Source organism: Parabacteroides sp. PH5-46, assembly GCF_029892785.1.
Lineage (GTDB): Bacteria > Bacteroidota > Bacteroidia > Bacteroidales > Tannerellaceae > DFXE01.
On the sequence record NZ_JARXXA010000006.1, the window covers coordinates 173,015 to 230,685 of the forward strand.

Consider the following 57,671-nt stretch of genomic DNA (forward strand, 5'->3'; position numbering starts at 1 on the left):
CCGTTTATTCCCATCAAGGGATGTACGATGGAGGAAGCTATCAACCTGTCTAAAGAAGTAGCTGCCGAAGCAGCGAAACGCTATCAGCTTCCGGTATTTTTGTATGAAAAGTCAGCTTCTTCTCCTCAACGAGAGAACCTGGCGAATGTCCGGAAAGGTGAATTTGAAGGTATGGCAGAGAAGATCAAATTGCCGGAATGGGCTCCGGACTTTGGACCTGCGGAACGTCATCCTACAGCCGGAACAGTGGCTATCGGAGCCCGTATGCCGTTGGTTGCTTATAATGTAAATCTGGGAACTGCTGATTTGGCGATAGCCGACAGTATAGCCAAGAAAATACGCTTCCTGGGCGGCGGATTGCGCTTCTGCAAAGCTATGGGAGTAGAACTGAAAGAGCGGGGCATCGTACAGGTGTCCATCAATATGACGGATTATACCCGTACCGCCTTGTACAGAGCCTTTGAACTTGTACGGATTGAAGCTCGCAGATATGGTGTTCCGGTGGTAGGCAGTGAGATTATCGGACTGGTACCGATGGAAGCATTGATAGATACCGCTTCATACTACCTGGGATTAGAGGATTTCTCTATGGATCAGGTATTGGAAGCAAGAATCATGGAATAAGCATGAAAACAGGGAAACTACTGATAAAAAATACTTCCCAACTTGTCACCTGTTCCGGTTTTGCCGCGAAAAAGGGAAAAGCTATGTCCGACCTGGGAGTCATTGAGAATGGAGCAGTTGCCATTTCCAATGGCATCATTACCCATGTGGGGACTACGGAAGAGGTTCTTTCTCAGTTAAATGAGGATGACTATTCTGTCATTGACGCATCAGGAAAGGCTTTGTTGCCCGGCTTTGTGGATAGTCATACTCACTTCGTCTTTGGCGGCTATCGGGAAGAAGAATTCTCCTGGCGCCTGAGAGGTGATAGCTATATGTCTATTATGGAGCGGGGAGGAGGCATTGTAAATACCATGCAGGCTACCCGTAACAGTACGTATGACGACCTGTGGGAAAGCGCTTATGCCCGTCTAGACGATATGCTGGATATGGGTGTAACAACCGTAGAAGGAAAGAGCGGCTACGGATTGGATCTGGAAACGGAACTCAAACAGTTACGTGTCATGGAGGAGCTGAACGAGGAGCATCCGGTAGATATTGTCAGTACGTTTCTGGGTGCACATGCTGTTCCCCCCGAATATAAAGGCAAAGCAGACGAATATATAGACTATATCATTCAGACAATATTGCCTGCTGTACAAGAGGAAGACCTTGCGGAGTTCTGTGATGTATTCTGCGAAAAAGGCGTTTTCTCAATAGAGCAGAGCGAACGTTTGCTGAAGGCTGCCGAAGCGCATGGTATGAAGCCGAAACTACATGCCGATGAGATTGTAGATATAGGAGGTGCAGAGCTAGCTGTCAGGCTGAAAGCGACAAGTGCCGATCATCTGCTGCAGGCTTCGGATGAAAACATTCGCTTACTTGCCAAGAGTGATACAATTGCAACCCTCTTGCCTCTGACAGCCTTTTCATTGAAGGAGTCATACGCTCGCGGACGGGAAATGATCGATGCAGGATGTGCAGTTGCTTTGGCTTCCGACCTGAATCCGGGTAGTTGCTTCTCTGGCTCTATACCTTTGCTTATAGCTTTGGCCTGTATTTATATGAAACTGACTCCGGAAGAAGTTGTAACAGCTTTGACCATCAACGGGGCAGCAGCCCTCGGACGTGCCGAATCCATTGGTAGTATTGATGTAGGAAAGAAAGCCGATATGATTATCCTTCGGTATCCTTCGTACAAGTTCCTATCCTATCATATTGGTATAAATATTGTCACTATGACTATAAAAGACGGGAAAATAACAATTAATGACTAATTAAAAACAAATAAAAAATATGTTAGCAGATTTAACCATAAAAGAGTTTCTCGCTAAAACAGCCGGCAGTGATCCGGTTCCGGGCGGAGGAAGTATTTCGGCTCTGAACGGAGCAATCGCTTTGGCATTGGCTGAAATGGTGGCCAATCTTACAGTCGGTAAAAAGAAATATGCCGAAGTAGAGAATGATATGTTGGCTATTACGGCTAAAACAGCCCCTCTGCGTCAGCGTTTGATAGAGTATATCGACAAAGATAGTGAGGCGTACGACCGGGTATTTGCGGCTTTCAAGCTACCTAAAGAAACCGATGAACAAATGGCTGTCCGCTCGCAGACCATCCAGGAGGCCACGAAAGATGCAGCTCGTATCCCTATGATGGTGGCAGAAGAAGTATTTGGCGTAATGGACACTATTGCCTATGTGGCAGAAAAGGGAAATCAAAATGCCGTTACTGACGCCTGCGTTGCCATGATGGCTGCCCGTACAGCCGTATTGGGCGCTTTATTAAACGTCCGGATCAACCTTTCTTCCATCAAGGATGAAATATTTGTCAGGGAAATGACAGAAAGAGCAGATACATTAGAAAAACAATCGATTGAGAAAGAACAACTGCTTTTAAACAAAGTAAAGGAAATCTTATGAGTAATAACGTATATCATGTAGGTGCGCAGCCTCTTACATTTGAAAGTATTGAAAAGATCCTGACGGAGAACATGCGTCTGGAGTTGACTCCCGACGTAATCAAGCGGATCCAACACTGCCGCGACTACCTGGACAAGAAGATCGAACAACAGGAAGGCCCCTTATACGGCATCACTACAGGCTTTGGCTCGTTGTGTAATAAGACGATTTCTCCCGATGAACTCAACACCTTGCAGGAAAACCTGGTGAAAAGTCATGCCTGTAGTGTAGGTGAAGAGGTAAGTCCGGTAATCGTGCGTCTGATGATGCTTCTGAAAGCACATGCCCTTTCTTTGGGGCATAGTGGCGTACAGGTGATTACGGTACAACGTATCCTAGATTTCTTTAACAATGATATATTGCCAATCGTTTACGACCGAGGCTCATTAGGCGCTTCCGGTGACCTGGCTCCTTTGGCCAACCTCTTTCTGCCACTCATTGGGGTAGGGGATGTATATTACAAAGGGAAGAAGCGAGATGCCATGGGAGTACTTGACGAGTATGCCTGGAGACCTGTCAAGCTAAAAAGTAAAGAAGGTCTGGCTTTATTGAACGGAACGCAGTTCATGAGTTCGAATGGGGTATCGGCCTTACTTCGTGCGTTTAAAATATCTAAAAGGGCAGACCTGGTGGCTGCTATCTCCCTTGAAGCATTCGATGGTCTGATTGATCCGTTCATGGATTGCATCCAGCAGATGCGTCCTCATAAAGGACAGATAGAAACCGGTGAAGCTTTCCGTACCTTGCTGGAAGGAAGCGAGTTGATTGCACGAAAGAAACCGCATATTCAGGATCCTTATTCTTTCCGTTGTATTCCTCAGGTACATGGAGCAACAAAGGATGCGATCCGCTATGTGACAGATGTGTTGCTGACAGAGATTAATTCGGTAACGGATAACCCTACGATCTTCCCTGACGAAGACCGTATCATCTCGGGAGGTAATTTCCACGGACAGCCCTTGGCTATTGCTTTCGACTACCTGGGGATTGCATTGGCCGAATTAGGAAATATCTCCGAACGCAGGGTGGCACAACTGATCATGGGATTACGCGGACTACCTGAGTTCTTGGTAGCCAATCCGGGCTTGAATTCCGGCTTTATGATCCCTCAGTATGCTGCTGCCAGCATGGTTAGCCAGAACAAGATGTATGCCTATCCTGCCAGCAGCGACTCGATTGTGTCGAGCAACGGACAGGAAGACCATGTAAGTATGGGTGCCAATGCCGCCACCAAGCTATTCAAGATCATGGATAATTTGGATCATATCTTGGCTATTGAGTTAATGAACGGAGCACAAGGTATTGAATTCCGCCGCCCGGCCAAAACCTCTCCTTTGCTGGAGAAATTTCTGAAAGACTATAGGAAAGAAGTCCCTTTCATAAAAGATGATATTGTGATGTATCCTGAGATACACCGTACCGTAGCCTTCTTGAGAAGGTATCCGGTATAGTAATGTCTGAGGCATTAATAAATTGTAGTAGAAGGCTGTCTTAGTGAATATAAGGCAGCCTTCTGTATGTTTAGTCGGAGCATCGGACATTTTGATGAATATTTTTGGAAAGAAATTTTGGATATTAAGAAATAAACATTACTTTTGCAACGCTTTTGAGAGATTATCATAAGCAAAAGCAAATTCTTCCTTAGCTCAGTTGGTTAGAGCATCTGACTGTTAATCAGAGGGTCCTTGGTTCAAGTCCAAGAGGAAGAGCAAAAAAGAGAATTACTGTTTAGTAGTTCTCTTTTTTGTTTTAGATAAAACACATATCTTTTACTCGTTTTTTACAACTTCACCAGGATTCCGGTCAGCAGCTTTTAAAACCAAATTTAGCACTGTTAGCAAAACTAATATAGTGACTCCAACCAGTACACTTGCCAATAGCCACCATGAGATGTGAATACGATAGGCATATCCTTCTAACCAATGATTCATAGCCAGATATGCGAATGGCAATGCTATGGCCGCTGCAATAACCACCAATAAAGTGTATTCTTTCAAAAAGAGTTGCACAATTACTCCAGCTTTTGCTCCAAGCACTTTGCGAATGGCTATTTCTTTGCGACGGCGCTGAGTGGCTGCGGCAGCTACAGCATAAACACCAAACAGCGAAATCAACAAGCAAACCGTTGCGAGTACAGAAAATAATTGCATGCCAACCTCTTCAGAATTATTTAATTGGTTATATATTTGCTGAATAGGAGTAAATTTCACATCACCTTCTCCGGCAATAAGCGTATTTATTTGTTGTATCACATCTTGTTCTTTTTTGTCAATTGCACGGATATACAAAATATCTACCAGACCTTTTGAAGGAAGAAAGATCGTTGGGAGGATACGATTACGCAGTGATGATGTGTGAAAATCTTTTACTACACCTACTACTGTATATTCTTGCATATCAACACGAACAACACTACCTATAGGTTCTTTAAGCCCCATCACTTGAACAGCTTCCTCATTGAGAACGATATTATTTCTTCCAAGTTCATCCAACCATTTCCCAATAACCATATTTAACCTGAATGTGGAGGCAAATCGGCTGTCAGTCGGGATTCGTTGGAATATATAGTTCTCTGATGACTGTTTTCCTGCCCATTCTACTTTATCCGTCAAGCTAGAAGAGTTAACATTTTGTTGAGGTTCAAAGTAGGTGAAAGAATAATTCTCGATTTGCGGGATAGCTACCATTCCATACATTATGGAAGCCGCTTTATCCATTGGAATCGTAGTTATGCCTGATACGTGTATGATTCCAGCACTATTGAATCCTAAATCTTTATGGTTAATAAAATTCATTTGAATTGCAACTACTAATGCTGCTACAATAAATGACACACTTACCGCGAGTTGTGAAATAACTGCCGTACGACGTAAAGTCGTCTTGTTATTTGTCTTTCTTTTCGACTGATAGCGAATAGCCAATTGGCTCAATCGCCCGAAAATAATAAAGCTGATAAACAGCATCAACCCCATCACTGCTATTGCACAAATCACAAAATATAGCATTAGTTGCAATATGTCAATATTAATTTTGAACATTCCAGAAAACGCAGGACGAGTTATAACAATAAAGAAACCAGCCAGTAATAATGCTATAAAAATGGCACAAGCCAGTTCAGTCATCATTTGCTGAACGAGTTGGAAATGTGAGGCTCCATGCACTGTACGTAAGGATAACTCACGGTTTCGTTGGTGGAAAATGTCAAGATATAAATTTAGGAAATTGTAAAGAGCGCTAAATAGCAACAATAATCCGCATGCAAAGAGTATATGTATAAAGTTCAATGTGAATGGTACATCTGCATTTAGTTGATGGCGTATATTGCTTATACGCATCATCTGTAACTCCATATGGGCTTTTGAGTCTAACGTTGATGCAAAATTATTGAGTTCTTTTACTAATTCATTAGCTTTTATGCCAGAAGGTAGCTTTACGTACATTGACAAGTTCGCTAATGCCCATATTTGTTCGACAGATCTTTCTACAAAAGATTTTTGCAGTGTTAACTGTTCATGACAAAGGATAGCATTGAACGATATATTTGTATTAGGGGGAGGGTCTTTCATGACTGCAGTAACTATGTACGGCAAAAATCTTGTGTATAACGTACTTTTTATTGTCTGTCCGATAGCTTTTTCAATATCTCCAAACAAACCAATTGCTGCAGATTCTGTAAGAATAATGTTGTTTAAAGCCTGTAATGGGTTTTGTGCATCACCGCTAATAATTGTTTGAGGGAAAACATCCAAAAAAGTACTATCTGTAAAAACAGTCTGTAATTGCAAATTAGATGTTTCGTTAGATTTGCAACGATCTTGTTCTATAAAAAAGACCGTAGAAGATTGCAAGCTTGGGAACTGTTCACGTAATTTCCTTTCTAAAATACCTGAAACCAGTTCGTTTACTTTCCCGGATTGCTTGTCTACAGAATAAACACGGTAAATCTTGTCTGCATCGGGATAAAAATAATCATCTGATTTTTCACGAAAACTATCTTGTGATAATTCATAAAAATTATCATATGATGTTTCATATCGAAACCAGTAAAGCGCTGGGACAAAACAGGCAAGTCCGAATGCCAGTCCGAAGATACCAGTGAGCGACTGCGTTTTGTGTTTGCGCATATTGCGCAAGGCCATTTTTAAATAATGTGTAAACATATTCTTAATTATTTATTGTTGTTTTATCTTGTTTATCCAGACACCACGCCAAAGTAGGTATAATATTAGTTTGAAACGTAATAACCAAAGGCTATCATCTCCACCTGTCTAAAAATTAGACAATGCTGTATGATTATATTGGATATTTGCAACCTATTCCGCTTTGATGCTATTCGCCGGGTTTTCATTGTCAATATTAGCTATGAACAAGGTGTTACCGATATAGCCAAGACTGACAGTTATAAATACAGAAATTACAGTTTGGCTTTTCTATTTCTTTTTGCTTGCATCCAAAAAAAGAGAACTACAAACAAATGTAATTCTCTTTTCTATCTACCGATTTTAATAGGTTACATCCTATTAATCAAGGTGTGTTCTGTTGCATTCTACTTCCACTACCTGAGGGGTGTCCTTTTCGTAGCTGGTTTGTGAACGGGCAACTCTCAGGCGTTTACCGGGAGTGAAAGAAATACGGTTTTTCTTGATCTGTGATACTGAAAAATTCTCTTCTGTTGTAGCTCCTGAAGAACCGACAACCATCCGGAAATTTCCCAACTCACCGAATTGCACGATACGTCCGGCACGAAGGTTTTTATCCAACTGATAGTTCATACGGTCGAGTACAGCTTTCACATCTGCCGAAGTAAGAGTACAATTCTCAGCAATATCATTACATAACTCTTCAAACGTTACATAACCATTATTCACTGCCTGAGCATAATATTTACGTGGAGTTGCAGCCGCGTCTTTTCCTAAGTTTTTGCGTTCAATTAATCTAAATTTTACTGACATAATTTTTACTTTTTAAATTGTTAATACAGTTTTGTTTTGTGATCACGGTGCAAAGGTATGGTAGGCACAAATGTTAAAACTGCCGTAATACGTCCCCTTTTTAGCACTAAAAACACGGGGGAAGATTGGATTATTGCTGATAATCAGCAATGTATGTAAAAATAAACATCTTAGAACGGACATAAAACGTGACGTATTGCAGCAGTGTACAGCAGTATTGCAAAAATAGAATTAAGACAGTAATAGCTAATGTGTTGTGCGAATTTTTAAATTGATATATTTAATATTAATCAATAATCTAACCTTAATGCTTAACACTTGTTGGATTTTGAATATAGATATGAGTCTTTTTCCTTTCTTTTAGAATCGTTTTTGGGGTTCTCAAAAATGATTGATATATAGCGCTTTATAGTATGTTAAAAATCGCACGTATGCGTTTTCGAAAACGCATGCATACTTTTCTCAAAACGCATGTATGCGATTTTTCGATTGCATAGGAGCGTTTAATATTTAATTCCAGCCGATTACGGCAAGTTAACCTAACAAAAAAAGAGAACTACCTCTCGGTAATTCTCTTTTTTGCTCTTCCTCTTGGACTTGAACCAAGGACCCTCTGATTAACAGTCAGATGCTCTAACCAACTGAGCTAAGGAAGAATCTTTTGTTTTGCAGTGCAAAAGTACGGGATGTTTTCCAAATATGCAATATATTTGCAGAAAAAATATTAGTAGATGAGTACACTTGGTTTAGGAAATGCATTGGTAGATGTATTATTACAACTAGAGGATGATCGTCCTCTGGCAGATATTGGAATCGTAAAAGGAGCCATGGATATGATTGATGAGAATCAGATGATAATTATTCAGAAAACGCAGCAACACTTGGAACGGACACAGGTTCCAGGTGGTTCGGTATGTAATACGATGCGAGCTATGGCTAATCTGGGAGCTACTACTGGATATCTGGGAAAAGTGGGAACCGACGCGCTTGGATCCTATTATGAAAATGCGATCCGCGAGGCTGGCGTAACGCCTTATCTGGCAAAGGCGGATGGAATTTCCGGCTGTTGTACGGTGTTGGTGTCTCCAGATGGAGAGCGTACGATGAGTACTTTTCTAGGTCTGGCTTCTACGCTTACCCCCGATGATGTTAAAGAAGAAATTGTAGGCAGCTATAAATGTGTATATATCGAAGGTTATTTGTTGGTCAATGAGCCATTGGTTCGCTCTACGATGGAGAAGGCTAAGAGACAGGGAGTGAAAGTTGCTCTGGATTTGTCTAACTTTAATATCGTAAATGCTTTCAGAGGTTTCCTGGAAGATATTATCCCTAAATACGTAAATATCCTCTTTTCAAACGAGAGCGAGGCCAAAGCCTTCACGGGGCTTGAACCGGAAGAAGCGATAAAGAAAATAGCTACACAGGTGGATATCTCTCTCGTTACGCTGGGTAAAAGGGGATCGATGATAGCAGGAAATGGCGAAATCATACATGTGGCGGCCGAAGGAGGAAAGCCCCTTGATACAACAGGTGCCGGCGATCACTTTGCCGCAGGCTTCCTGTATGGACAATCGGTGGGGGCTACTTTTGAGCAGTCTGCCCGCATTGGGTCTATGCTAGCCGGGTATGTTATTGATGTGCTCGGAGCACAAATTCCTTCGCATCAATGGGAACAAATAAAGTTAAAAGTAAGAGATATCTTATCATAAACGATAGATTATTATATACATTTACAGGATAAATAAACAGATTTTTGATTATGTGTAAAACGATCCGCGTCCGTATAGTGAGCTTTCTGATGTTGTTATTTCTTTTAGGAACAGCTTTACCTATACAAGCTCAAAAGGATAATCGCTTTGAAGTGAGCAAGCAATTGGATATATTCAATGCCTTAGTGAAAGAAATGGAAATGTTCTATGTTGATACGATTGATGTAGACAAGACTGTTCGCAGAGGGGTTGATGCCATGCTGGGCGGACTTGACCCTTATACCGAATATATTCCGGAACAGGATATGGGGGATTTAAAGCTGATTACTACCGGAGAGTACGGAGGAGTGGGTGCTTATATCCGTCAGCGAGATGAGGGGGTGATCATTGCAGAACCTTTCGAGGGGATGCCTGCGGCATTAGCCGGTTTAAGAGCCGGAGACCGTATTCTGGCAATAGATACGGCTGATGTGGAGAAAGCAACAAGTGATGAGGTGAGTAACTTGCTGAAAGGAGTTCCCAACACCAAAATGAAGCTAAAAATACAGCGTCCCGGCGAGAAGAAAGCCCGCACAGTAGATGTAACCCGTAAACAGATATTGGTGAATCAGGTAACTTATTATGGCGTGCGTAATAACGATGTAGGCTATATTTATCTGTCAGGATTTACCGACAAAAGTGCCCAGGAAGTGAAGGCGGCCTTTGAAGATTTGCGGACAAACCATCAAATCAAATCGCTTGTCCTGGATTTGCGTAATAATGGAGGTGGGCTATTGGAAAGCGCTGTACAGATTGTAAATATGTTTGTTCCTAAAGGCTTGGAGGTAGTATCTACTAAAGGTAAAATAAGCCAGTGGGACCGGACGTATCGCACATCCAACGAACCGCTTGATACAGTAATGCCTATCGCAGTCCTGATTAATGGAGGTTCTGCCTCTGCTGCTGAAATTGTTTCCGGCGCTTTGCAGGATTTAGACCGTGCTGTGCTGGTAGGCCAACGTTCTTTTGGGAAAGGATTGGTACAAAGTACACGCGATCTTCCTTATAACGGAAACCTGAAGATAACAATGGGAAAATACTATATTCCGAGTGGGCGCTGCATACAGCAATTAGATTATTCGCACCGAAACCCGGATGGAAGCGTAGGCAATATACCTGACAGCCTGACAAGCGTATTCTATACTTCCAAAGGCCGTCCGGTTCGGGACGGTGGAGGCGTTCGCCCGGAGTTTGAAGTGGAGGAACCTAAAACACCAACGATGATGTTCTATTTGGTGAACGACTATGTATTGTTTGATTTTGTTACAGACTATGTACAGAAGCACAAGACAATTCCTCCTGTTGATGAATTTAAAGTAACGGACGACGATTTTGAAGCATTTAAGGCCTATGCTAAAGAAAAGAACTTCAGCTATGATCGTCAGAGTGAAAAGATACTGAAGAACCTGAAAGATGTTGCGGAGTTTGAAGGCTATATGGATAGTGATTCAACGATGTTTAAAGAACTTGAATCTAAACTGACTCCTGATATTGAACGAGACTTTGACCGTTTTAAAGACCAGGTTAAAAAGATAATGGCTTCTGAGATCGTAAAACGATATTACTATCAGAAAGGAGCCTTGATAGAGTCATTGAAAGATGATGCTGTGTTAGACAAGGCACTGGAAGTATTAAGTAATCCTGTTTTAATGGAAGAAACCTTGAGTTCTCCCAAAGAATCAGAGTCGGAAGCTGTAAAAGGAACAACAAAACCAGGGAATAGGAAAGGGGGCTTAGCCTTCCTTTCCTTACCAATATAATATGATGCCGGCAATACCGGCAAGGAAAATCATAAGGATGGGGTGTATCTTTAGCTTCCAGGTAAGTAGAAAGGCGGCACCAAAGATAAGAAAGCTTTTATAATCGATAAAATTCTCCTGATTCATTAACAGCAAAGCTGCTGCAGCGATAAGTCCTACCGTTGCAGGGCGTAGTCCGATAAAAGCAGCTTCTACGTATTTGTTTCTCTTGAAACGATTAAAATAGTAGGAGATAAGTAAAACCAGTATAAAAGAAGGCAAGCAGACGGCAAAAGTAGCAATGCATGAGCCCAGGATGGAGATGCCGGCCGAATAACCTGCATTATGTACAGCCGTATATCCAATGTATGTAGCACTGTTGATGCCAATCGGGCCGGGAGTCATCTGCGAAATAGCAACTACATCTGTAAATTCCTGCAAACTGATCCACTTGTATTTGTTGACAACTTCGTCTTGAATAAGAGAAAGCATGGCGTAACCTCCGCCGAAGCCGAAAAGCCCAATCTTAATGTATACCCAAAACAGTTGAAGAAATAACATATCAATCCTTCTTTTTATTCAATCCGTAAACCAAACCGCCTGCGGCAGCTATGATGATAATATAAACAGGAGATACTCCTACCAGCCAGATTAATAGAGCGGAAGCTATTGCTATAAGAGCTGTTTTCCATGTTAGGCCAATCGTTATGGCGGCATTAAGACAAGGTACGGCAATTAATGCTACTACTGCCGGTCGTAAGCCTTTGAATATCTTTTCTACCCATACGTTATCCTGTATATGCGAAAAGAAAAGTGCAATAGCAAGGATGATTACAAAAGAGGGGAGGATAGTACCTAATGCACAGACAATGCTACCGGGAATACCCTTAAGCTTATATCCCAAAAAGATGGAGATATTAACAGCAAAGATACCGGGCAAGGATTGTGCCACAGCAAACAAGTCTATAAATTCTTCTTTCGATATCCACCCACGATTAACGACCTCCCGTTCAATGAGCGGGAGCATCGCATAGCCTCCTCCTATAGTAAAGGCGCCAATACGTGTAAATACGAAAAACAACGTCCGATACATTATCGTCTTTTGCGGACACTACGCACGGGTGCGGAATTTTCCGCCTTCGGAGTTGATACTTTTGGTTGTTTTGTAGCTTTCGTTGTTTTGGTGGAAGCTGTTTTTGTTACACGGGAAGATTTAGCCGCTTTCTTGCTTTCTTTAGTGTTAGCTACTTGTGTAGTATCTGGTTGCCAGTAAAGAGACTGCTGGAAGGTTTCCAGTTGTTTTTCTATTTCTTTCTGAGCCAACATCAAAGAATCCGGTTCCGGATACATTTGCCTCAATGTCCGGTTCATCAGGTTCTCAGTTTTGATGATTTCTCCCTCAAACATTCTTCGGCGGAAGTAATCATCGATTGTAAATGTCTTCGCATTATTGATATTGGAAGTCATTATACGTGAGTTCGTGATGTAGGGGCGGATATTTTCATAAGGAATCCAGAATAGAGGAGTAGTCTGCTCTCCCAAATCACCCGAAACCGTCAGAATAGGACAGATAGCCAAAGTCTTTACATCAAAGACTGAGTTATTCTGGTCAAAATACCAAGCCTCTTTCACGTAATACGCCATCACATCGCCGGAAGGTATATCACTCTCATTGATGATATAAGAAGGAGCGCCACCTGCCTGGCCGGGGATTTCTTCATAATATATATAAGCGCGGTCTAGCACATCTTCTTTGAAGTTGATGAGGTGTTCTTCATCAAAGGCTTCAAAACCGTCTTCGTAGCGGTAGGCCTCCAGCTTATTTTCACTCATTAGCTGAAAGATGGTAGAGAAGAGATTCATGCTTCCGTTCAAAGGTCTTACTGGATAGTATAAAGGTGCGTTTTGTTCTTTGTTCAAATCTACCTGACGATAGATAACACGCATCCAACGGGCATTCCCAATCTCTTGTGTCATGCGTTCGTTCATATCCTGCGCACGTATGGTTAGTTCAGGCAGTCCTGATTCTTTTTTATCAGACTCCCTGCCACCAGTGCGGGCCCGAGGCGATCTCCGTTCCTGATTATCATTCCCTTCTTCTTGTGCATATAAAGAAAGAGGGGCTATCAGTATGCTTGTCAAAGCTAGTATATAATACAAGCGTTTCATATTATAATCTTGTTATCTTTTAATTTACAACTACTTCTATAGGAGGTATCGTTCGTTCGATACCATCAGGCCCACGGGCAACTACTCGATTGATCCAGAACTGTTTTCCGCGTGCCAGTCCACTGATATAATTCCGCTGGCGATCCGAGAAATTAGCTCCGCTGGTGGGTTCGTTTATCATGTTACCGAACGCATCGGCATAGGTAATTTCAAAGCGAAGAACGGTAAACTTGATATCCAGGATACCATCGTTGATTGCTGCCATAATACCCGGTGCTTCCATCAGGCTACGTTTGGCAATACGTCCTCCTCTGAATTCACGTACAGCTTCATTCTGGTCTTTGTATTCCAGATAGGGTAACGGATCAGGTAATGCGCGTACGCGGAACGGGGTGTTCGCCATTTGTACCATACGGCCGTCTGCCATCCGTGCATTTACGGAGACAATCGCTTCCGTACCTACTGTACTAGGTTTAGCATCCCATACATCTCCATTGCGAGTTAATGTACCGTTTGTCATGGTTGCAGATATATTTCCGCTGGGTATACCTGGTACGGCAATACGTATTGGATTGACGATACCAGCATACAATACATTCATCATTGTAGGTGCTACTGTAGCATTCGGCTCCGTCACGAAATATTCGCTTTCAAAGTCACGTCGCAAAATACTTCCGTCGCTGTTCGGCATCTCTATATATCCTTTGATAGGGAAGGTGCCTGTCGCTCCTGTATTAACACTAAACAAACCATTGCTTTCTTCCGGTAGTTTCTGTCCGTTTACATACACTGCCGGACGTTTGGTAGAGTCGATAGCTGATAATACAATATTTGCTCTATACTGGCTTCCGCGCATGACAATCTGGCTTTCCGGTATTACCTGCGCTTCGATGATATTTACGCGATAGTCTCCAACGTCGATACTGCTCAGCAGGTTGTTCAGTACTTCTCCCTGTGCGTAACGAATATCACTTTGCAATTTGGTAAGTAGCGTGATAGCAGCGGCTACCGGCATATTCTCAAAATGATATTCTTCCCAGTTGCGTTGGCTAATACCCGCTTGCTTGGGCACTTCGGTATCAAGTACGGCTTCAATAACAGCTGTTTTATTCGGATCGTCTACCATGTTAGCCATTGCTTTCCGGTATGAATCAATCGCTTCCCGTAGTTTCTTTCCTTCTCCGTTAATGGGCGCCAGCATAATGCGTGATGCCGCTTCCAGATCGTCTTTATTCTGTATGTCCTTTAAATCACCGTCTTTTCCGTCAGCTACCTTTACGATCCGATCCTTCAGTTCTTCTACATAATTATAGATGTCGTCTGATGATTTTTTTACTTGTATACTTCTGTTGTACCATTCTTCGGCTTTTGTCGGATTCGCTTGATAATATGTTTCTAGTTCGTTACTGATGATTTCGTTGCGATTTGAAGTATTCTTTATAGACGTTTGCAGGCTGTTGTCTACCAGTCCGAATCCATCTAACACTTCCGATGACACATTCAGAGCCATCATCGCAATGAACACCAGGTACATCAGATTGATCATCTTCTGACGTGGTGAATTAGGATTATTTCCTATTCCTGCCATCTTCTTTACTTAGTATAAGGTGATTGATACGGATTACCTTGCTGCGGCTGTTGCTGATACGGATTCTGCTGCTGTGGCTGCTGGTACAGGTTTGGCTGAGGTATAGGCCCCATATTAACAGTCATAGCACTTAGCAGACGGCTGTACACCTGGTTCAACTGAGTCAGCTGTTGTGCCATCCGTTCGGTTTCTGTCCGGAATACGGAACTATCGGTCAGCGAGCCGTCATATAAATCCTTGATGCGGTTCAAACCGGCATTGATATGTTCAATCGAATTGATTTGCGAACTGATACTCTTCAGTTGCATTTCATAAATGGTATTCAATCCGGTCAGGTTACGATTCAGCAATTCCATCTGTTGTACATAACCTTGTGAATTGCGGGTAATACCATCCGAATTGTCTGTAATGTTTTTATAGGAATGTAATAAGGTATCAGATACATCGGTTAGCGAATTCGTTACCCGGCTGAACTTATCCATGTTCTCAGACATACCGGACAGCTGATCGAGGTATTTTTGTGTAGCATCCGTCAGTTCAGCCATTTTGGATATTTGCTCAGCTGCAGCACTTAGCTTCTTTATGCTGGATGATAAGTTCTTGGTATCTTCTTCTGATACGTCGATAGGTGAAATCCCCATGCTACCCAGGTTGACACGTTGTGCTCCTCCACCTCCGTTGCCTCCTGTCATATTTATATTTGCTCCCGACAGGTTAGGGGTAGCAGATGTGTCATCATCCTCCATGTTTGCATTGGAATGCATAATGCTGGTGATGGATGATCCGGAGAAATCCGGCCGATCCAGCGGGTTCTTGGATTTCAATACAGGAAACACGTCTTCCCAATGATAATCCGAGCCTGGTTTTTCAAATCCGAAGATGAAAAATACGAAAAACTCGGTAATCATCCCGACAGCCAACATGGTATTACCATACGGCAAATGCAGGATCTTGAACATGGCTCCCAGGATTACGATGGAGGCTCCCCAGCTGTAGCAGAAGTTCAACAAGCGTTTCCCTTTATCACTGGAAAGATACATCTCCACTCTGTTTTTATATCTTCTATACTTTCCCATTGTTTTTGAAGTATTATATCTTGCTTTTTATTCGTTATTATTTCCCTTTTGATCGGGAGAAACCTACTTGTGTACGGGCGCATCTGAAACCGATGTATGAACGAGGTACGTTCTGGTACTCAAAGGTGCGCATATCCGAACGAATGAATTGAGCTACGTCTTTCCACGAGCCACCGCGAACCACCTTTGTCTTCATGGCATAAGGATCTTCCTTAGCTGCGTTGTAGCGCAAGTCAGGGTTCATATCATTCATCTGGCTCGGGCCTGATTCGGAGTAAACAGTAGCTGTCCACTCTGCCACATTACCTGCCATGTCATATAGTCCGAATTCGTTGGGAGCGAATGATCCGGTTCGCGCCGGAATCAAATGACCGTCTTCCGTGTAATTACCATTACCCGGTTTGAAGTTGCCAAGGAAACAACCTTTGCTGCTTTGCAACTCGTCAGTAGCCCAAGGATATTTGTATTCGTTTTTCCCTGTGCGTGCAGCATATTCCCATTCGCCTTCTGTCGGAAGCCTGAAAGGTTCAAAGGCTTGTCCCGCAAGAAGGTTTATCGATGATTTGAATAGGTTCGTGCGCCAGATACAGAAGGCATTGGCCTGTTCCCAGGTGACACCGACTACAGGGTAGTCGTCATATCCCGGATGCTGGAAATACATACGCATATAAGGCTCGTTGTAAGCATTATTAAAGTCGTTGATCCAGCAAGTTTCATCAGGATATATATTTACGATGCGCGTATGCAGGAAATCCCACTCACTACCCAGCGGGCGTGTGATCGTTTCATTTATTACACGTCCTTCTTCATCGATGTAGGCAGTGTCTTTGGAAATCATTATCATTTCGTTAGGATCAACGGCGATGTCTGTATTCAGAATGCGTTCGTTGGGATTCAGACGATGTTTGCGAAGGGCCGCCGACGTATAGTCGTACCAATCGTACTTAAAGAACATCTGTCTTTCGTCCAGTCTCTTTTCTCCGGTAACAGGATTGGTGTAATAGATGCTTTCTATTGCCAACTGTTCATCTTCGTCCGCGCGTTTCCAGGGAATCGGACGGCTCCAGTCCAGATAAGGCTCTACCGGCTCACCATAGCGGTCTTCTGTTATTTTGAAAAGGTCGTTTCCACCATAAGCAGGGTCGGCTAGGCGTTCGCGGATGATGGAGTCGCGTACCCAGTAAACAAACTGGCGGTATTTAGCATTGGTTACCTCTGTCTGATCCATCCAGAAAGCATCAAAGGAAACACCTTTCGTTTCCGTCATAATTCCCCAGAGAGAATCTTTGTCGGCAGGCCCCATTTCAAATGCTCCCCTTTTTATCAGCACCATGCCATAAGGTGCCGGCTCATTCACGGCTACTGCTCTTGCGCCTGTCACTTCCCCTACTCCGCGCAAATTTTTGCCGCAAGAAGAGAATAAGGCTATTACCGCAAGTACTAAGAATACTTTTTTCATATACTGTTTATAATATACGTACGCTTTTATGTTTGTACATTCCTGACTTTGTTTTATCCAGCTTCAGTTGATATCTAACCAACACCTCATGGCTACCCGAAGTTGCCTTTAGTATGGCACTATTTATCGGAAAATCGTAGGCATATCCCACCTGTATATTACCGAATGTAGCTCCCAACAAAAACACAAGCGATTCATTCACCCGCCAGGAAAGCCCTCCGTTAAACATCTTATTGTAGACCATTCGCGCTGTAATGTCAGCCTGAAAACTCTGCATGTCTGTCTTCAAAAATACGGAAGGCTGTAATTCATACAACGGATTCCTTAGTTGAATATTGTATCCGCCTGTTAAATTATATGATTTCCCTATATAGGTATAAATATTTTCGTCGAGTTCTAATTCCGGCTCCATGACGTGCATAGCGCCTATACCTACATAGAAATGTTTATGTGTATAATAGATTCCGGCATTCAGGTCGAAGCCCATGCCGCTAACCTCTACGTTAGGAATTGCTTCGTCCTCCTTTTGATGATAGTCTGATGTCGGGATTTCTATGTCTGCTCCGTTGAAAGAAATATTGGCAATCCCCGGCTGCAGGCCTATGCTCAATGTTCCGCCGAATAGTTTATGTTTATAGGCTATCTGGGCAGCAAAGTGAGAATTATTGAAAAGCCCGATACTTTCGGTAAACAGCACAGCTCCTATCCCCAGGTTTATTTTCTTTACAGATAACGGCATATCTCCTGTTACAAAGAATGATTTAGGAGCGCCTGTCCATCCAACCCATTGCTGGCGGTGTAGTCCGAAGAAATTCAACTTGCCGGATGTTCCTGCATAAGCGGGATTATAATATCCCATAGCCATAAAGTACTGGCTGAACTGCGCATCATATTGCGCCCAGACAGTACCTTTCAAAGCCAAGAGGGCTATCATAACAAGGAAGACTCTCTTCATACAGTACAAAAACGGCATAAAAACCGATAAATTGTATTAAAAATAAAAAAACGAACGAGGCAGGAAGCTCCGAAAAGCGTCTACCTCGTTTTATCTCTCAGAACCTCGTTCTGTTTTTATACCATTTCAATACTCTTCTTCGTTAAAAAAGAAATCTTCCTTACTGGGATAATCCGGCCAGATGTCTTCCATACATTCATAGATCTCCCCTTCATCTTCCATTTCCTGTAAGTTTTCAACGACCTCTAACGGTGCACCGGAACGTTGCGCGTAATCAATCAGTTCGTCTTTCGTTGCAGGCCAAGGAGCGTCTTCAAGTTTTGAAGCTAATTCTAATGTCCAATACATAGTTGTTAAGCATTAATTAACCATCAACATGGTTTGGTTTTCAAATTTCCCGCAAAAATATAACTTTATTTCTTAGATGCAAGTGTAATCCCAAATAATTTCTTGACCATTATTCTTTATACATTCTTTACGCGCCAAAACAAAGAAATAATCAGACAGGCGATTAATGAAGACCAACACTGGTTCTTCTACCGTAACTGCTTCACAAAGACTATAGATCCTGCGCTCGGCTCGTCTGCATACCGTACGGCACACATGCGCCAAGGCAGCAGAACGGCTTCCTCCCGGCAGAACAAAATGTTCCATCTTAGGAAGTTCATGGTCCAGGCGATCTATTTCGTGTTCAATCTTCGTGATGCTTTCAGGGCTTACTTTACTTTCTATTTTAAGTTCCGTACTTTCCTGGTCGGTAGCCAGGTAAGAACCGATAGTAAAGAGCTTATGTTGTACGAATCGCAGGAAATCCAGGTCTTCTTGCCCTGTGAGTTCTGTCATTAACAGGCCGATAAAGGAGTTCAACTCATCTACCGTACCATAGCTTTCGATCCGTTTGTCTGCTTTCGATACGCGCTTTCCTCCCACCAGTGACGTTCTGCCTTTGTCTCCTGAACGGGTATATACTTTACTTTTTTCCATAAATATTATTCTCCGGTTTAAAAATAAACAATGTATTCGCGTTTATGTAGTCTCTCATTGAAGAATAAGATGCCCATAGAGTATAAATCGATAGACACGCTCACTATCGAATGGGAACTAATCTCTTTCCAGCTGTCCCGCATCCGTTGGTTCATCCGAATTCCTTCAAAAACGATAACACTACCTGTGTGTAAATATCGTACACATGAATTAAACAATGCAACAGGGTCGCTTTGTTCATGGCAGACGTTAAAATAGATAATGTCAGGGTTTTTCATTTCAACCAAAGCACGACGTAACATTTCAGATAAGTCCCCGGTTCGCTGATCAATATCCGTACGGTCAGCTTTCTCATAGACCCATTTAGCAATAGGGACAAGAGCCGGATTGGTTTCCAGCGAAACACATAGACGATTGGGAGCATGCGAGCTTAGATACAACATAGACAAACCGGCTGTAGACCCAACCTGGAGGATAGATTCGGCATTAAAATGATTAGCCAACCTGAACAGCAGAGCTCCATGTTTGGGCGAAATGGCCTGACGTGTTGCTACTTTTTTGTCCGGAATCTGCTTCCGGATCAACTCGATATCATCAAAACAATAGTAGGGCGAGCGTTCTTCAATCACTTTTGTGATCAGATTGTAGACAAAGGGAGAGTGCACCCCATGCCCTTTGCGATAACGCAAACGCCTATATAAGAGAATATCTATTCTCCGAAATGAATACTTATTACACATGCTTCGCATTGACACACATCCTATCTTTTTTTGTTCGTTACCTATTTTAAACGGCTCGTTACCGAAAAAAAACGGCTCGTTTGTAAATTATTCTACACCGCCACCCAGCGCCCGGTAAAGGTTTACGGTGGCTTGCAGTTGCTCCAGTTTGTCGCTAACCTGTCCCAACTGAGCTTGCAACAGGTTCTGTTCGGCAGTTAATACCTCGGTATAGTTTGCTTCGCCGGCTTTCAGCAATTCTTGCGTGTAATAGAGTGCCGTTTTAGCCGCTTCTACCTGTTTGTTCCGTGACTCGTTTTTGCGGAGCGACGACTCAAAGGTAAAAAGTATATCGGATACTTCCTGTCCGGCACTCAATACGGTTTGCCGAAAATTGAGCAAAGCCTCTTCTTGTTGGGCCTTTGCTATTTGCACCTGGCCGATTAGCTGTTTTCCTGCAAAGAGGGGCTGGGTAAGTCCGCCAATGACATTGAGTAGCAGGTTTTCGGGTCTGAAAAAGCTGCTCAGGGTGTTTGCTCCGTAGCCAATCATCGAGCCGGTACTCAGTGTAATAGAAGGATAAAGAGCCGCCTGTGCTGCATTTGTCAGCTCAAAGGCTGAGCGGAAATTGAGTTCGGCCTGCATTACGTCCGGACGCTTGGCCAGCATCTGAGCCGGTATTCCCTGTTTCATCTCCTTCGGTACACTTTGCGTGGCAAGTGTAGCACGTGAAATGCTGCCCGGATTTCTTCCCAGCATAACACTCAGTGAATTTTCCAACTGGCGGATCTGGCTTTCCAGGCCCGGAATCGAAACCTGAGTGCTGTAGAGCAATGATTTACTTTGCTCTACGGAAGCGCCATTCAGTAAGCCGGCATCCATCATAGCTTGCATCGTTTCTACACTTTCCCCCAGTATTACAACCATTTCTTTGGTGATGTTCAACTGTTCGTCCAGGGCCGTTAGCGAATAATACGAAGTTGCTATATTGGCAATCAGGGACGTTTGTATCAGGTTACGGTAGGCATACGAATTCAAGAACTGGGCATATTTGGCCCGTTGTTGCCTATTGATCTTACCCCATATATCCGCTTCCCATTGAACGGCAATCCCTAAATTGTACTGGTTGCTTGTTACTCCCAATACGTCTTTATTTCCGCTTGCATCTACACTGGTACGACGATGCTGCACCTGTCCGCTCAGGGCAGCTGTAGGGAAATAAGCCGCCCGGGCTATTCCTAGCGCTACTTCCGCCTGCCGTATACGGGTATAGGCAATCTGTAAGTTGAAGTTTTGCTGCAAGCCTTCTTCAATCAGGGATTGCAAATAAGGGTCTGTAAAGTATTCCCGCCAGGGAATCGTCGCGATAGTCGTGGTATCGACGGATGATTCGCCCCGGTATAGGTAAGCGTCATCAATATCCGGTGTTTTGTATTTATTCACCACCTGGCAGGAAGTGAGCCCCAGCGAGAGAAAAACTCCCAGCAGAAGCACACTTTTCATATATTTTCTGTTCTTCATAACTATCAATCGTTTTTACTTCCGATCAACTCATCGTTTGTATTGATCAGGCCTGATTTGCTAAACTTATCCTGTATACTCTGGAAGATAATGTACAGAGATGGGATCACTAATATCCCGATCATTGTACCTATAAACATACCTCCAATGGCACTGATGCCGATAGATTTGTTACCGATGGCACCGGCTCCCGTAGCCATGGCAAGCGGCATGATACCGAAGATGAAAGCAAATGATGTCATCAGAATAGGACGCAGACGGGCTACGGCTCCGTTAACGGCAGCGTCTACAATACTCATGCCCTGCTGCCGTCGCTGAATGGCATACTCCACAATCAGAATAGCATTCTTGGCCAGCAAACCGATCAACATGATCAGTGAAATCTGTACATAGATATTATTAACGATACCTGTACCCATCGTCATACCAATGAAGATAAAGATAAATACTCCCGAAAGACCTATCGGCAATGACAGGATTACTGCCAGCGGAATGATATAGCTTTCGTAAAGGGCACAGAGCAACAGGTAAACAAAGATGAGGCAGAGCAGGAAGATCATGTATGTCTGTCCACCACTCTTTACTTCTTCACGTGTCATCCCGGAGAAGTCATAACCGAACCCTTGCGGAAGGGTTTGGGCGGCTACCTCCTCTACAGCATTCAGCACGTCTCCGGTACTGTAGCCATCCAGAAAGTTAGGGATAATCGTCACGCTCATCGACGAATACATGTTAAAGCGGTTCAGCATCTGCGGAGCTGTTATATCTGTAATGGTAAGGAACTCTGTGATGGGAGCCATCTCGCCGGAGGAAGTTCTGATGTAATAACGGCCCAGGTCTTCCAACTTGCTGCGATACTCCGGTGCTGCCTGCACCATTACCCGGTACTGTTTTCCATACAGGTTGAAATTCGAGATATACATACTACCCACATAAGCCTGTAAGGTACTCATCACCTGGTTGAGGGTCAGCCCGGCTTCCTTTATCTTCGGCATATTCGCTTCCAGCAGTTTTTGCGGAAAGCTCGGGTTGAAGGTCGTCATAGCCATGGTTACCTCATCCCGCGCCTGCATGGCAGCCAGGAATTGGTTGGTAATGCCATAAAAGACGTTGACGTCGCCTCCGGTACGGTCTTGCATCTGCATTTCCACCCCGTTACTTAGTCCAAATCCCTGCAAGGTTGGAGTTCCCATGAAGATAAAGGTGGCATCTTTGATAAAAGCCGTTTTATTTTTCAGGATATTCGCTACTTCGTTGGTCGTTATCTTACGCTTATCCCAAGGATCCATTTTAATCATGATGGTAGCATACGAACTACCCACACCACTCATAAAGTTTACACCTGTAATGTTCATTACATAATGCACATGTTCAATCTCTTCAGCCATGCGAATCACCTGGCTTACGACAGAATCTGTTCTCTCCAGGGAAGAGCCCGGTTGCAAAGTGATCATTCCCATTACACCTCCACTGTCTTCCTGAGGCACAAAGCCTGTAGGTATTATTTTCATCAAGCCGAACAAAACCGCAGAGGCTACGGCGATGATCATAACAGTTATCCAGCGGTGATTCTTCTTTCCCAGAAAAAGCAAAGTGGATTTGTAGGCGTTGGTAAAGGATGTGAAGTATTTATTAAATCCGTTGTAAAACCCTTGAAGCGGACTCTTCTTCGCATGCTCTTCCTCTTCTTTGGATTTCAGGAAGAGGGCACAAAGCGCCGGACTCAACGTAAGCGCATTAACAGCGGATATGATGATAGATATAGCCAGAGTAAGCCCGAATTGTTTGTAAAACACCCCGGATGTACCTCCGATAAAGCTCACCGGGATAAACACGGCAGCCATTACCAATGTGATGGATACAATGGCAGGAGCAATCTCCTTCATTGCTATCAGGGTAGCTTCCTTGGCACTTTTTACTCCGGTATCTAACTGGGCATGCACGGCTTCGACGACAACTATGGCGTCGTCTACCACAATTCCGATGGCGAGAACCAAAGCAAACAAGGTGAGTAAATTGACCGAGAAGCCAAACAACTGAAGGAAGAAGAAAGTTCCGATAATCGCCACCGGCACGGCAATGGCCGGAATAAGCGTAGAACGGAAGTCCTGCAGGAATATGAATACCACAAGAAACACCAACAAAAAGGCCTCAATTAGCGTAGTAACAACCTTTTTGATAGAGGCGCTCAGGAATTCATTGGCGTCCATTATGTAGCTGATCTCCAGCCCCGGAGGCAGGATCTCCTCTGCTTTCTTCAACTCTGCCTTTATATTGTTGATTACTTCCTGGGCATTTGATCCAGCAGTCTGGTTGATACCGATAGATACCGCCTGTTTCCCGTTCAAATAGGAGATAACCGTGTAGTTAAGCGCTCCAAGTTCTACGTCTGCCACATCTTTTACCCTCAGGATATGGCCGTTTTCGGAACGGATGATAACATTGCCGAATTCTTCAGCAGACTTTAGGCGCCCGGTGTACTTCAGTGTGTATTGGTACGTCTGGTCGCTGTTCTGTCCCAACTCTCCGGGAGCAGCATCCATGTTTTGCTCTTGCAGGGAAGCGATTACTTCCGTAGGGCTCAATTTGTACGAAGCCATCACATCCGGCTTGAACCAGATACGCATAGAGTAATCTCGCGCTCCGTATACGTTCGCGTCACCCACACCTTTAACACGCTTTATTTGCGGCAAGATGTTGATGTTTGCGTAGTTTTGTATAAATGTATTGTCGTATTCCGGATTGTCGGACGAAACCGAGATCATAAGAATCGTACTACTCTGAGATTTTCTTACTGTCACCCCGATTTGTGTCACCTCCTGCGGAAGCAGGGACGTGGCCCGGGCTACGAGGTTCTGTACGTTTACGGCTGCGATGTCCGGGTTAATCCCTTGCTCAAAGTAAACCTGGATTGTTCCTGAGCCATTATTGGATGCAGAAGAGGTCATGTATGTCATTCCCTCCACTCCGTTGATAACTTCTTCCAGTGGTATGATAACACTATTCATCACCACATCGGCGTTTGCTCCCGGGTAACTGGCAGACACATACACCGTGGGTGGCGCAATATCAGGGTACTGCTCTACCGGCAGCGTGGCAACCCCTATTACCCCCAAAACAACAATCAGAATAGATATAACGGTGGATAATACGGGTCTCTCTATAAATGTTTTCAGCATTGTGTTATGTTTTTAATCATCTACTTAACCGTAATTTTTTTCCCGTTGAAGAGGGTTACTATCCCGTCGGTCACAACTTTGTCTCCTTGTTCAAGCCCTTCGGTTACAGCATAGTTTTTTCCGTCAGGAAGGGGAACGACAGAAATTACTTTCTGCACAACAGAATCTCCCTGTACCTTGTAAACTAATATCTTGTCTTGCTGAGCAAAGGTTGCTTTCTGAGGAATTGTTACCACGTTTTCCAGTATCCGGGGGATAGAAATCGTTCCACTTGTTCCGCTTCTCAACATCCCTTGGGCATTAGGGAACTCTACTCTGAAGTTAGCTGTTCCGGTAGTTACATTAACCGTTCCGGTAATGGTTTCAATCTTTCCTTTCTCGGGATATACGGTGCCGTCGGCCAGAGTCAGCGTAATTTCCGGGGCATTTTTGATCTTTTCAGCTTGCGTGTTTCCTTCCAGATTGCCGAGGAATTCAGCCAGCATTTTCTCGTTCAGCGAAAAATACGCAAAGACATTGCTCGTATTTGCTACAGTAGTCAGTACATTCTGCTTGTCTACTAAGCTACCCTGGCGGTATGGAATGGCACCAACCACTCCGTCAACCGGACTGCTTACGTTTGTCCAGCCCAAGGTGGCCTTAGCATTCGTAAGGGAGGCCTCGGCCTGAGCTTTTGCCGCCAATGCCGTAGTGTAGGTGTTCTGATGTGTTTCCAATTGCACTTTGCTGACGATACCCTTCTCGGCCAACGGTGCAATCCGGTCTACATTCAGCTTGGCTGTGTTAACCTGTGCTTCTGCACTCCGCAGGGCTGCCTGAGCAGTAGTCATAGCTTGTTCGGATTGTGGAGAGTTGATCTTAAAGAGCGATTGCCCCTTCTTTACTACGGAACCTTCGTCTATATAGATTGCGTCAATAAACCCTTCCACGCGCGGACGGATTTCAATATCTTCTTTACCTCGTATGGTTACCGGATAAATGGTTTTCAGTTCAGCATTTTGCATGCTAATGGTCATCGTAGGGTACTCTTGAGAGGCGGTAACACTACCGCCTGTATCTGACTTCTTACCACAAGAAATCATGACAAGAAGAGCCGCTGCTCCCCAAATAAGATTTTTCACATTCATTTTTAGCATTTCTATTACAAGTTCAACTTTTCTTTTAATAATTTGTAGCCATTGCTACTTGCCTTAAGACTTGTGCCGTCTTTTAACTTAACCTGGTAGCTTTCTTTCCCAAACAACTCAACACGAACAATGTAGTTAGTGTTTATGATTGTTGAGCGATGGATACGCACAAAAGTCGGAGGCAGATGCAATTCAAAGTGTTTCATAGTTTGCTCTTTTATAAACTGCCCCGAATCGGCGAACAAAGTTACATAATCTCCGCTTGCCTGAAGATAAAAAAGTTGATTAATTTGAATGATATGTATCCGCCCTCCGTCTTTAACGGATATCCGGTCTATCAATTCTTTAGCTTCCGTTTGTGGCACTTCTTCCTGCTTGATTGGCTCAAAGGGCTCGGGCTCTTCTTTCCCCTGAATGGTATACCATTGCAGCAGGATAATCCAACATAATAGTCCGAAAAAGAAACGTAGCGGAAGGCTTTTGATAAAGGCTTCTTGTGTAGCCAAGTCGGACAAGGAAAGAACCGAATAGGTAACACCTAGACAGAAAGCCTGAACCAACAAGGCTACAACAATCTGTGCCTGCCATACTTTTACAAAGGCCAGCATATACCAGCCGGCATATCCGGCCAACGCCAATAGTGTGATGGATAATATACTATCTACTACAGCGGGTGATGGTGAATACCCTGCATACATTACAAGCAATCCCCATTGTACAACCATAGCAAGCAGTATAAGGATACTACCCGCCAGTTTGCTTTCCAGTGAAGTTGTAAAGGGATGTTCTTGCATGGGATCAGTTTTTTATCTCAAGTCCGCTGAATGTTATGTCTCCCCGGATAATCAACTGTTGGTCGTAATCAATCGTCTGCGCTGCATAGCGTTTATCGTCGCATCCGCCCAAAGTTGTATTCGTTTGGCATACAACATTCCAATGTGAGGGGATAAATAGTTGGACTCCCCCGAAAGAGCAGTCTACATCTATATATGTTTGAGGAGCATCGAGGGATGTCTTGCGCAGGTCTAATACTGCCGAGCCGAACGAAACATCAATATCTGCGCCACGGAATACAGGGTCTAATACGATGTGTTTAACATTTCCGAAACTAACGTCGGCTTTTACAAATCCGTTCTCCGAAGTTCCTTCTGTGCGGGTGAAATTGTCGTGATGCTTGTGATGAAAGGAGTGGGATTTGAAAAATAAATGTTTAATCAGCATAACGATTCCAACGATAATGAAAATGGCCGGCCAATACATGTGAAACCATTGTCTGTCTATGCCGGAAACTACCGGGACCAGGAAGAAGCCACCCACAGCCAGCATAATCAAACCAGAGGTGAATTGTTGTTTGATGAGATGTGTAATCCCAATTACGATTAGTAACATCTGCCAGGAAATTACAATCCGGAATATATGTGGATCTACCCATCCCAGATTACGTCCGAGGATCATTACTCCGACTACAATAAAGGCCAGAGCTGTTACTATTGCATTCAATTTACGATGCCCGAAAACATGCGTTTGCTTATTCATGTCCATACTATAATTTATTAAAGATTATGAGGTAAAAGTAAGGGGCATTATCCCCCTTGGCAATAGCTAAGCGATTATCTACAGGTGTTTCCCGACAAATGACCGATTTTCCCCGACAAAAAACTCCCCCATTGGTTTAGCGATGGAGGAGTTTTTTTAGTTACATGTCAGATTATTTAATCTTGTAATTTGGCTTTAATAAATTCCCGGTTCAAACGAGCAATGTTTGATATAGAAACATCTTTCGGACATTCGGCTTCGCAGGCGCGGGTGTTGGTACAGTTTCCAAAGCCCAGTTCATCCATTTTCGCTACCATTGCTTTGGCGCGACGGGCAGCTTCCACTTTTCCTTGCGGCAGCAGAGCCAACTGGCTTACCTTGGCCGAAACAAACAACATGGCAGAACCGTTTTTACAAGCAGCGGCACAAGCTCCACAACCGATACAAGCGGCAGCATCCATGGCCAGGTCTGCATCTTTTTTAGGAATAGGAATTGCATTTGCATCAGGAATCCCTCCTGTATTAACGGAAACAAAACCTCCTGCCTGCATGATCTTATCGTAAGCATAACGGTCTACCATCAGGTCGCGGATTACCGGGAAGCCTGCCGAGCGCCAGGGCTCGATAGTAATAGTAGCACCATCATCAAACTTACGCATGTGCAGCTGACAAGTAGTAATGCTTGTGTCGGGGCCGTGAGGATGTCCGTCTATATATAGAGAGCACATACCACAAATACCTTCGCGACAATCATGGTCGAACACCACCGGCTCCTTGCCTTCATTAATCAATTGCTCATTCAGGATATCAAGCATTTCAAGGAAAGAAGTGCCTTGTGAAATGTCTTTCAGTTGGAAAGTCTCGAAAGCACCTTTTTCTTTCGGTCCTTTCTGACGCCAGACTTTCAGTGTGATATTTATATTTTTATCCATTGTTGAATTTTTTTGAAGTTGAAAGATTAATTTTTGTAATTTCTTTGCTGACGAACGACAAACTCATAATCCAGTGCTTCTTTGAGCATTTCCGGGTCTTTGTCTTCTCCCTTGTATTCCCAGCAGGATACATAAGAGAATTGGTCGTCGTGGCGAAGAGCTTCACCGTCTTCCGTTTGATGTTCTTCACGGAAGTGTCCGCCGCAGGATTCTGCCCTGTCGTAAGCGTCGTGAGCCATTAGCTCGCCTATCTCGATAAAGTCGGCCAGGCGCAAGGCTTTTTCAAGCTCAACGTTCAGGTCGGCAGGATTACCCGGTATGCGAACATTACTCCAGAACTCTTTCTTCAGGTCTTTCAACATCTTGACTGCTTCTTTCAAACCTTCGGCATTACGTGCCATACCCACATGATCCCACATGATATGTCCCAGTTCCTTGTGGATACTGTCTACCGAGCGCTTGCCTTTAATAGCCATCAGGCGGTTGATGCGGTCTTGGATATTCTTTTCAGCTTCAACAAATTCAGGAAGATCTACGCTGAAGCGTGGTACCTGAATCTGGTCGGCCAGATAGTTTTGAATAGTATAAGGTAATACGAAGTATCCGTCTGCCAAACCTTGCATCAAAGCAGATGCTCCCAAGCGGTTTGCTCCGTGATCGGAGAAGTTGGCTTCACCAATGGCGAACAAGCCGGGGATAGAGGTCATCAGTTCATAATCTACCCAAAGGCCACCCATTGAATAGTGAAGAGCCGGATAAATCATCATCGGAGTTTCGTATGGATTGTCATCTACAATTTTTTCGTACATCTGGAAGAGGTTTCCATAGCGTGCTTCTACCACGTCTCTACCCAAACGGTTGATTGCTTCTGCAAAGTCAAGATATACAGCTTGTCCTGCTCCTACACCAAAACCGGCATCGCAGCGTTCTTTAGCGGCACGGGATGCCACGTCGCGCGGAACCAGGTTACCGAATGCCGGATAGCGGCGTTCCAGATAGTAGTCGCGTTCTTCTTCTTTCAGTTCAGTAGGCTTTTTCTTTCCTGCACGGATGGCTTCTGCGTCTTCTTTCTTTTTCGGAACCCAGATACGTCCGTCATTACGAAGAGACTCCGACATCAATGTCAGTTTAGACTGGAATTCGCCATGTACCGGGATACAAGTCGGGTGGATCTGCACCATACAAGGGTTGGCAAAGTAAGCTCCTTGTTTGTAGCACTGCCATGCAGCCGAACCGTTAGATGCCATCGCGTTGGTAGACAGGAAGAATGTGTTTACATATCCTCCGGTAGCTACTACTACAGCATGAGCAGCAAAACGTTCAACCTTACCGCTTACCAAGTCGCGAGCAATGATACCACGGGCACGTCCGTCTACCTTTACTACATCCAGCATTTCGTGACGGGTGTACATTTTTACTTTCTTCAAACCGATCTGACGGCTCAGAGCAGAGTAAGCGCCCAGCAATAATTGCTGTCCGGTCTGTCCACGGGCATAGAACGTACGGGATACCTGTGCACCTCCGAACGAGCGGTTGTCAAGCAAACCTCCGTATTCGCGGGCAAAGGGAACACCTTGTGCCACACATTGGTCGATAATAGAGTTGGCTACCTCTGCCAGACGGTAAACGTTGGCTTCGCGTGCACGATAGTCACCCCCTTTGATTGTATCGTAGAACAGACGGTAAACAGAGTCGCCGTCATTCTGATAGTTCTTTGCAGCATTAATACCTCCCTGTGCAGCAATAGAGTGTGCGCGGCGAGGAGAATCCTGTATACAGAAGTTCAACACATTGAACCCCATTTCGGCAAGTGAAGCGGCAGCAGAAGCGCCAGCCAGTCCCGTACCTACAACAATGATGTCGAGGCGACGTTTGTTTGCCGGATTTACCAGTTTCTGATGAGCTTTATAATTGGTCCACTTTTCGGCCAAAGAACCTTGTGGTATTTTTGAATTTATCTGAGTCATAATATTTACTTTCTATGAATGATTACACCTATTCATTTAACTATTTAAAGCCTTTTATAGCAGGCTCTTCAGGTAGAATGCAATGGTTACAAATGCAAACCCTAAACAAATAACAGTGGCGAAGATATTGCCAATAACCTGCCAACGTTTCAACCAGATCGTGTTGTTCCATCCGATTGTTTGGATAGCACTCCAGAAACCATGTGTTAGGTGGAACCACAAAGCCACATACCAGATCAGATAAAGTACTACGATCACTACATTGCTGAAGTAGTATTTAATGAACTGGGCTCCTGCCTGTGTAGATACCATGGCACCACCAAGCTCTATCTGATGATGCCCCATTAACTCGGCAAACATCATCTTGTACCAGAACTGGGCAAAGTGCAGCAATAAGAAGCCTACGACTATCAGCCCCAAAACAAACATGTTTTGCGACGACCACTCAACTGTTTTTGGTCTTGAATTCACAGCGTAACGGTCGCTTCCGCGTGCTTTGCGATTTTGCAATGTAAGCAGAATAGAGTAACAGATGTGAACAATAAAACCAGCGGCTAACACCAATGTTCCGGCTACTGCATACCAATTGGAGCCTAAAAGCGAGCAAATCATGTTGTAAGCGTCTTCAGAGAAAACAGCCGTAACATTCATAGCCATGTGAAACAGTAGAAACAAAACGAGGAAGAGACCTGATATACTCATTATCAGTTTCTTCCCGATAGAAGAATTAAGTAACCACATAAGATAAATAGTTTAAGTTATTTACGTTTGTATTTCGATTCCGTTTAATACATTATAATCCAATATAGGAACGCAAAGGTATGTTAAAAAGATATATCAAACAAGCAGAATCAGCGTTTATTTCTTTAAAGTCATTTTTCATGATGCAACATCTGTAATTACGTCATTTTAGAAATATTTTTTTGTGACATTTATACATTTTGCACAAAAAAACAATATTATAACAAAAAAGTATTATATTTGTGCTTTGACTTAACCTATTTGAAACAAGAAGATGAAGCAAATATTTCTGGTTATTGTCGGGTTCTTGTTGCTAACCGTATCCTGCAATGACGACGACCTTTTAGGGCATGGCGACTTTGCCGAAGCCTGCTTTTCATTATCCGTTGAACTTCCACAGTTGAAGACGGGTGACTCCATTTATAGTTTTAACAGCGAACGAATTACTGTTTATTATGGCGATGTATTGCAGACCAGTTTTCAGCAGGCCAAGTTGCAAGGTGATTCGCTGATGTTTAATTATCCCGTATTATTAAAGGTAGGAGATCCCGGACGCCTGAGAGGTATTTATGTAGATGAGACATTTTTCCCTCGGATAGAAGACGCAGAAACACTGGCCGATACGCTGTATGTAGATAGCGATGATCCCTCCACCATTAATATAGATTATGTGGAAGATAAATACAAGGTTAAGCTACTTTTCAAGCATTGCAACGCCTTGGTTGACCTGAAGGTTTTTGCCAAAGGAAACAAGGAGGTTACGGATCAGATAGACCGCATAACAGTACTTGTGGACAAAGAAGAAGGAAACGGACTGAAATATGCCGACAAGGGATCGAAAATAATCCTCCCCGATGCCTGTATACTAAAGAAAATAGCACTCCATCTGAAGAATGGCAAAGATGTAATCGTAGAAAACACAGCTAATTTCCTATTGAAACGGAATAAACGATATCCTATGCAAATATCTCTTTCCCCTCTGCAATTGCTTGTCGAAACAGAAGACGGCATTGAAGACTGGCAAGAATAACCTCCCTTCTCATAGACTAACTTGGTGCGAATTTGTGGACACGAAACTACCCTTTTTTATTTTAGTATCACCTAGGTGAAAAAAAAGTTTCACCTAGGTGAGAATTTTTTCTCACCTGGATGAGAATTAATTCTCACTTAGATGAGAAAAAAATCTCATCCAAATGAAATTTTTCTGATTACTCGTTATCTTCCTTGCTTACAAAGGTTTGTGCTCTCTCTAGCGCTTCGTGAATATTGCGGCAAATGTTTTCGGGTCCTATTTGCTGGTCAAATCCTGCTTTTTTCAGCACCTTACGTACATCTTCATTTACGCCTGAGAGGATCAGGTGTATGTTTTCTGCTTTAGACAGGCGGAGCAAGCTTTCCAGGTTGTGTAGTCCGGTTGAATCCATGAATGGGACTTTACGCATGCGGATGATACGTGTACTGGGTTTGTCACCCAGCGTTTGCATCACTCCATCGAACTTATTGGCTACTCCGAAGAAGAAAGGCCCGTCTATTTCGTACACCTCTACTCCGTCGGGAACCGACAGCTTTTCATCCTCGGGAGCTATTTCGCTTTCATTGGAAAGGTCAATAACGTCTCGTACGACTGATACACTGGTTGTTTCCGTTACCCGGCGCATGAACAGGAACATTGCTATAAGGAGGCCAATTTCAATGGCGATCGTTAAATCGAATATAACGGTGAGGAAAAATGTGACCAATAATACATATACGTCACTCTTTGGCCCTTTGAGCAAGGAGCGGAAGGTACGCCATTCACTCATATTATATGAAACAATGATCAGTACACCAGCCAGACAAGCCATCGGAATATGCTGTGTAAGTGGCCCGAGGAACAATAATATCAGCAAGAGGACAATGGCATGAATAATTCCGGCAACGGGGGTCCGTCCGCCATTGTTGATGTTTGTCATGGTACGGGCAATGGCGCCTGTAACCGGTATCCCGCCAAAGATCGGGACGATGATATTTGCAGCTCCCTGTGCTATTAGTTCTGTATTAGAGTTGTGCTTGTCACCCGTTACCCCATCGGCTACCGTAGCAGACAAGAGGGATTCTATAGCTCCCAATATAGCGATAGTAAAGGCAGAAGGCAGTAGCCTGTTGATCGTTTCCATATTAAAGGAGATAGACTCCGGTTGTGGCAAGGAGGCGTTAATCGTAAATCGGTCGCCAATGGTTTCAAGCGTATGAATATCCAGGAAATGACGCATCAGGTAGGAGATAACCGTCATCAATACAATAGCAATAAGCGATCCGGGTATCTTTTTGGTAATCTTTGGCGAATACACAATGATTAAGAGACTGACGATCCCAATGAGCAACGGCCAAAGCTTTACGGTTTGTATATGTTGGAAATAAACGATCCATTTAGAAATGAAGTCTGCCGGTACTTTGTCGATGTCTAGGCCGAAAAGGTCTTTCATTTGCGTAGTGAAGATGGTAACTGCAATCCCGCTGGTGAAGCCCACAACAATGGGGTAGGGGATAAACTTTATAATGGTTCCGAGCTTCAGTACCCCCAGGATAACAAGCATAATACCGGCCATTACCGTAGCAATGGCAAGCCCTTCGATACCAAAGTTTTGTATGATGCCATAAACAATCACGATGAAAGCACCGGTAGGCCCTCCGATCTGTACGTTGCTACCCCCCAGGAAAGACACAATAAAGCCACCGATGATAGCTGTGATCAGCCCCTTTTCCGGACTCACACCGGAAGCAATACCGAACGCAATGGCCAGTGGAAGTGCCACGATACCTACAATAATACCAGCCATCAAATCTTTCAGGAATTTATCCTTCGTATAGGTTTGAAGTGCTGTGAACAGCTTCGGCTGGAAATCTAATTTTCCTTTCATTTTGAGAACATTTACATAAACGGCGGCAAAGGTATGCAGATTTGGGGATAAAAAAAATAATTGGAAAAGTAAGAACAATTTGGTATCTTTGAGAGTTGTATTAATAGGAAATTAAATCATCTAACTTGTATTGTAATTAGCATTATGGAGAAAAGTCTGAAAGGTACGAAAACAGAACAAAATTTGTTGAAATCATTTGCCGGAGAATCTCAGGCAAGAAGCCGTTATACTTTCTTCGCCAGTAAGGCTAAGAAAGAAGGCTATGAGCAAATTGCAGGCGTTTTTTCGGAAACAGCTGAACAGGAAAAAGAACATGCCGAACGCTTCTTTAAGTTTCTGGAGGGAGGTATGGTAGAGATTACCGCTTCATTCCCAGCAGGTGTTATCGGAGATACGATGGAAAATCTGGCTGCTGCAGCAGCAGGTGAAAACGAAGAATGGCATGATTTGTATCCCATGTTTGCCGATATCGCAGAAGAAGAAGGCTTCAAACAGATCGCTGTGGTATGGCGTATGATTGCCAAAGTAGAACAGGAACACGAAAGACGTTATCTTAAGTTGCTGGAAAATCTGAAAGAAGGCAAAGTGTTTGAAAAGGATGAAGAAATAGAGTGGCAATGCCGCAACTGTGGCTTTGTACACAAAGGTAAGAAAGCTCCGGGAAAATGCCCGGCCTGCGATCATCCTCAGTCATACTTTGAGCCGATGAAGCAAAACTATTAAACGCTCGGAGAAAAGAAAATGAGAAGAGTAGCATAAGTTGTTACTCTTCTTTTTTCTATATCTTTGCCGGATGAATTCATTTGAAGGGTATATAGGTATACGGATGTGGGATGATCAGTTGGTCAATGATCTCATCCTTACGCTTTTGCTCCTTTTGCTTGTTGTCTTTGCCATAGTTTTCCGGACAAACTACCGTATGTTTGGCAAGATGATACGCGATACCTTCTTTATCCGCGAACGCATGAGTATTTTTGAAGAGGTAGGCGGAAATGAATTTGTTTTTCGGCGGTTTATGACTTTTCAGACCTTGTTTCTGGCCAGCCTTTCCTTGTTTGCTATATGGCGGGTGGGTAGGCCTGCCGCTAATCTGGATCTGAAGTCCGGCTTGCTTTTGCTTTGTTTTATTTTTGTTTTTAGTGTTTTATATTATTTCATTAAGCAGGTTTTATACGCAATTACAGGATATATTTTTACAGAACCGGACAAGTATAAATTTTGGAAAACAAATTACAATGCGATTACCGGTTTTTGGGGAACATTATTATATATACCTGTTTTTTGGCTGATATACATAGGTGTTTATGTACGGATACCCATTTTATTATTTGTAGTATTCTATATATTATATCGTTCTTTATTAGTTTATAAAACAATACGGATATTTCACATAAAAGATGGTGGTTTTTTGTATATTATTTTGTACCTTTGCGGCCAAGAAATCCTGCCTTTGATGTTTTTATATGAGGCAATGATTTATTTGTATAACTTTATCGAAAAAAGTGCTATATGGCATTGAATATCAAAAAATTACTGGTATCACAACCGAAACCCACTTCTGAGAAATCTCCCTACTTTGACATTGCGGAGAAGTTTGGAGTGGAAATTGACTTCAGACCCTTTATTAAAGTAGAGCCCCTAAGTGGAAAGGAGTTCAGACAGCAAAGAATCTCTATTTTAGATCATTCGGCAATCATTTTTACGGCTCGGACAGCTATCGATCATTTCTTCCATCTGTGTGAAGAATTGCGGGTAACTATCCCTGAAACAATGAAGTACTTCTGTATGACAGAGGCAATTGCCGTCTACTTGCAGAAGTATACGGTATACAGAAAGCGTAAAATATTTTTTGCCCAGAATGGTAAATTAGATGAATTGGTGACGATTATAGGCAAACATGCGAAAGAGAACTACTTAGTACCGGTATCCGATGTACATAAGGATGATCTGTTCGTATTGCTGGATGCCAAAAAAATCGTATATACAAAAGCAATCATGTTCCGTACGGTTAGTAACGACTTTTCTAAAGATGAAAAGTTTGACTACGACATGTTGTTATTCTTTAGTCCTTCCGGAATTACTTCGTTGTTGAAGAACTTCCCGGATTTTAAACAAGAAAATATAAAAATTGGATGTTTTGGCCCTACAACGGCAAAAGCGGTGAAAGATGCCGGCTTGCGTTTGGATGTAGAAGCTCCAACTCTTGAAGCGCCTTCGATGACGGCAGCATTGGAGTTGTATCTGAAAAAAGAGCTGGCCAACGGTAAAAAGAATGGTAAATAAACGACAGCATACGCTTTCGAAAGAAGAACGCCTGTCTTGGAAACGCCACATTGATTTACTTTTTGAAAAAGGAAAATCGTTTGTGGCGTTTCCATTACGGGTTATTTATTTACCAATGGAAGAGGAAATGTCTGTATCGGCCTCTATACTGGTAAGCGTTCCGAAGAAAAGATTTAAAAGAGCCGTTAAGCGAAATCTGATTAAACGGCAGGTGCGTGAGGCCTATCGTACACAGAAACACCCGCTGGCAGATGTGCTCACAGCTCGGAAAGGGTCGATGTTTATTGCATTTCTGTATATAGACAATGAAATCCGATCTTTTGCCGAAATGGAGAAAGCCATGACAAAAGCCATAAAGATACTTGTCAATAAGGAATGATCAGACGTTTTTTTACATCCGTTCTTTTGTTGCCGGTTTATTTCTATAAATATTGTATCTCTCCTCTCACTCCGGCTTCCTGCAGGTTCGTACCTACTTGCTCCGAATATGCTGTGCAAGCCTTGAAGAAACATGGGCCTCTGAAAGGTTTGTGGCTTTCCGTCAAACGCATACTCCGCTGTAATCCCTGGGGAGGGAGTGGTTACGATCCGGTACCATGACTGCATATTGCGACATACATACCCATCAGCTTTCCGCGCATCCTGATTGCATAGCGATTGTGAATCGCATCATCAAAGAGGGGAGGAATGAAGAATGGAAACAAGAGCCAATATCCCCGCCTTTTCTGAGCCTGGGTATTCATCCTTGGTATATTACGAATGTAAGTGAACAGTTAGGATATCTCAAGAAAGAGATTGCCAATCCGAAGGTAGTTGCTATAGGTGAGGCAGGATTGGATAAACTTGCGGACACTTCGTTTGATGTTCAGCTAAGCGTTTTTACATCACAGGCTCAGTTAGCTGAAGATATGCGGAAACCTCTTATTGTCCATTGCGTGAAGGCCTGGACAGAGCTACTTGCCGTGCGGAAGCAAATCAATCCGAAATCTCCCTGGATAATACATGGTTTCCGGGGAAATAAGGAGCTGTCCCGGCAATTAATCAATCACGGGTTGTATCTGTCTTTTGGGAAATACTGTAATCCGGAGGCTCTTCGCGAGGTCTGGCGGGATCGTATCTTTGCGGAGACAGATGATATAGATGTAGATATTCGTACCATATACAAACAGATAGCTTCCTCTTTAGATGTAACAGCAGAAGAAGTTGTTTCGCAAATAAGAAAAAATGTAGAGGATGTGTTTGGTGTATAATTTTGGTATTAGATGTATCTTTGTTGTCGGTTTTATAAAATAGGGAAACATGGATTGGTTACGGGAAGCCTTTCTTGAGCCTTCTGCCATACAGGCAATTATCGTGATAGCGTTGGTCTCGGCTGTAGGCTTATCCTTGGGAAGGATAAAAATATTTGGTATTTCTTTAGGTATTACGTTTGTGTTTTTTGTCGGCATTGTTGCCGGGCATTTTGGAATTGTTATCAATCAGGATATGCTGACATTTGTGCAGAATTTCGGGTTGATTTTATTTGTTTATACCTTAGGGTTGCAAGTTGGGCCAAGTTTCTTTTCGTCTTTCAGGAAAGAAGGAGTAACCTTGAATATGTTGGCTATCGGAGTAGTATTTACCGGATTACTTCTCACACTGCTTCTCCATCAGTTGACAGGCATTTCTGTTCCCAAGATGATGGGACTTCTCTCAGGTGCAGTAACTAATACGCCGGTATTGGGTGCCGCCCAGCAGGCTTTGCTACAGAAATATCCTACAAATATAATGGAGACTACGGATATGGCACTTGCTTGCGCTGTAGCGTATCCCTTGGGAGTGATCGGTGTGATACTGGCGATTATCGTCATGCAAAAAATCTCAAAAGAAGAAGATAAAGACAAAAAAGAGCAAAAAGCGCCCAAACCGAATGTAGCAGAGTTTCAGCTGATAAACCCCGCTGTGTTTAATAAAAGTATCAAAGAGGTGATGCAGTTGTCGGGTAAGCACTTTGTAATTTCCCGTATCTGGAGAGATAGAAAGGTAACGATCCCTACCTCTGATACCGTTCTGAAAGAAGGAGATCACCTGCTGGTTATATCAGTAAAGGCAGATGTTGAAAGCATTAAGGCCTTATTCGGAGAGCAGGAGGATGTGGATTGGAACAAGGAAGATGTCGATTGGAATGCCATCGACAGCCATCTGGTATCGCGCCGGATTGTTGTTACACGAAGCAAAGTGAATGGAGCAAAACTAGGCTCGCTTCGTCTGCGTAATTTGTACGGAATAAATATTACACGAGTGAATCGTGCTGGTATTGACTTGCTGGCGTCTTCCAAACTACGCTTACAGATTGGCGACCGCCTGACGATTGTAGGTGAATCAGCAGCTGTCAACAATGTCGGGAAAATACTGGGCGATGAGGTAAAGCGCCTTACTCTTCCCAACCTGTTTGCGATATTTTTCGGTATTTTTCTTGGGGTATTGCTTGGTGTGCTTCCGATTACACTTCCCGGGATGTCTACACCAGTCAAACTGGGGATAGCCGGAGGTCCGATTATAATTGGTATCCTCATGGGAACGTTTGGCCCTCGCTTGAAGGTAACAACCTATACTACACAAAGCGCCAATCTGATGATGCGTCAGTTTGGTATTGTCATCTATCTGGCAGGACTGGGTGTTTCGTCGGGCGCTCATTTTTTTGAGACTGTATTTCGGACGGAAGGCTTGATCTGGATAGGGCTTGGCTTCCTGCTGACAATGGTTCCGGTCCTGATTATCGGCTTCCTTGCCTCTTTTTTCCTGAAGATAGACTACGGCAACAATATAGGCATGCTTTGTGGAAGTATGGCTAATCCTATGGCGCTTAACTATGCCAACAATACTGTAGACAACGACGATCCGTCGGTTTCCTACGCTACCGTATATCCTTTGTCCATGTTCTTGCGTGTTATCACGGCTCAGTTAATGATTCTGCTCTTCGCCTGAGGCTTTCCGGCTACTGATGAGTACCTTTTCCTGGTTGGCCAATGTGGTGGCAAACAGGTAAATGTCTCCTCCTTCCTGTATCCCGCTTCGTTTGCGTAGGGCGTCTACACTCAGGGGAAAGTTACGGGTACTTATATTCGCTTTAGGAATCTTTGTCCGGATTGTTTTGCAACATTTGTTGTTGAACGGAAGTATCTCTTCAATAACGAAGCGTCTTCCGGGGAAGTCCTCCAAAAGTTGGCCGGATGTGTACAGATGGCTGTTGATGTGCAGTTTCGTTACGCCCAGTCGGGTGATGCACTTAAAGGCTCCTGCTTTCAATACCGAAGCATTTGGCTCGTACAGGTATTTCTGTGTTGTGTGGGTGAAGCCCGGTAGGGTATTTTCTTCTTCTGATAAGGTAAAATCAAACGTTTCCTCTCTGTTCCCTACTAGGTTGATACAATATATGTGCGGATCGGAAATGGCAGCTTTTTCCCTGATTACGAAAAGGATCTCTTTACATTCATTCTTTACGGATAAGACATGAATTTCTGTTACTCCGGGAAGTAATTCTAGTGTCTGACGGATATCCGCCATCGGAGATATTTTCGCGATCACCAAGGGAGCCTGCCGGAGCAGCTCGGGCAATAGCTTCACCAAATCGGGCTCGCAATCCTGCAAGGCATACACGCGCTTGTTGCCATCCCCTCGTCTGGCCGGATCAATGTAAAAGGCATCAATCCCTGATAGGGTAGGCAGCACCTCCAAAGCATCCCCTTCCAATACATTTATATTAGTTGCTCCCAGCGATTTGAAGTTGTGCCGGGCGGCTTCACAATATGCCTGAAAACGTTCCAGGTAACTAACTTGCTTCACTTTCCGGGAGAAGAAAAGCGTATCAATACCCAGCCCTCCTGTCAGATCGCAGAGATGCATCGACTCACTCACCAAGCGCTGTTTATAGCGGGCAGTCAGTTCAGACGAACACTGCTCGGCAGCCAGCCTGGAAGGAAAGATCAGTTCATCGTTTGCATGCCAGGAAGGCAACTTCTCCTGTATTTGTTTTCTGGCAGCAATCTGTTCAACAGCAAAAGCCATATCTATTTCCGGATAGCGGGAAGCAGCAAGCAGTAAACGGTTGACATCCTCTCCCGCATGCTCTCTGATAAATTCCTTCAAAGTAAGCGTCCAATTCATCTCATTGATCTTATGAATTTGTGAGAAAGCTTCTCACAAATTGGCGTTTGTAATTAATCAGCTTCCAGTTGCTGGCTTATAAGGTTTCGCAGTTCTTCTTTGTTGGGAAGGTACAACTGATATTTAGAAACAAATAATTGACTATTCATTCCATAGGTGGCATATTCGACTAAAAGCTCGTCTTTATCTTTCGATAAGATAATACCAATAGGAGGGTTATCGCCTTCATAGTTTTCTTCTTTGGCGAAATATCCCATGTACATGTTCATTTGCCCAATATCATCGTGTTTTACCTCGTTAATCTTCAAATCAATTAAAACGAAGCAGCGAAGAATGCGGTGATAGAACACCAAATCAACACGATAAGGGGTATTATTTATAGTAAGCCTGTATTGGCGTCCAACAAAGGTAAATCCCTTACCGAGTTCCAGCAAAAATTTTTGCAGATTGTCAATCAGGCGTGTTTCCAATTCGGTTTCAGAATAATTATACGGTTCAGGGATTTTAAGAAACTCCAACACATAAAAATCCTTCACAATATCTTCTGGGCGTTCAACGATCTGTCCTTGTTGGGATAGTTTCAGTATTTCTTTATTACCTTTCGATAAAGCAAGCCGCATAAATAATCCTGATTTTTTTTGCCGTCTCAACTCCGGGATACTCCAATTTTCTAATATGTTTTGTTGGTAATAAAACGATCGTTCCATTTCGTCATCAATTTTTACCAACTCACAATAATGCGACCATGATAATTTGTGAGAAAGCTTCTCACAAATTGGAAAACGGAGATAGAACAGTCTCATATAATTGAGATTGGAGCGGCTAAACCCACGTCCATGACGCAAAGACAAATCACGTGAAAGATTTTCCAGCAATTTTGAACCGTATTTTGCCCTTGCACTTCCTCCTTGCTCATATTCAACGATATATTTTCCTATATTCCAATTCGTATCAATTAAGGATTCATTGACAGAGCGTATTGCTTGCGCTTGTCCATCAACGTACCTGCGGGAAATGCGTTCAAGTAATTCGTTATATTCAGGATTCAATTTGTCGGGCTTCGTTATATTCATAATTAATTCAGCAACGTTGCAAATTTTACTAGTTTCAATTCCTACAAAGGTACTGATAATCATAAAATATCCCTTAACAAAAGCGAATTTTAAACATTGGCAACTTAAATATGTATAAGCGCAAAGATACCTATTTGTGGTGTTTAAATTCGATTGTTTTTTGTACTTTTAGCTCGAATATAGGGACTAACTTGTTGTTATGATGAAGGGTGTTGGTTTTCTCTTTCTGCTGATTGTGGTTTTTTACTCGTGCAAGGGGAGGGAAGTGCCTGTTTGCGAGGGGATGATAGATAATCAGCGGGTGAATGTTTCCTTACAAAAGAAGACTGACTCGGCTTATGTTCTGCTGCTGTATGTGGATGATAAGTTGCACTCCTCGTGGCCGTTGGACTATCCCGTTTATCGTTATGATTCAGGTGATATTACCGGGAATGGGAAACCTGATATAGCTGTGGGAGTTATCAAGCCGACTCGTTTTGATCCTAAGCCGGATAAAAGATTGTTCATCTTCCGGATAACGGATGACTTTTATATTCGTCCCTTATGGCTGGGATCGAGGGTTTCTCAACCGCTGGAGGATTTTTGTATCCGCAGGGATGAGATACGTCACATGGTCTGCACAATCGAAAGGGAACAAAGCGGCAATTACCTGGTAGCCGAATATCGCTGGCGTGGATTCGGACTTGATTTTGAAAGGTATATTGAACGGGAAATACCGCTGAAAAAAGCAAAGAAACTATTACAAGATAATGAATGATATGAAACAAATCTCCTTACTGCTTACGCTTATCCTGCTGCTGCTTACCTGTACGGAATGTAAGAATAAGCCTGCCACTGTACAGCAAAGTGAGCCGAAAGTATCCCCGACTCTTATTTCGGATGAAGAAACTACTCTTTTTTTATTTTCAAGTGAGAAATTGCCTCAGGCGGTAGACCTAAGCCAGGACATCAGCCGTTTCTCTTTTCAGGAGTTGCGATTGCTGTTGAATTACGTATATGCCACACATGGCTTGTACTTTATGGAAGCCGACTTGTATGCCTACTTCACAACGAATACCGACTGGTACGAAGCGCTGACGTATGAATTGTGGGAGAAGGATGAGGATAACTTCCCGCTGGCACATAAGGATATTACCCTCTCGGCAGAGGAGCAATCCTTTGTGGATAAGATAAACAAGCGCCTGAAAGAACTTCAGGCAGACAACTTCACGATGAGGGGAGGAGAGCGTCTCGGAAATGTGGAAAACATTGTCAATATGTTCCAGTTCCTGGATTGCGACTCGTTGTTCATGGACAAGCTGGCCCGGAACAATTTCGTGATTACCTCGGGAAGCAACCTGCAACTTTTCCATGTGTATGAGGAGAACGATTACAGGCAGATCCCTAATTTCATAACCACAGACCTCTTTCTGCAAGCATTCCATATGTATTTTCTATATGCCTTGAAAACGCTGGAAGAATACGAATTTATCCCCACCCTGAGTCAGCTTTGCCTTGGGTTGTATAACGAATGTATGCAGATGGCAGCTACGGAAAGCGATCCGCAACTAAAGTCTTTGGCTGAGTATAACGCAACCTTTTATGCCATTCCGTATTTTTTCCTGGCAAAGGAAAACCTGAAAATCCCGGCAACCTATCAGAATGCCTATCAGACAGAGATAGAAAATATCAACGAGCAAGCGGATCAGTCCTCCGCCTTCTTGTCGTTTACGGAGGCAGAATTTCCTTATAGCTTGTTTAAGCCGCGCGGACATTATACCCGCAAACCACAGATGGAAGCCTATTTCAAGGCGATGATGTGGCTGCAAACGGCGCCTTTCTGCCGGGAAAAAGAAGAACAACTCAAGCAGGCTACCTTCTCAGCCGTATTGCTGAATACAGTTCGCACGGAAGATAATAAGCGCTTGTTTGATTTATATAGCGCAGTTTATGAACCGATTGTTTTCTTGGTTGGGCTGCCGGATAACTTGTCGGTAATGGATATTGCCGCTTTTCTGGAACAAGAAAAGGTAAATAGTCCGAAGGCGGCGCTGGCGGATGAAAATATGGCGAAAGTAAACCATATGTTACTGGAACTTACCAAAGCAAGAAATCAGATCAAGCCGAAGATCGAAATCAGCTGTCCGGATAAGATCAACTTTATGCCTCAACGGTATCTGATCGACAATGATGTGATTCAAAACCTGGTAGATGTAACGCCCGATAGCAAGCGCGCCTATCCCAAAGGGCTGGATGTTTTTGCAGCTTTGGGCTCACAGCCGGCGGATCATCTTCTGAGTGGCTTCCACCAGGAAAAGGAAAACTGGAGCAAGTATCCGGCAGAGATGCAGAAGATGAAGGATAAGTTCCGGAATTATTCCGGCTGGAATAGCTCCGTATATAACAAATGGATTGAAAGTTTGCTTACGTTGCAGAAGCCCGACAAAACCTATCCCGAATTTATGCAAACAAAGGCTTGGGAACTGAAAAACCTCAATACGTCGCTGGCTTCCTGGTCGGAGTTGAAGCATGATGCCATTTTGTACGGAGAGCAACCGATGGCAGCCGAATGTGGCGGGGGCGGGCCTCCTGTGCCGGTGGTCAAAGGATATGTAGAGCCGAATCTTCAGTTCTGGAACAAATTGTCGGACTTGGTATCGCTCACGCAGAACTTGCTGGAGAAGCACGGTTTGTTAACGTCTCCCCTGAAAGGAAAAACAGAGCAGCTTGCCGAGTATATCAACTTTCTTATACAGGTCAGCAAGAAAGAATTAGCAGGTGAAGTGTTGGATGAAAACGAGTACTATACGATAGAATATATGGGGAGTAGTATAGAGTATTTTACCTTGTCGGTAATTGATCCGGAACTATACCTGGACAATTGGACACAGGTGCAGGGTCCCGACAAGTCTATTGCCGTAGTTGCGGATATTTACACGCGAAATGTACCTGGCTGCGAAAAAAACGGCATCCTGCATGTAGCAACCGGCAATGCCAACAATATTTACGTAGTAGTAGAAGTAGGCGGATATCTATACCTCACGCGCGGTGCCACATTCAGCTATTATGAATTTGTTCAGCCGCCGGGAACCCGTCTGACGGATGAAGAATGGCAGCAGATGCTTGAAGAGAAAAAAGAGCCTGCTATCCCGGCATGGATGAAAGACATCATCATCGAAAAAGAACCGAAGGTAGATGAACGGATGTTTTACAGTTCCGGTTGTTGAAGCCTTCTCGCTACATATCAGCCTTTCTCGCCGCAATATTGCTAAGTAGTTCGTGCCGGCAGGAAGCACATCTTACGATTTGTTTTACGGGAGATGTGCTTCTCGATCGTGGCGTACGCGAGCAGATAGAGAAGAAGGGAATCGATTACCTGTTTGCCGATGTTGCTCCCTTGTTTCGTTCGTCTGATGCAGTGGTGGTAAACCTGGAATGCCCGCTTACGGACACAGTTTCGCCCATCAATAAAAAATATATCTTCCGGGCTGATCCTGCCTGGCTGCCTGCTTTACGAAATAGTGGCATTACGCATACCGCACTGGCCAATAACCATTCGATGGACCAAGGGCGCAATGGACTGAAAGACACCTACTATCATTTATCTGAAAGCGGGATAACTGCTTTGGGTTATGGTGAAAATCAGGCAACTGCCTGTGAGCCTGTAATCATTGCCAAGGACGGTATCCGGGTAGCTGTGTTTAATTCGGTACTTGTACCGCTGGAAAACTGGGTGTATCTGGAAGATGAACCGGGCGTATGTCAGGCAACTGCCAAGTCGTTAGCCGCTGAAATAGAGCAGTACAAAGCTGTTCGTCCGACGGATTATATTGTCGTTTTCCTGCATTGGGGACTTGAATATCAGCCGGAGCCTACTTTGCTGCAAAGGAGAGATGCCGCCTGTCTCATAGATGCCGGAGCAGATGCCGTTATCGGGCATCATCCGCATGTCATCCAGCCGGAGAGCAGCTACAAGGAGAAACCTGTCTTCTACAGCCTGGGCAACTTTGTGTTCGACCAGAACAGGCCGGGAACAAACGAAGCACTCCTTGTCCGCTTAGCCTTTCACCGGGATACAATGACCTATTCCACATACAAAGCGGATATAATCAACGGGAAGCCAATACTGAAAAAATAACTCACTTTCGCCTCCGAAACAGGAAGCGAGTTATTTTTTATAGGACACGAGCCGTTTTTTATAGCTCACGAGCCAATAAAATCAGGACATAAGCTATTTTTGCGTGTTAGTTTATTTCCATATTTTTGTAAAAAAACAATGAAAATAGATCTGATTGATACCGGTTTTTTTCTGGCAGACGGAGGAGCTATGTTTGGAGCTATTCCTAAAACCGCCTGGCAGAGGCGTTATCCCTCTAATGAACAGAACGGATGCGTACTAGCCATGCGAACGGCCCTGATAACAACAGACGACGGCAGGATTGTACTTGTCGACAACGGGGCAGGCGATAAACATCTGAAGCAACTGAGCTATTATCGTTTTTTTGATTTAATAGACCTGGGGGAAGCCCTCAAAGAACGGGGAGTACTGCCCGAACAGGTAACGGATATGGTATTAACCCACCTGCATTTCGACCATTGCGGATATACCACCAGGAAAGAAGCAAACAGCGAACAATTAACCCTCTCTTTCCCCAATGCCACCCACTGGGTAAGCCGCCGGCAATGGGAAAACTGCCATCAGCCTACGCCTTTGGAGAAAGATTCGTATTTTGTGGAGAATATTCAAGCCGTAGCCGATGCAGGCAAACTCCGCTTAGTAGCCGAAGATGTCAGCCTCAGTCCCGATATCTCCCTCCGCCTGTACGACGGACATACGCCCGGACAAATCGTTCCGTATATCCGGACGCCTGAACAAACTGTTGTCTTTGCCGGAGATGTGATCCCTCTGGCAGCCAGTGTTTCTCCCGACTGGATCTCAGCCTATGACACCTTTCCCGTCACCTCATACCATGAAAAGCTCCGCTTGTTGGAAGAAGCTGCCCGTGACAAACAATCCATCATCTATTGCCACGATGCCTACACCCACAGCTCAAGAGTAAAGAAAATAAACGACTTTTATAAACCGGAAGGATAATCCAGCGTATAATGCAGCCCACGGCTTTCTTTGCGGTCGATGGCCTGGCGCATGATGAGGTAGCCTACGTTGATCATGTTACGTAATTCGCAAATGTCTTTGGAAGCTACAGACTTCTTGAATAGGTCTTCTGTTTCTTCGTAGCAGATATCCAGCCGCTTCCAGGCGCGTTCCAGCCGGAGGTCGGAGCGTACGATCCCCACATACGTGCTCATGATCTGTCCTACTTCTTTGGCGGTTTGGGTAACCAGAACCATTTCCTCGGAGGCCTGCACGCCGGCGTCGTTCCATTCGGGAATGTCCTCCTGATACGTCAGAGAGTTGATTAGCGGAATACTGTGTTTGGCCGCAGCGTCGGCATATACGACAGCCTCGATAAGTGAGTTGGAAGCCAGTCGATTGCCACCATGCAAACCTGTGCATGAGCATTCGCCTACGGCATATAGGCGATTGATAGACGAGCGCGCGTCCAGATCCACCAGAATCCCCCCGCACAGATAGTGGGCTGCCGGAGCTACCGGAATGTAATCCTTTGTAATATCAATGCCTATCTCAAGGCATTTTTTGTAGATGTTGGGGAAATGTTCTTTTGTCTTTTCTGCGTCTTTATGGGTAACGTCGAGGTAGACATGATCGTCTCCTCTGAGTTTCATTTCGTTGTCAATCGCGCGGGCTACGATGTCACGGGGCGCCAGGGAGAGGCGTTTGTCATACTTGTGCATGAATTCCTCTCCGTCGAGGGTGCGTAATACGGCGCCGTATCCGCGCATGGCTTCTGTGATGAGGAATGACGGACGGTCACCCGGATGATACAAGGCCGTTGGGTGGAATTGCACAAACTCCATATCCTTTACCGTACCCTTTGCGCGATACACCATGGCGATGCCATCGCCTGTTGCCACCAACGGATTGGTGGTTGTCTGGTACACGGCTCCTGCGCCTCCGGTAGCCATCAGTGTTACTTTGGATAAAAACGTGTTGATTTGTCCTGTTTCCAAGTCCATGACATATGCTCCGAAGCATTCGATATCAGGTGTCTGGCGGGTAACTGTTACGCCCAGGTGATGCTGTGTGAGTATCTCGATAGCAAAATGATTTTCGAAGACTGAAATATTGGGATGCCTTTCAATCGCTTGTATCAGGCTGTCTTGAATTTCGGCACCGGTAGAATCTTTATGATGCAGGATGCGGAACTCGGAATGCCCGCCTTCCTTGTGCAGGTCGAAGTTACCCGTCTCGTCTTTGTCGAAATCTACGCCCCAGCTGATCAGTTCCATGATCTGTTCGGGAGCATTCCGTACTACTTTCTCTACTGCGTCGCGGTTGCTCAGCCAGTCGCCGGCAATCAGGGTATCTTCTATGTGCTTCTCAAAGTTATCAGTAATCAGATTGGTTACCGAAGCAATCCCACCTTGTGCAAAATAGGTGTTAGCTTCTTTCAGATTTGTTTTGGCAATCAGAGCTACTTTCCCTTTGCTTGCTACTTTCAGCGCAAAACTCATCCCTGCGATTCCGGAACCAATAACTAAAAAATCAAACCGTTTTACCATCGTTTTGGAGTGTTAGAACGGCAAAGGTAAAAAAAATCGCTTGCTGATATATCAACAAGCGATTTTAATACATTCTTTATACCGAATTAAAGAGGGATGATAATCTTCTGTCCGGGATGGATCAGGTTCGGATCTTTAATCTGATCTTTGTTGGCTTCATATATTTTCTGCCAAGTCATTCCTGGGTATTTCTTCGCAATTTTGCTCAGGTTGTCACCCTTCTTTATTTCATAAATTTCCTCTCCTCCTTCTACAACTTCTATTTTCAATACCATATCTGCAGCACGCATATCGGGATCTATCTCGTCGTAAATCTTCCAGAGCTGGTCTTTCACCATAGCAGTTGCTTCGCCGGTTACGTACAGTACGCTATTTTGTTCAACAACGCTTAGATTCTGCACACCTTTGGCCTCTGCAAAATCAATAAGTTTTTGATATTTTTCTGTTAAACTCATTACTTAATTGTTAGTTGGTTAATAACTTTCTTAGGGTTAGATTCGTTGGCAACTTGCATTACCTTCTGAAGATCTGCACGTTTCACATCGCCTGTCAGGGTTACTTCGCCTTCCTGTACCGCTACATTAATGCCAGCAAAACCGGCAGCCGAAAGGGCGGTTGAAATAAGTTGAGAAATCTCAACATCCGGATTGATTTTCACCACAGGAGGCGTTACGGTAATGTTGTTAGCTACCGATTTGATGTCCTTAACGGCTTTCGCAACAGCCTCGGCTCCTGCTTTGATCTCGTCTGATTCTACGGCACCTGTCAGGGTTACTACGCCATCTTTTACTACTGCTGAAACGGTAGGATAAGCGGCTGTCAATACGGTTTCTACCTGTTGTTGCAATTTAGCGTCACTGGGTTTACATGAGCCTAAAAAGCAAACTGCAAATAAGCTACACAAACATACCAAAACTGTTTTCTTAATTACTGTCTTTTCCATCTTTTTCTTTACGATTAAATTAATTATTAAATACGTTATTAAAACAAAAAATACTTGCGATTTGTTTACGATTGTTATTGTTTTGCATTCAAAAAACAAATGTAGTATATTTCCAATACAAAGCTATAATGATTGACCGGAAAATTCTAAACCTTGCTATACCTAACATTATTACCAATATTACGGTTCCCCTTTTGGGGATGGTAGATACAGCCATCGCCGGACACCTGGAATCTGAACTCTATATCGGGGCCATTGCCGTAGCTGCCATTATCTTTAATTTTATATATTGGAACTTCTCTTTCTTACGGATGGGAACCAGCGGTTTTACGGCTCAGGCCTACGGCAAAGGCGATGAGCAGGAAACCGTTCTTGTCTTGCTCCGTTCCCTGCTGGTAGCTTTTGTTGCAGGGCTTATTATTATTCTGCTCCAGTACTTCATTTTGCGCTTGGCTTTCTTCTTTATTCAGGCAAGTCCGGAAACGCAGTTGTACGCCAGTACTTATTTCTACATATACGTGTGGGCCGCCCCCTTTGTATTGGGGATGTACACGATGACCGGTTGGTTTATCGGTATGCAGGATGCCAAGACGCCGATGTTTGTATCCATTGCAACAAACGTGATTAATATTGGCTTGAGCTTCTTGTTTGTCTTTGGCTTCGATATGCAGCTAAGAGGTGTTGCTTTGGGCTCTGCAGCCGCTCAGTTTATCGCTTTTTGCCTTACCTTGCTTATCTGGAATAAAAAGTATCATCACCTGAAGGTATTTGTTTCAACCCAGTTTATAAAGAATCTAAGCTCGTTTAAACCATTCTTCAAGGTGAATAGTGATATTTTCTTACGCAGTTTCGCTCTGGTATTGGTGACTACATACTTCACTTCGGCTTCGGCCAAAGCAGGTGATACCGTGTTGGCTGTAAATAGTTTACTGATGCAGCTGTTCATCCTTTTCTCTTATATGATGGATGGTTTTGCCTATGCCGCCGAGGCACTTGCTGGCCGTTACTATGGAGCAAAGGATTACAACACCTTGCTTCGGCTTATCAAACGCCTCTTTTTGTGGGGGATAGCCTTAGTTTCCCTCTTTACGCTCGTTTATGCCTTGTTTACTGACAACATTCTGCGTATACTGACTGACAAAGAAGCCATCATACAAGCCTCCAGGGAGTTTCAGGTATGGGCTTTGCTGTTTCCCATTGCCGGTTTTGCCGCTTTCCTGTGGGACGGAATCTTTATTGGGATGACGGCCTCCCGGCAGATGCGTAACTCCATGTTTGTAGCTGTAGCCCTCTTCTTTCTTATCTATCAGATCCTCTCACCCATCTTGGGGAATGATGCTCTTTGGCTGGCCTTTCTCTGTTACCTGGCCATGCGCGGTATTATGCAGACATTCCTTTTCAAGAGGCTGATAGGTAGCCATGTGCGGGCTAATCAATAGACAGTGTCTGTTTGCAGAGCTTAATCTCTTTCAGGTTGCCGGTATGCTTTCCGGGAGTATCCGAAAGTTTGACGGCATGCCGGAAGTGATGGTTCATATCCTGCTTTACTTCTGTTAGTTTGATTACCATATTCAGCGGTGAGGCTCCTACATCGTTGGTGAAGTAAGTGCCTATCCCATAGGCATCATGGATACGCCCGTTTACGTACTGCTTGATCTCCTTTACCCGCTCCAGGTTTAGCGAGTCGCTGTAAACAATCGTCTTGGAAAGGGGATCAATCCGCATCTCTTCGTAGAAGCGGATCGTTTTGTCTGTAAAAGATAAAGGATCTCCACTATCCCAACGGACACCATCGAACAATTTGGCCTGTTTCAGACTGAAAGACTGATAGAAAGCATCTGTTGTATAGGTGTCTGTCAGCGTTATACCCAGGCTGCCCTGATAGACATCCACCCAAGCCTCCAAGGCTTTCATATTGGCAATCCGGTAGCCAAACAGCGCACCATGATACATAAACCATTCGTGAGGCATGGTGCCGATAGGCGTTGTGTCGTACTTCATTGCCAGATAGATATTGCTGGTACCTTTGAATTGTGCCCCTCCGTGTGCTTTAAAGCTGGAAATCACCTTGTCGTGTACATCATAGGAGAAGCGGCGGCGGGTACCGAAATCTGAAAAATCAGCATTCAATTCTTTCAGCTGTAAGGCTTTGTCTACAGCCTTCTTCTCTGCATCCTGCGGACTTACACCCATCATTTGAAAGTACAGTTCCGAAATAATGGCCATGAGCGGCACTTCCCACAAAACCGTGCGATACCAGTAGCCTTCTACCATTACTTCCAGGTGCCCTTCTTCATCTTGCGTGATGTGTACCTCGTCCGGATTATACCTGTAACCTTCGAGGAAATCGATAAAAACCGGGTCGAAAAAATAACACCGTTTGCTGATATATGCTTTTTCCTCCTTTGTCATCCGGAGGGAGGAGAGGGCTTTTACCTCTTCCCTCAGACGCTCGGCAAATCCTTTCGGAAATAAGGTTCCGCCCCGGTTCATAAACTCATACCTTACATAAGCCCACGGATACAAGCGCTGGATGGCCAGCATAACCGAAAACTTATATAAATCATTGTCTGTAAAGTGTTTTATAATCATAATCTGTTACATCTTTTGGATTTATATTCATATAACAAATAAAAAAGAAAAGAGTTGAGAATCCGACAAATACAAGTTTCACTATTTTTCAAAGCGTGAAACTCAAAGTTTCACCCGAGTGATCTTCAAGTATCATTGCGGTGATCTTTAGGTATCATCGTGGTGATCCTTTAAGATCACCTAGGTGAAACTTTTAGTCGTTGGCTCGATATACTTTTATTACAGAACCTTTGTGGAAAGTTTCCGGTTATATAAAGTAGATAATCAATAAAAAACTGATAAAATGAATGCAATTCTCAAATTCTTATTTCCGGTAAAGCCGGATAACACAAACGTTTCCTTATTTCTGCTGGCTATTCGCTTGCTTTTTGGTGTGCTTCTACTAACGCATGGCATCCAGAAGTTCAACAACTTTGAGGCCCTATCAGGTGGCTTCCCCGATCCGCTGGGTGTAGGAAGTGAAGTATCCTTGGTCTTAGCCATACTTGGAGAAGTAGCTTGTTCGTTGGGCTTTATTTTCGGTGCTTTGTATCGTCTGGCCTTGATTCCGATGATCTTTACTATGTGTGTAGCTTTCTTTGTTATACATCAAAATGATCCTTTCGGGCAAAAAGAACTTGCTTTTATCTATTTGGTGGTATTTGTCCTGATGTATATTATAGGCCCCGGCAAGTATGCACTAGACAGATTTGTAGCCATTCCGTTGTCTAAAAAGAAATAAATCCGTTTCTTTGCAGCAAATCTCAGGATTATGGCTGACGAACAACAAATGATTCTCCGGACGGAGGATTTGGTAAAGAAATATAAGACACGTACGGTGGTAAACAATGTTTCCATTCACGTGGAACAAGGAGAGATTGTAGGTTTGCTTGGTCCGAATGGTGCGGGAAAAACAACAACCTTCTATATGACGGTGGGCTTGGTTACACCTAATCAGGGAAAGATCTTCCTGAACGATATGGAAATAACCAAGTTCCCTGTTTACAAGCGGGCGCGTAGCGGAATCGGCTATCTGGCGCAGGAGGCTTCTATCTTCCGTAAGATGACGGTCGAAGACAACATCCGTGCCGTACTTGAGATGACCAACCAACCGGAAGAGTACCAGAAGGAAAAGCTGGAAAGCCTGATTGCCGAGTTCGGATTGGGAAAGGTTCGCAAAAATCTGGGAGACAGGCTGTCGGGAGGTGAACGCAGACGTGCGGAAATTGCCCGCTGTCTGGCCATTGACCCCAAGTTTATCATGCTTGACGAACCCTTTGCCGGGGTAGACCCTATAGCCGTACAGGATATTCAAACCATCGTGGCCCGGCTGAAGCATAAAAACATCGGTATCTTGATTACCGACCATAATGTGTATGAAACACTGAGTATTACCGACCGGGCTTATCTCTTATTTGAAGGTAAAGTACTGTTTCAGGGAACAGCCGAAGAACTGGCGGCCAATGAAATCGTACGCGAAAAATATTTAGGAAAAGACTTCGAACTACGGAAAAAGAATTTCTAATCTTTTTTGAAGCTTTTGTATAATTGATTTATACAGAGGTAGAACAAACCCAAAGTAATAAGTGCAGAAATAGCAAAAGGAAATATCCCTCCTTCGGGTATTTCACCTGAGATGTATTCACTCTCTTTCAGGCGGCTGTTGGACATTCCGATGACAGCAACGGCATTATTGACGAAATGAGCAAAGACCGGAATCCATATATTTTTACTCCAATATAAAAGGTATCCGAAGTAGGCTCCCAGCAACATGCGGGGAATGAATCCGTAAAACTGCAGATGTATGGCACTGAAAAAAAATGCAACAATCCAGATCACCGCATGATGGTTTGCAACCCATCTCCCTACAATGCGTTGCACCGCCCCACGGAAGAAAAACTCTTCTGTTACACCGGCTATTACAGCTATTACAACAAGATTAAAAAGAAGGGTAACCCAACCTTCTCCGGCCATGATTAATTCCGTTAGTGCTTCGGCGGCAGTTTCCATCTCTTTCATCCACTGCTCCAAGGGCCCCAGAAAAGCGGGCAACTTAATAGACTGGTTCAGTAAGCCGGCCAATGTAATAGTGGGAGAGACCAGCAACATGCTGGCAAACGTGAGCAACAGGATTTTAAGGTTGGGAAAATGCCTTATCGAAAGATATCTTTCCGGCCGGTGGCTACACATCCAGGCTACGCCTAAAGAAGGGAGTAGAAATGTAAAAATAGCAGAAAAAAATTGCACCCATCGTAAGGTGTTGGGATTTTGCGTATATCCACTCAGGTTACCGGATAAGGCAACGCCTGTGATAGCTGACAGTATAGAACCAAGTAAGACCAAAGCCAGTAGCAGGAATAACTGGAATATGGCCGGCTTACTTGCATAAACACCTTTTAATTTCATTATACTCTTATAGTTATTAATATCTTCTGCCCAAAGATAGTTAGAAGTTTTTTAACTCAACTATTTGTGATATTAAAAGATTAACTCTAATTTTGCACCCTGATTTCTAAACAAGATAAATAATTAATAAACATCCGGAATGAATATCTCGCTCAAGAACAACGAGGATGCCGTAAGTGGAGTCCTTAAAATAGAAGTGGTAAAGGCAGATTATGCAGACAAGGTAGAAAAAAGTTTACGCAGTTTTCGCCAAAAGGCAAATGTCCCTGGCTTCCGTAAAGGAATGGTACCCATGGGAATGATTAAGAAAATGTACGGAAAAAATGTTCTCATCGAAGAGGTGAACAAATTAGTATCCGAAAGTCTGTACAATTATATACGGGAAAATAACCTGAATATCTTAGGAGAACCATTACCCAACGAAGCCGAGCATCAATACCTTGATTTCGATGATGAAGAAGATTTTAATTTTCATTTCGATATAGCGTTTGCTCCGGAAATAGATATAGATCTGACCAAGAGAGATAAAATGAACTATTATCAGGTGATAGTAGATGAAGATATGGTCAATAAGCAAATCGAATCCTATTGTGCTAATTTCGGAACATATGACGATACCGATGAGCCTGTAGAAGAAAAAGATTTGGTGAAAGGAAAGGTTACGGAATTGGAGAACGGCGCACCGAAAGAAGGTGGTATCGCATTGGACGATGCTCTTCTGATGCCGATGTATCTGAAAGAAGCCGACGAAAAGAGTAAATTCGTAGGTGCGAAAAAAGGCTCGGCAATTGTCTTTAATCCGGCTAAAGCCTATGAAGGTGCTGAGGCGGAAATCGCTTCTTTCCTGAAAGTGGAAAAATCAGAAGTGCCTAATATTAAGAGCGACTTTAGCTTTGAAATAACAGAAGTAACCCGTCATAAACTGGCTGAAATAAACCAGGAACTGTTTGATAAAGTATTTGGAGACGGCATTGTAACTACGGAAGAAGACTTCAGAAGTAAAGTGAAAGATTCGGTTGTTGAGCAATTCACTCCGCAAAGTGATTACAAATTCCAGTTGGATACTCGTAAGCTATTTCTTAAAAAGGCTGGCGATGTAGCTTTTGCCGACAACTTACTGAAACGTTGGTTGCTGGCTTCTGATGAAAATAAAACCGAGGAACAGGTAGACGCAGAATATCCGCAAATAGTTGAAGACCTGAAATATCACTTGGCAAAAGAAAGCCTTGTCAAGAAAAACGACATCAAAATAGAAAATACAGACATCGATATTTATGCCAGACGCATAGCGAAAGCTCAGTTTGCACAATATGGTATGTACACCGTTCCGGATGATCTGCTGGACAATTACGCTAAGGATATGTTGAAAAACAAACAATCTCTACAGAGCGTAATCGACAAAGCCATAGAGGATAAGCTGTCTGCCTGGTTAAAAGGAAAAGTTAAACTGGAAACAAAAGAAGTTTCGGTAGATGAATTTAATAAACTTTTCGAAGAATAATTAACAGCTGATTAATTAGCTGCATTACAGCGAAAAAGGATTTCTCTCCAAAAAAAGCGATAGCGTATAACAAATTACTTGTTTCTTTCAGAAATTTATTTATAACTTTGTTATCCGTTTTAAAAAAAGGGGGGGAGAAATCCTTTTTTTTGCGCTTTTTGAAATTTATTTATATTAAGAAGGAGTTGACAATGGAAGACTTTAAAAAATATGCAACAAAGCATTTGAGGATGAACAGTAATACACTGGATAGTTACATGAACATTACCAGTAGTTATATTTCACCAACAATTATAGAAGAACGTCAGTTGAATGTGGCACAAATGGATGTGTTTTCACGTTTAATGATGGATCGTATCATATTCCTTGGCACGGATGTGAATGATTATACCGCTAATGTGATACAGGCTCAGTTATTATATTTGGATACAAGCGATCCCGGAAAAGATATATCAATCTATATCAATTCACCGGGTGGAGTAGTGTATTCGGGCTATGGCATATACGACACTATGCAGTATATATCCTGTGATGTTTCCACTATTTGTACCGGTATGGCTGCCTCTATGGCATCTGTATTACTGGTAGCAGGGACGAAAGGCAAACGTTTTGCTTTGCCCCATTCACGTGTTATGATTCATCAACCGATGGGTGGAACACAAGGCCAGGCTTCGGATATCGAAATCGTGGCTCGCGAGATTATTAAAATGAAGAAAGAGTTATATACTATTATAGCCGACCACTCCGGACAGCCATACGAAAAGATAGAAAAAGATGGCGACCGCGATTATTGGATGACAGCTTCCGAAGCAAAGGAATATGGCATGATAGACGAAATTTTAACTCGTAAATAACCGAAAAGAACTAACTAGTTTATGGCCAAAACAGACGATACGTGTACGTTTTGCGGAAGAAACAGCCGGGATGTCAATATGCTTATCAATGGCATCTCGGGCGCTATATGTGATGATTGTGCTCAACAGGCATATGAAATAGTAAAAGAACAAACTCCGACGATAAAGAGTTCTTTTGGGCTGAACCAGAAAGAACTCCCTAAGCCGGAAGATATAAAAACGTTTCTGGATCAGTATGTGATCGGGCAAGACGATGCCAAACGCTATTTGTCTGTATCTGTTTATAATCATTACAAGCGATTATTGCAACGAGTTACATCCGATGATGTAGAGATTGAAAAGTCGAACATTATCATGGTAGGTGCAACAGGTACCGGAAAAACGTTATTGGCGCGTACAATAGCTAAGCTGTTGCAGGTGCCCTTTTCAATAGTAGATGCTACCGTTTTAACCGAAGCCGGCTACGTAGGAGAAGATATCGAAAGTATTTTGACTCGCTTGCTGCAAGCCGCAGACTATGATGTGGATGCAGCGCAACGAGGCATTGTATTTATCGACGAAATTGATAAAATCGCACGCAAAAGCGACAATCCTTCCATTACCCGTGACGTAAGTGGAGAAGGTGTGCAACAAGGCTTACTGAAATTGCTGGAAGGCTCTATCGTCAATGTACCTCCTCAAGGAGGCAGAAAACATCCTGAGCAGAAGATGATTGCGGTAGATACTAAGAATATTCTGTTTATATGTGGCGGCGCGTTTGACGGGATAGAAAAGAAAATAGCCCAACGCCTGAATACACGTGTAGTAGGCTTTGCTGCCAACAAAGAAACCAGCCAGGTAGACAGGAATAATCTGTTGCAATATATCACTCCGACAGATTTGAAAGCGTTTGGGCTGATTCCTGAGATTATAGGTCGTTTGCCTATACTTACTTATCTGAACCCGCTTGACAGGGCGACCCTGAGAAATATTCTGACCGAGCCTAAAAATTCAATAGTCAAGCAATATCAAAAACTGTTTGATATGGACGGTATCAAGTTGTCGTTTGATGAAGACGTATACGAGTTTATCGTCGACAAAGCCTTAGAATTCAAATTGGGAGCCCGTGGTTTGCGCTCTATAGTAGAAGCTATAATGATGGATGACATGTATTGTATGCCATCACAAAATAAAAAGGCGCTTCATGTTACGTTAGCATACGCAAAAGATAAATTTGAGAAATCGGATAGAAATCGCCTGTTGATTGCGTAGGTGTAATGTGCTTAAATTTTTTTTATGGTAAAAAAGGATAATCTAACTGAAAAACTAAAAACACATTTTGGATTTGACACATTTAAAGGAACACAGAAAGTCATTATAGAAAATGTATTGGCTGGAAATGATACCTTTGTGTTAATGCCTACCGGAGGCGGCAAA

The 57,671-nt window shown here is 43.5% G+C and carries 53 protein-coding genes and 2 tRNA genes (2 of these 55 running past the window's edge); 26 read left to right on the plus strand and 29 right to left on the minus strand.

Annotated features, from left to right (window positions below):
- The 5 genes from ftcD to M2470_RS08335 all read left to right on the plus strand — a co-directional run.
- A protein-coding gene (gene ftcD, locus M2470_RS08315) for a glutamate formimidoyltransferase (protein ID WP_280744557.1) crosses the window boundary here: on the plus strand, positions 1-624 show its 3' portion. 282 nt of this gene lie to the left of the window's left edge; the window shows 624 of its 906 coding nt (coding positions 283-906); its start codon lies off the left edge, out of view; its stop codon occupies positions 622-624.
- Between the two features lie 2 nt (positions 625-626).
- Entirely contained in the window at positions 627-1,880 is a 1,254-nt protein-coding gene (hutI, locus tag M2470_RS08320; RefSeq protein ID WP_280744556.1) for an imidazolonepropionase, read from the plus strand.
- A 19-nt stretch (positions 1,881-1,899) separates the two neighbouring features.
- Entirely contained in the window at positions 1,900-2,523 is a 624-nt protein-coding gene (locus M2470_RS08325) for a cyclodeaminase/cyclohydrolase family protein (protein ID WP_280744555.1), read from the plus strand.
- A complete protein-coding gene (gene hutH, locus M2470_RS08330) occupies positions 2,520-4,013 on the plus strand; it encodes a histidine ammonia-lyase (RefSeq protein ID WP_280744554.1) in 1,494 nt (497 codons plus the stop codon). The genes M2470_RS08325 and hutH overlap by 4 nt, the downstream gene beginning before the upstream one ends.
- Positions 4,014-4,197: 184 nt before the next feature.
- A tRNA-Asn gene (locus tag M2470_RS08335) sits at positions 4,198-4,271 on the plus strand.
- A 60-nt stretch (positions 4,272-4,331) separates the two neighbouring features.
- Here the strand turns inward: M2470_RS08335 and M2470_RS08340 are convergent.
- The 3 genes from M2470_RS08340 to M2470_RS08350 all read right to left on the minus strand — a co-directional run bounded on the left by M2470_RS08340 (position 4,332) and on the right by M2470_RS08350 (position 8,170).
- Positions 4,332-6,722, minus strand: a complete 2,391-nt coding sequence (locus M2470_RS08340) for an ABC transporter permease (protein ID WP_280744553.1) — start codon at positions 6,720-6,722, stop codon at positions 4,332-4,334.
- Positions 6,723-7,082: 360 nt separating this feature from the next.
- Entirely contained in the window at positions 7,083-7,514 is a 432-nt protein-coding gene (locus M2470_RS08345; RefSeq protein ID WP_280744552.1) for an HU family DNA-binding protein, read from the minus strand.
- Positions 7,515-8,096: 582 nt separating this feature from the next.
- Positions 8,097-8,170: transfer RNA gene (locus M2470_RS08350), tRNA-Asn, on the minus strand.
- A 75-nt stretch (positions 8,171-8,245) separates the two neighbouring features.
- On the opposite strand from M2470_RS08350, the gene M2470_RS08355 reads away from it, so the two are divergent.
- Together M2470_RS08355 and M2470_RS08360 are read left to right on the plus strand one after the other, a co-directional pair.
- On the plus strand, positions 8,246-9,223 hold the full coding sequence (locus M2470_RS08355; RefSeq protein WP_280744551.1) for an adenosine kinase: 978 nt from the start codon (positions 8,246-8,248) through the stop codon (positions 9,221-9,223).
- Between the two features lie 50 nt (positions 9,224-9,273).
- Positions 9,274-11,022 carry a S41 family peptidase gene (locus M2470_RS08360; protein WP_280744550.1) on the plus strand — a complete coding sequence of 583 codons (1,749 nt, stop codon included), beginning with the start codon at positions 9,274-9,276 and terminating at the stop codon, positions 11,020-11,022.
- On the opposite strand, the gene M2470_RS08365 is transcribed toward M2470_RS08360, so the two are convergent.
- The 18 genes from M2470_RS08365 to M2470_RS08450 all read right to left on the minus strand — a co-directional run bounded on the left by M2470_RS08365 (position 11,011) and on the right by M2470_RS08450 (position 30,954).
- Positions 11,011-11,562 (minus strand): chromate transporter, encoded by a 552-nt coding sequence (locus M2470_RS08365; protein ID WP_280744549.1) that lies wholly within the window; start codon positions 11,560-11,562, stop codon positions 11,011-11,013. The two genes, M2470_RS08360 and M2470_RS08365, sit on opposite strands and share 12 nt — an antisense overlap.
- A 1-nt stretch (position 11,563) precedes the next feature.
- Positions 11,564-12,094, minus strand: a complete 531-nt coding sequence (locus M2470_RS08370) for a chromate transporter (RefSeq protein WP_280744548.1) — start codon at positions 12,092-12,094, stop codon at positions 11,564-11,566.
- The gene (gene gldN / locus M2470_RS08375) at positions 12,094-13,170 is read right to left on the minus strand and encodes a gliding motility protein GldN (RefSeq protein WP_280744547.1); all 1,077 of its coding nucleotides are present in this window, start codon (positions 13,168-13,170) and stop codon (positions 12,094-12,096) included. Before gldN ends, M2470_RS08370 begins: the two co-directional genes overlap by 1 nt.
- 19 nt (positions 13,171-13,189) lie before the next feature.
- Positions 13,190-14,758 (minus strand): gliding motility protein GldM, encoded by a 1,569-nt coding sequence (gldM, locus tag M2470_RS08380; RefSeq protein ID WP_280744546.1) that lies wholly within the window; start codon positions 14,756-14,758, stop codon positions 13,190-13,192.
- A gap of 5 nt (positions 14,759-14,763) precedes the next feature.
- Positions 14,764-15,834 carry a gliding motility protein GldL gene (gldL, locus tag M2470_RS08385; RefSeq protein WP_280744545.1) on the minus strand — a complete coding sequence of 357 codons (1,071 nt, stop codon included), beginning with the start codon at positions 15,832-15,834 and terminating at the stop codon, positions 14,764-14,766.
- Positions 15,835-15,871: 37 nt separating this feature from the next.
- On the minus strand, positions 15,872-17,293 hold the full coding sequence (locus tag M2470_RS08390; RefSeq protein WP_280744544.1) for an SUMF1/EgtB/PvdO family nonheme iron enzyme: 1,422 nt from the start codon (positions 17,291-17,293) through the stop codon (positions 15,872-15,874).
- A gap of 7 nt (positions 17,294-17,300) precedes the next feature.
- A complete protein-coding gene (locus M2470_RS08395) occupies positions 17,301-18,248 on the minus strand; it encodes a type IX secretion system membrane protein PorP/SprF (RefSeq protein WP_280744543.1) in 948 nt (315 codons plus the stop codon).
- Between the two features lie 126 nt (positions 18,249-18,374).
- Complete coding sequence (locus M2470_RS08400; protein ID WP_280744542.1) at positions 18,375-18,596, minus strand: DUF2795 domain-containing protein; 222 nt, start codon at positions 18,594-18,596, stop codon at positions 18,375-18,377.
- Between the two features lie 72 nt (positions 18,597-18,668).
- Positions 18,669-19,232 carry a cob(I)yrinic acid a,c-diamide adenosyltransferase gene (locus tag M2470_RS08405; RefSeq protein WP_280744541.1) on the minus strand — a complete coding sequence of 188 codons (564 nt, stop codon included), beginning with the start codon at positions 19,230-19,232 and terminating at the stop codon, positions 18,669-18,671.
- 17 nt (positions 19,233-19,249) lie between these two features.
- A complete protein-coding gene (locus tag M2470_RS08410; RefSeq protein ID WP_280744540.1) occupies positions 19,250-19,972 on the minus strand; it encodes an SAM-dependent methyltransferase in 723 nt (240 codons plus the stop codon).
- Positions 19,973-20,059: 87 nt separating this feature from the next.
- Positions 20,060-21,472, minus strand: coding sequence for an efflux transporter outer membrane subunit (locus tag M2470_RS08415; protein ID WP_280744539.1), 1,413 nt, complete (start codon positions 21,470-21,472; stop codon positions 20,060-20,062).
- Positions 21,473-21,477: 5 nt separating this feature from the next.
- Complete coding sequence (locus tag M2470_RS08420) at positions 21,478-24,651, minus strand: efflux RND transporter permease subunit (RefSeq protein ID WP_280744538.1); 3,174 nt, start codon at positions 24,649-24,651, stop codon at positions 21,478-21,480.
- Between the two features lie 20 nt (positions 24,652-24,671).
- The gene (locus tag M2470_RS08425) at positions 24,672-25,778 is read right to left on the minus strand and encodes an efflux RND transporter periplasmic adaptor subunit (protein WP_280744537.1); all 1,107 of its coding nucleotides are present in this window, start codon (positions 25,776-25,778) and stop codon (positions 24,672-24,674) included.
- A 14-nt stretch (positions 25,779-25,792) separates the two neighbouring features.
- Positions 25,793-26,572: a LytTR family DNA-binding domain-containing protein gene (locus M2470_RS08430; RefSeq protein ID WP_280744536.1), complete on the minus strand. Its 780-nt coding sequence runs from the start codon at positions 26,570-26,572 to the stop codon at positions 25,793-25,795.
- 4 nt (positions 26,573-26,576) lie between these two features.
- The gene (locus tag M2470_RS08435) at positions 26,577-27,320 is read right to left on the minus strand and encodes a DUF5668 domain-containing protein (protein WP_280744535.1); all 744 of its coding nucleotides are present in this window, start codon (positions 27,318-27,320) and stop codon (positions 26,577-26,579) included.
- A gap of 170 nt (positions 27,321-27,490) precedes the next feature.
- A complete protein-coding gene (locus tag M2470_RS08440) occupies positions 27,491-28,246 on the minus strand; it encodes a succinate dehydrogenase/fumarate reductase iron-sulfur subunit (protein WP_280744534.1) in 756 nt (251 codons plus the stop codon).
- Positions 28,247-28,272: 26 nt separating this feature from the next.
- Positions 28,273-30,213: a fumarate reductase/succinate dehydrogenase flavoprotein subunit gene (locus M2470_RS08445; RefSeq protein ID WP_280744533.1), complete on the minus strand. Its 1,941-nt coding sequence runs from the start codon at positions 30,211-30,213 to the stop codon at positions 28,273-28,275.
- Between the two features lie 54 nt (positions 30,214-30,267).
- Positions 30,268-30,954 (minus strand): succinate dehydrogenase cytochrome b subunit, encoded by a 687-nt coding sequence (locus M2470_RS08450; RefSeq protein WP_280744532.1) that lies wholly within the window; start codon positions 30,952-30,954, stop codon positions 30,268-30,270.
- 274 nt (positions 30,955-31,228) lie between these two features.
- Between M2470_RS08450 and M2470_RS08455 the strand changes: the two genes are divergently transcribed.
- The gene (locus tag M2470_RS08455; RefSeq protein WP_280744531.1) at positions 31,229-31,984 is read left to right on the plus strand and encodes a hypothetical protein; all 756 of its coding nucleotides are present in this window, start codon (positions 31,229-31,231) and stop codon (positions 31,982-31,984) included.
- A gap of 178 nt (positions 31,985-32,162) precedes the next feature.
- Here the strand turns inward: M2470_RS08455 and sulP are convergent, their stop codons facing one another.
- Complete coding sequence (gene sulP / locus M2470_RS08460) at positions 32,163-33,854, minus strand: sulfate permease (RefSeq protein WP_280744530.1); 1,692 nt, start codon at positions 33,852-33,854, stop codon at positions 32,163-32,165.
- Between the two features lie 144 nt (positions 33,855-33,998).
- Between sulP and rbr the strand changes: the two genes are divergently transcribed.
- From rbr to M2470_RS08495, 7 genes are all read left to right on the plus strand, one after another.
- Positions 33,999-34,577: a rubrerythrin gene (rbr, locus tag M2470_RS08465; RefSeq protein WP_280744529.1), complete on the plus strand. Its 579-nt coding sequence runs from the start codon at positions 33,999-34,001 to the stop codon at positions 34,575-34,577.
- 70 nt (positions 34,578-34,647) lie between these two features.
- Complete coding sequence (locus M2470_RS08470) at positions 34,648-35,373, plus strand: DUF4271 domain-containing protein (protein WP_280744528.1); 726 nt, start codon at positions 34,648-34,650, stop codon at positions 35,371-35,373.
- A complete protein-coding gene (locus M2470_RS08475; RefSeq protein WP_280744693.1) occupies positions 35,370-36,137 on the plus strand; it encodes a uroporphyrinogen-III synthase in 768 nt (255 codons plus the stop codon). The genes M2470_RS08470 and M2470_RS08475 overlap by 4 nt, the downstream gene beginning before the upstream one ends.
- Positions 36,127-36,516 (plus strand): ribonuclease P protein component, encoded by a 390-nt coding sequence (rnpA, locus tag M2470_RS08480; RefSeq protein ID WP_280744527.1) that lies wholly within the window; start codon positions 36,127-36,129, stop codon positions 36,514-36,516. The genes M2470_RS08475 and rnpA overlap by 11 nt, the downstream gene beginning before the upstream one ends.
- The gene (gene yidD, locus M2470_RS08485; protein ID WP_280744692.1) at positions 36,516-36,737 is read left to right on the plus strand and encodes a membrane protein insertion efficiency factor YidD; all 222 of its coding nucleotides are present in this window, start codon (positions 36,516-36,518) and stop codon (positions 36,735-36,737) included. Before rnpA ends, yidD begins: the two co-directional genes overlap by 1 nt.
- The gene (locus M2470_RS08490) at positions 36,734-37,387 is read left to right on the plus strand and encodes a TatD family hydrolase (protein WP_280744526.1); all 654 of its coding nucleotides are present in this window, start codon (positions 36,734-36,736) and stop codon (positions 37,385-37,387) included. The genes yidD and M2470_RS08490 overlap by 4 nt, the downstream gene beginning before the upstream one ends.
- Before the next feature lie 49 nt (positions 37,388-37,436).
- Positions 37,437-39,104 (plus strand): putative transporter, encoded by a 1,668-nt coding sequence (locus M2470_RS08495; RefSeq protein WP_280744525.1) that lies wholly within the window; start codon positions 37,437-37,439, stop codon positions 39,102-39,104.
- Here M2470_RS08495 and M2470_RS08500 read toward each other — a convergent pair.
- Complete coding sequence (locus tag M2470_RS08500) at positions 39,081-40,283, minus strand: SAM-dependent methyltransferase (protein WP_280744524.1); 1,203 nt, start codon at positions 40,281-40,283, stop codon at positions 39,081-39,083. The genes M2470_RS08495 and M2470_RS08500 overlap by 24 nt on opposite strands.
- 53 nt (positions 40,284-40,336) lie before the next feature.
- Positions 40,337-41,419, minus strand: coding sequence for a PDDEXK nuclease domain-containing protein (locus tag M2470_RS08505; RefSeq protein ID WP_280744523.1), 1,083 nt, complete (start codon positions 41,417-41,419; stop codon positions 40,337-40,339).
- Between the two features lie 136 nt (positions 41,420-41,555).
- Between M2470_RS08505 and M2470_RS08510 the strand changes: the two genes are divergently transcribed.
- The 4 genes from M2470_RS08510 to M2470_RS08525 all read left to right on the plus strand — a co-directional run bounded on the left by M2470_RS08510 (position 41,556) and on the right by M2470_RS08525 (position 46,430).
- Entirely contained in the window at positions 41,556-42,113 is a 558-nt protein-coding gene (locus M2470_RS08510; RefSeq protein WP_280744522.1) for a nuclear receptor-binding factor 2, read from the plus strand.
- A gap of 1 nt (position 42,114) precedes the next feature.
- Positions 42,115-44,562, plus strand: a complete 2,448-nt coding sequence (locus M2470_RS08515) for a DUF3160 domain-containing protein (protein ID WP_280744521.1) — start codon at positions 42,115-42,117, stop codon at positions 44,560-44,562.
- Positions 44,556-45,473 carry a CapA family protein gene (locus M2470_RS08520; protein WP_280744520.1) on the plus strand — a complete coding sequence of 306 codons (918 nt, stop codon included), beginning with the start codon at positions 44,556-44,558 and terminating at the stop codon, positions 45,471-45,473. Before M2470_RS08515 ends, M2470_RS08520 begins: the two co-directional genes overlap by 7 nt.
- A 138-nt stretch (positions 45,474-45,611) precedes the next feature.
- Entirely contained in the window at positions 45,612-46,430 is an 819-nt protein-coding gene (locus M2470_RS08525) for an MBL fold metallo-hydrolase (RefSeq protein WP_280744519.1), read from the plus strand.
- Here M2470_RS08525 and nadB read toward each other — a convergent pair.
- From nadB to M2470_RS08540, 3 genes are all read right to left on the minus strand, one after another.
- The gene (gene nadB, locus M2470_RS08530) at positions 46,412-47,980 is read right to left on the minus strand and encodes an L-aspartate oxidase (protein WP_280744518.1); all 1,569 of its coding nucleotides are present in this window, start codon (positions 47,978-47,980) and stop codon (positions 46,412-46,414) included. The genes M2470_RS08525 and nadB overlap by 19 nt on opposite strands.
- A gap of 86 nt (positions 47,981-48,066) precedes the next feature.
- Positions 48,067-48,435: a LysM peptidoglycan-binding domain-containing protein gene (locus tag M2470_RS08535; RefSeq protein ID WP_280744517.1), complete on the minus strand. Its 369-nt coding sequence runs from the start codon at positions 48,433-48,435 to the stop codon at positions 48,067-48,069.
- A complete protein-coding gene (locus tag M2470_RS08540) occupies positions 48,435-48,923 on the minus strand; it encodes a BON domain-containing protein (RefSeq protein ID WP_280744516.1) in 489 nt (162 codons plus the stop codon). The genes M2470_RS08535 and M2470_RS08540 overlap by 1 nt, the downstream gene beginning before the upstream one ends.
- 128 nt (positions 48,924-49,051) lie before the next feature.
- Between M2470_RS08540 and M2470_RS08545 the strand changes: the two genes are divergently transcribed.
- Positions 49,052-50,362 (plus strand): MATE family efflux transporter, encoded by a 1,311-nt coding sequence (locus tag M2470_RS08545; RefSeq protein WP_280744515.1) that lies wholly within the window; start codon positions 49,052-49,054, stop codon positions 50,360-50,362.
- On the opposite strand, the gene pncB is transcribed toward M2470_RS08545, so the two are convergent.
- The gene (gene pncB, locus M2470_RS08550; protein WP_280744514.1) at positions 50,352-51,515 is read right to left on the minus strand and encodes a nicotinate phosphoribosyltransferase; all 1,164 of its coding nucleotides are present in this window, start codon (positions 51,513-51,515) and stop codon (positions 50,352-50,354) included. The genes M2470_RS08545 and pncB overlap by 11 nt on opposite strands.
- 283 nt (positions 51,516-51,798) lie before the next feature.
- Here pncB and M2470_RS08555 point away from each other — a divergent pair, with 283 nt between their 5' ends.
- Together M2470_RS08555 and lptB are read left to right on the plus strand one after the other, a co-directional pair.
- Positions 51,799-52,236, plus strand: coding sequence for a DoxX family protein (locus M2470_RS08555; RefSeq protein WP_280744513.1), 438 nt, complete (start codon positions 51,799-51,801; stop codon positions 52,234-52,236).
- Positions 52,237-52,266: 30 nt separating this feature from the next.
- Positions 52,267-53,019, plus strand: a complete 753-nt coding sequence (gene lptB, locus M2470_RS08560) for an LPS export ABC transporter ATP-binding protein (RefSeq protein WP_280744512.1) — start codon at positions 52,267-52,269, stop codon at positions 53,017-53,019.
- On the opposite strand, the gene M2470_RS08565 is transcribed toward lptB, so the two are convergent.
- Positions 53,016-53,900, minus strand: a complete 885-nt coding sequence (locus M2470_RS08565) for a CPBP family intramembrane glutamic endopeptidase (RefSeq protein ID WP_280744511.1) — start codon at positions 53,898-53,900, stop codon at positions 53,016-53,018. The genes lptB and M2470_RS08565 overlap by 4 nt on opposite strands.
- A gap of 139 nt (positions 53,901-54,039) precedes the next feature.
- On the opposite strand from M2470_RS08565, the gene tig reads away from it, so the two are divergent.
- From tig to recQ, 4 genes are all read left to right on the plus strand, one after another.
- A complete protein-coding gene (tig, locus tag M2470_RS08570; RefSeq protein ID WP_280744510.1) occupies positions 54,040-55,401 on the plus strand; it encodes a trigger factor in 1,362 nt (453 codons plus the stop codon).
- A gap of 191 nt (positions 55,402-55,592) precedes the next feature.
- Positions 55,593-56,255 (plus strand): ATP-dependent Clp endopeptidase proteolytic subunit ClpP, encoded by a 663-nt coding sequence (gene clpP / locus M2470_RS08575; RefSeq protein ID WP_280744509.1) that lies wholly within the window; start codon positions 55,593-55,595, stop codon positions 56,253-56,255.
- 21 nt (positions 56,256-56,276) lie between these two features.
- Positions 56,277-57,506, plus strand: coding sequence for an ATP-dependent Clp protease ATP-binding subunit ClpX (clpX, locus tag M2470_RS08580; RefSeq protein WP_280744508.1), 1,230 nt, complete (start codon positions 56,277-56,279; stop codon positions 57,504-57,506).
- A 24-nt stretch (positions 57,507-57,530) separates the two neighbouring features.
- Positions 57,531-57,671, plus strand: partial view of a DNA helicase RecQ gene (recQ, locus tag M2470_RS08585; protein ID WP_280744507.1) — the 5' end (the start) only. It continues 2,040 nt past the right edge of the window; 141 of the gene's 2,181 nt are visible here — the first part of the coding sequence; its start codon is at positions 57,531-57,533; its stop codon lies beyond the right edge, outside the window.

What these genes read in the sequence shown, in the direction of transcription:
- hutI (WP_280744556.1), top strand. Translation starts at nt 627, where the DNA reads ATGAAAACAGGGAAACTACTGATAAAAAATACTTCCCAACTTGTCACC.
- M2470_RS08325 (WP_280744555.1), top strand. Translation starts at nt 1,900, where the DNA reads ATGTTAGCAGATTTAACCATAAAAGAGTTTCTCGCTAAAACAGCCGGC.
- hutH (WP_280744554.1), top strand. Translation starts at nt 2,520, where the DNA reads ATGAGTAATAACGTATATCATGTAGGTGCGCAGCCTCTTACATTTGAA.
- M2470_RS08340 (WP_280744553.1), bottom strand. Translation starts at nt 6,722, where the DNA reads ATGTTTACACATTATTTAAAAATGGCCTTGCGCAATATGCGCAAACAC.
- M2470_RS08345 (WP_280744552.1), bottom strand. Translation starts at nt 7,514, where the DNA reads ATGTCAGTAAAATTTAGATTAATTGAACGCAAAAACTTAGGAAAAGAC.
- M2470_RS08355 (WP_280744551.1), top strand. Translation starts at nt 8,246, where the DNA reads ATGAGTACACTTGGTTTAGGAAATGCATTGGTAGATGTATTATTACAA.
- M2470_RS08360 (WP_280744550.1), top strand. Translation starts at nt 9,274, where the DNA reads ATGTGTAAAACGATCCGCGTCCGTATAGTGAGCTTTCTGATGTTGTTA.
- M2470_RS08365 (WP_280744549.1), bottom strand. Translation starts at nt 11,562, where the DNA reads ATGTTATTTCTTCAACTGTTTTGGGTATACATTAAGATTGGGCTTTTC.
- M2470_RS08370 (WP_280744548.1), bottom strand. Translation starts at nt 12,094, where the DNA reads ATGTATCGGACGTTGTTTTTCGTATTTACACGTATTGGCGCCTTTACT.
- gldN (WP_280744547.1), bottom strand. Translation starts at nt 13,170, where the DNA reads ATGAAACGCTTGTATTATATACTAGCTTTGACAAGCATACTGATAGCC.
- gldM (WP_280744546.1), bottom strand. Translation starts at nt 14,758, where the DNA reads ATGGCAGGAATAGGAAATAATCCTAATTCACCACGTCAGAAGATGATC.
- gldL (WP_280744545.1), bottom strand. Translation starts at nt 15,834, where the DNA reads ATGGGAAAGTATAGAAGATATAAAAACAGAGTGGAGATGTATCTTTCC.
- M2470_RS08390 (WP_280744544.1), bottom strand. Translation starts at nt 17,293, where the DNA reads ATGAAAAAAGTATTCTTAGTACTTGCGGTAATAGCCTTATTCTCTTCT.
- M2470_RS08395 (WP_280744543.1), bottom strand. Translation starts at nt 18,248, where the DNA reads ATGAAGAGAGTCTTCCTTGTTATGATAGCCCTCTTGGCTTTGAAAGGT.
- M2470_RS08400 (WP_280744542.1), bottom strand. Translation starts at nt 18,596, where the DNA reads ATGTATTGGACATTAGAATTAGCTTCAAAACTTGAAGACGCTCCTTGG.
- M2470_RS08405 (WP_280744541.1), bottom strand. Translation starts at nt 19,232, where the DNA reads ATGGAAAAAAGTAAAGTATATACCCGTTCAGGAGACAAAGGCAGAACG.
- M2470_RS08410 (WP_280744540.1), bottom strand. Translation starts at nt 19,972, where the DNA reads ATGTGTAATAAGTATTCATTTCGGAGAATAGATATTCTCTTATATAGG.
- M2470_RS08415 (WP_280744539.1), bottom strand. Translation starts at nt 21,472, where the DNA reads ATGAAGAACAGAAAATATATGAAAAGTGTGCTTCTGCTGGGAGTTTTT.
- M2470_RS08420 (WP_280744538.1), bottom strand. Translation starts at nt 24,651, where the DNA reads ATGCTGAAAACATTTATAGAGAGACCCGTATTATCCACCGTTATATCT.
- M2470_RS08425 (WP_280744537.1), bottom strand. Translation starts at nt 25,778, where the DNA reads ATGAATGTGAAAAATCTTATTTGGGGAGCAGCGGCTCTTCTTGTCATG.
- M2470_RS08430 (WP_280744536.1), bottom strand. Translation starts at nt 26,572, where the DNA reads ATGCAAGAACATCCCTTTACAACTTCACTGGAAAGCAAACTGGCGGGT.
- M2470_RS08435 (WP_280744535.1), bottom strand. Translation starts at nt 27,320, where the DNA reads ATGGACATGAATAAGCAAACGCATGTTTTCGGGCATCGTAAATTGAAT.
- M2470_RS08440 (WP_280744534.1), bottom strand. Translation starts at nt 28,246, where the DNA reads ATGGATAAAAATATAAATATCACACTGAAAGTCTGGCGTCAGAAAGGA.
- M2470_RS08445 (WP_280744533.1), bottom strand. Translation starts at nt 30,213, where the DNA reads ATGACTCAGATAAATTCAAAAATACCACAAGGTTCTTTGGCCGAAAAG.
- M2470_RS08450 (WP_280744532.1), bottom strand. Translation starts at nt 30,954, where the DNA reads ATGTGGTTACTTAATTCTTCTATCGGGAAGAAACTGATAATGAGTATA.
- M2470_RS08455 (WP_280744531.1), top strand. Translation starts at nt 31,229, where the DNA reads ATGAAGCAAATATTTCTGGTTATTGTCGGGTTCTTGTTGCTAACCGTA.
- sulP (WP_280744530.1), bottom strand. Translation starts at nt 33,854, where the DNA reads ATGAAAGGAAAATTAGATTTCCAGCCGAAGCTGTTCACAGCACTTCAA.
- rbr (WP_280744529.1), top strand. Translation starts at nt 33,999, where the DNA reads ATGGAGAAAAGTCTGAAAGGTACGAAAACAGAACAAAATTTGTTGAAA.
- M2470_RS08470 (WP_280744528.1), top strand. Translation starts at nt 34,648, where the DNA reads ATGAATTCATTTGAAGGGTATATAGGTATACGGATGTGGGATGATCAG.
- rnpA (WP_280744527.1), top strand. Translation starts at nt 36,127, where the DNA reads ATGGTAAATAAACGACAGCATACGCTTTCGAAAGAAGAACGCCTGTCT.
- M2470_RS08490 (WP_280744526.1), top strand. Translation starts at nt 36,734, where the DNA reads ATGACTGCATATTGCGACATACATACCCATCAGCTTTCCGCGCATCCT.
- M2470_RS08495 (WP_280744525.1), top strand. Translation starts at nt 37,437, where the DNA reads ATGGATTGGTTACGGGAAGCCTTTCTTGAGCCTTCTGCCATACAGGCA.
- M2470_RS08500 (WP_280744524.1), bottom strand. Translation starts at nt 40,283, where the DNA reads ATGAATTGGACGCTTACTTTGAAGGAATTTATCAGAGAGCATGCGGGA.
- M2470_RS08505 (WP_280744523.1), bottom strand. Translation starts at nt 41,419, where the DNA reads ATGATTATCAGTACCTTTGTAGGAATTGAAACTAGTAAAATTTGCAAC.
- M2470_RS08510 (WP_280744522.1), top strand. Translation starts at nt 41,556, where the DNA reads ATGATGAAGGGTGTTGGTTTTCTCTTTCTGCTGATTGTGGTTTTTTAC.
- M2470_RS08515 (WP_280744521.1), top strand. Translation starts at nt 42,115, where the DNA reads ATGAAACAAATCTCCTTACTGCTTACGCTTATCCTGCTGCTGCTTACC.
- M2470_RS08525 (WP_280744519.1), top strand. Translation starts at nt 45,612, where the DNA reads ATGAAAATAGATCTGATTGATACCGGTTTTTTTCTGGCAGACGGAGGA.
- nadB (WP_280744518.1), bottom strand. Translation starts at nt 47,980, where the DNA reads ATGGTAAAACGGTTTGATTTTTTAGTTATTGGTTCCGGAATCGCAGGG.
- M2470_RS08535 (WP_280744517.1), bottom strand. Translation starts at nt 48,435, where the DNA reads ATGAGTTTAACAGAAAAATATCAAAAACTTATTGATTTTGCAGAGGCC.
- M2470_RS08540 (WP_280744516.1), bottom strand. Translation starts at nt 48,923, where the DNA reads ATGGAAAAGACAGTAATTAAGAAAACAGTTTTGGTATGTTTGTGTAGC.
- M2470_RS08545 (WP_280744515.1), top strand. Translation starts at nt 49,052, where the DNA reads ATGATTGACCGGAAAATTCTAAACCTTGCTATACCTAACATTATTACC.
- pncB (WP_280744514.1), bottom strand. Translation starts at nt 51,515, where the DNA reads ATGATTATAAAACACTTTACAGACAATGATTTATATAAGTTTTCGGTT.
- M2470_RS08555 (WP_280744513.1), top strand. Translation starts at nt 51,799, where the DNA reads ATGAATGCAATTCTCAAATTCTTATTTCCGGTAAAGCCGGATAACACA.
- lptB (WP_280744512.1), top strand. Translation starts at nt 52,267, where the DNA reads ATGGCTGACGAACAACAAATGATTCTCCGGACGGAGGATTTGGTAAAG.
- M2470_RS08565 (WP_280744511.1), bottom strand. Translation starts at nt 53,900, where the DNA reads ATGAAATTAAAAGGTGTTTATGCAAGTAAGCCGGCCATATTCCAGTTA.
- tig (WP_280744510.1), top strand. Translation starts at nt 54,040, where the DNA reads ATGAATATCTCGCTCAAGAACAACGAGGATGCCGTAAGTGGAGTCCTT.
- clpP (WP_280744509.1), top strand. Translation starts at nt 55,593, where the DNA reads ATGGAAGACTTTAAAAAATATGCAACAAAGCATTTGAGGATGAACAGT.
- clpX (WP_280744508.1), top strand. Translation starts at nt 56,277, where the DNA reads ATGGCCAAAACAGACGATACGTGTACGTTTTGCGGAAGAAACAGCCGG.